Source organism: Ensifer sp. LC384 (assembly GCF_001695865.1).
Classification (GTDB): Bacteria; Pseudomonadota; Alphaproteobacteria; order Rhizobiales; family Rhizobiaceae; genus Ensifer.
Genome location: NZ_MBST01000026.1, coordinates 1 through 57,671, shown reverse-complemented (window position 1 = coordinate 57,671; position 57,671 = coordinate 1). Strand labels below are relative to the sequence as shown.

Sequence of the window (57,671 nt, the reverse complement as noted above, 5' to 3'; positions counted from 1 at the left end):
AAACCAGCCCCGTCAAGGATGCGAACGCCTGCCGAATGCTGTCCGAACCAGCCGAACGTACGACATCTGACACCCTGCCCTGCGCCAGCACCCTTCCCTTGTCGAGGACGACCACATCATCGTTACTCTCGACCTCGTCGATCAGGTGGGTCGCCCAGAAAACGCTGATGCCATCGGTGACCACAAGGTCGCGGATCGTGGCGAGGATCTCGGCACGCGACTGGATGTCCAGCCCCACGGTCGCCTCGTCGAGCAGCAACAGCGGCGGCCGATGCAACAGAGCCCGGGCAATTTCGATGCGCCGCATTTGTCCGCCGGAAAGGCTGCGCGCCTTATCATAGAGCCGGTCGCTCATATTGACCTGAGCAAGTAATGTCCTGATCCGTTCCAGGGCCTGTGCATGGCCGATGCCATGCAAAGAGGCATGGTAAGAAAGGTTCTGGTAGACGCTGAGATCGAGATCCAATGTACGCGCCTGAAACACGATACCAAGTCGGCGAAGCGCCTCCCCCGGTTCCCTGCTGATATCATGGCCGAAGATGTGGATCGCCCCTTGGCGCGTGTCGTAGAGGTGGCTGATCAACGAAAACAGCGTCGTCTTGCCGGCCCCATTGAGGCCGAGCAAGACGGTAAAGTGGCCGGGCGCTATTGAAAAAGAAATGTCGGACAGAACCTGCTTCCGGCCAAAGCAATGACCGACCGCCGACACGTCGAGTGCGGGAGGCACGCTCACTTCATCATTCGCCTTCACATCCTGCATGGCGTCCTCCTGGGCGAGCAGCAAGGATAGTCCGCATCCCAGCCTATTTGATGGTGATCGTTCCCTTCATGCCTTTGTCGGCGAGGTCTGGAACGGACCACGTGTAGTTGCCTGGTCGAACCGTTGTGAACTGCACCTGCATCGTGCCTTCAGCGTCGAACTCGAGCCATGCAGGTGCACCGTTCATGTGAACCTCGAGACCGTTGATGACGATCTGGTTCATCCAGACATTGCGGAAAAGGTCCGTTGAAAATTTATACTCCAAGCCCGCTGCCGAGGTGATTTTCCAACGGTAGCCCTGACCGGCGATCAGCTCAAAATCCTTCTGGTTGACGGCGAAACTGTCGGCAGCCGATCCGAGGACCAGTTCGGGGACGACCTTGCTGGCCAGCGTCACCCGCTCGGGAACTGCGGTTCGGTGGCGGCACTGCGTCGTCATCATCATCATCATCTGCATCTTGCCCGGCGCTGGGCGTCACTGACAAGGCTATTCCGAGGAACACCGCAAGTGCGAAATTCCGATATCTCTGCATGCCTCCTCCTTCGCAAGCGAGCTTTTGTCCAACACCTCAGTTCGGACTCACGACCACACCCCAGGGCAACGCCCCGACCGTCACGGATTGAATTGGTTCATCGGTAGCGACGTCGATGAAAGTGATATCGTTGGAAACTCCGTTGGTGCTGATGATCGACTTCTGATCGGGCGTGAAGGCGAGCTGCCAGACCCGCTGCCCGACAAGCACGTATTTTTCAACCTCGTAAGTCTTGGCATTGACCACAGCCACGCGATTGGCGGGGCCGAGCGCCACATAGGCCTTCGTGCCGTCGGCCGTGATGCGCACGCCGACCGGCTGGATCGATTCTGGGCGCAAGCCGGGAATCTCGAAGGTGATCTTGTGCTTTATCTCACGGCTCGCATTGTCGATGACGGAGACAGTGCCGCCGATTTCGGCGCTGACCCAGACCTCCGAGTTGTCGGGCTTGAACTCCGCGAATCGTGGTCGGGGATCAACGAGGACATTGTGGGTGATCTCGTTGGTTTCGGTATCGATGAAGTGTGCCATGTTGGTCGTTTCCGAGGTATTGACCATCGACTTCCCGTCCGGGCTGATGCCCATTCCCTCGGGTTCGACTCCAACCGGCACCTCCGCCCGCACATGTCTGCTTTCAAGGTCGATGACCGTGACCAGATTGTCGTCTTCATTGGCGACGTAGAGCGTCTTGCCATCAGGGGAGAGCACGAACAGTTCGGGGTCCGGTCCGGATGGCAGCGATCCGACAATTTCGTACGTGGCCGTATCGATGATTTCGATCGTGTCGTCGTCGCTTGCGCACAGGTAGATGAATTTACCGTCGTGCGAAATCGTAATGCCGCGCGGCCGCTGGCCGACATCAATCGTCCGGACCACCTCCTTCGTGGTCGAATCGACCACGGATACCGTGTTGTCCTTCTCGTTGGAGACATAGACCATGTAGGCGGACGCGGGGGATCCGATACTTGCAGCCACAATAAGTCCGGCCGAAAGAAACGTCAGTCGTCGGAACATCTGGCTCTCTCCCTGTTTTTTGAAGCTATTTCAGCACACATCGCGTCTCGGGCTGATCGATCCCGAGCGTGTCGAGTTCGGAGAACTGATGCAGGAATCCTTCCTGGGGTGACGTCGACACGACCGAACGGCCGTCGCCCAGGAAGATGGGCTGGCGCAATTGCCAGTTCCATTTCCGGAAGGTCAGTTTCTGCCCCTTGAAAGCTGCAATCGAGAAATCCTCGGCACGAATGAAGGCTCCGAGCACTTCGGGATCCGCACTGTGCGTGCGCGTGGCAGCCTCGCCGATAATCCTGGCTGCCGTCCAAGCGGCCATGTCTTTCGACAACATTCGTCGGCCATTAGCCTTGGCGAAACGGTTCTGTATCTGCGTGCCGCCCCATTGCTCGCTGGCCGGGTGCCACGCGGCAGGTATCAGACCGGCGGTCCCAGCCACCGGCCGTGGCGTCCAGGTCCGGAACGGCACATAGGTTCCGAAAACCTCGCTTTCGTCTGCCACGAGCATCACATCGTGATCGGGAAACCCCTGTGTGAAGACGGGCATCTGTCGTTGGATCTGAACCACACCGGTATCCGTCCGCCGCGCCGTGCCGGTGTCGGTGAACTCCTTTTCCGCGACAACCTCGCCGCCAAAACGCGTGGCGGCGCGACGGAGCGCATCGGCGAACAGCTTGTCGGGCTCATGAGAACCGTAGATCAGCACCCACCGGCGCCACTGCTTCCAGATCAGATATTGTGCCAGCCCATCGGCGAGCATGGTGCGCGTTGGCGCCGTGTGAAAGGTGTTCGCCCGGCATTCCTCCTCGCGCAGACGGTCGTCCGTGGCGCCAACGTTCAAGATCAGGACGCCCTTGTCGCGAGCGAGATCGGCAATCGACAGAAGCTGCGTGGCGGAAAGATCTGCGAGAATGTAGAGGGCACCCTTCGACACCATGTCATTGAAGGCCGGCACGACGTCGGCGTCGGGCCTCACTTCGGACACATCGAGCGTGAACTTCTGCCCAAGGAAGGTACCGGTCGTGTTGTTGTCGCCGATGGCCACTTTGGCCCCCGCGACACCTTCGTCACGCGGTGGCACGTCCAGCACTGAAAGGGCCAGTTGGGGCGCATAGGCTCGAAGGTAGCCTAACTTGATCTCCGAAACCGGCTCGGCCTTCGCCGTCTTATCCGCCAGCGCGTTTGAAGGCTCCTGCGCAACGGCGCTGGAGAGGCTTGTAGCCCAAAGCAGAGCAGAGATAACGAGTATGAGGGCATAGAGCACCGCACATCCCACTTGATCGACAAAATACACCCTCTCCGACGCCAGTCGGATTTGTGTAATTCCTCGGTGCCCAAACAGTTTAACCGAGATATCCCTGATTTCAACCGGAAATTGGGAAGACGTTACGTTCGCCCACTAATATCGCCTGGCAGATGGGATGGTTGCAGCCCTTCCTGATGGCGAAAGTACCATGAAGTATGTGGTCAATGAGCCACAAAGCGGAAAGGACGGCGAAATGAGGATACGATGATCGGGGTGGACTTGGCAAAGCGTGTTCTCCATGTCCACGGGGCGTCGATGAGGCCGTCAAATTCCCTTGACTGCCGACGCGACCCGTATCGAGAATAACGGGTGGCCGAGGGTTTGATCGGTATTGGCAACAGACGTTACCGAATTCAATCCTTCGTCCATTTGGAGCAATTTCAGCAGTCGGATTTGCCCGTCATGGGTGCGGAACGGGAACTGCGCGCGCGTGATCTGATCGAGGTCGTCGCGGACCTCGTGCGCGAACTGCATCCCCAGCGCGCCAGGTTCATCAACGTCATCCCGTCGAGCAGGATCGTGCGCGATTTGGGGATCGACAGTCTCAGCAGGACCGAACTGATCCTGCGGATCGAGCGTGCGTTCCACGTAAGATTGCTCGCGCGGGCCATCGGCGAGGCCGAAACGGTCGGCGATCTCCTTCGCGCGCTGGAGCAAGCCGGGCCAGCGCGGGAGCGTCTCGCTCCTGAAAGGAAACTGGCTCCCTTACTTCTTTCCGTTCCCGCTGCGACAGATGCGCGGACGCTCGTCGAAGTCCTCGAATGGCATGCCGCGCGGCACGGCGACCGGACACATGTGACGGTGCTGCAAGACGAGGCGACGAGTCTCGGCAATCTCACCTACGGAGAACTCGCAGCGAGAGCGCGCAAGTTTGCGTGCGGCCTGATTGCCCGCGACGTCGGGCCCGGGGCCCGGGTCGCCCTGATGCTGCCGACCAGCATCGATTTCTTCGTCGCTTTCTTCGGCATTCTTTATGCCGGTGCCGTTCCTGTCCCCATCTACCCACCATCGAGGCTGTCGCAGCTCGAGGACCACCTGCGCCGGCAGACCGGCATCCTGCGCAACGTCGGCGCGTGCCTGCTGGTCACGATGCCGGAGGGACAGCGGCTCGCAGGGCTGTTCGCCGCGCTGGTGGAGACATTGAACGCGGTCGAAAGCGTCGAGGATATCGAGAAATCGGCACCGGACATGGACCTGCCCCGGTCCGCGGATGCCGATTCCACCGCCCTCATCCAGTACACGTCCGGCAGCACCGGCGACCCGAAGGGCGTCTTACTCACTCACGCCAACCTTCTTGCCAATATCCGCGCCATGGGTGGGGTCATACAGGCGAGCTCGGACGACGTCTTCGTTAGTTGGCTGCCGCTCTATCACGACATGGGGCTCATCGGTGCGTGGCTGGGGTGCCTCCACTATGCCACGCCGCTCTACGCCATGTCGCCGCTGAGCTTCCTCGTGCGGCCGGAAACCTGGCTGTGGGCGATCCACCGATTTCGGGCCACCTTTTCCGCCTCTCCCAACTTCGGCTTCGAATTGTGCCTGAACAAGATCGACGAAGCGGATCTCGCCGGGCTCGACCTCAGCTCGTTGCGGCTGGTGGCGAACGGTGCCGAGCCAGTTAGCGCGCAGACCCTGCGCCGCTTCATTGCGCGATTTGGCCGCTACGGTCTTTCGGCTCAGGCGATGGCTCCCGTCTATGGCCTCGCCGAGAGTTCGGTCGGTCTCGCTTTTCCCCCCGCTCGGGCGCCCGCCCGTGATCGATCGTGTCGACCGCGCCCGGCTGAGCTCCGCTGGCATTGCGGCGCCGGCGACATCCGAATCTCCGAGGCCGCTTGAAATCGTCGCCTGCGGGCAGCCGCTACCGGGCCACGAGATCCGGATCGTCGACGAGGCGGGCCACGAACTGGGTGAGCGCAGGGAAGGAAGGCTCGAATTTCGCGGCCCCTCCACCACGAGCGGCTATTTCCGCAACACGACGAAGACCCGTGAACTCTTTCGTGACGGCTGGCTCGACAGCGGGGATCGCGCCTATATGGCGGCAGGGGACGTGTTCGTCACCGGCCGCCTGAAGGACATCATCATCCGCGCCGGCCGCCATCTCTATCCGCAGGAAGTCGAGGAGGCGATCGGAACGATTCCCGGAATCCGCAAGGGCGGTGTCGCAGTGTTCGGCACCACGGATGAGGCCTCTGGCACCGAGCGCGTTGTCGTTCTGGCCGAGACGCGCGAGACGGAGCCGGATGCTCGGGCGACGCTGCACGCACGCATACTCGAGGTCGTGACCGATATCGCCGGAACGCCGCCCGACGATATTATTCTGGCGCCGCGGCACGCGGTTCCGATGACATCGAGCGGCAAGATCCGCCGCAGCGCGGCCAAGGAACTCTACGAGAGCGGTCATATCGGCGCGGCCCAACGCGACGTCTGGCAGCAAGTGCTGCGCCTAGTGCTGGCCGGAGCCTTCGCGCGGGCGAGGCGGGTGTTACGGCTGACGACCGAGATCCTCTATGCGGGCTGGTGGTGGCTGGTGCTGGGCAGCGCGTTCCTGCTCGGGTGCATCGCCGTGCTGATTCTCCCGCGCCTTGCCTGGCGATGGTCTGCCGTCAGAGGCATTTCCCGCTCGGCTCTCGCCGCGATGGGCGTGCGCCTTACAACCACCGGCATCGGCCGCATCCCGAAGCGGGGCGCGATCCTGGTCTTCAATCATTCCAGCTACACTGACGCCCTCGTCCTTTCAGCGGTGCTCCCGGGCGAGCCTGCTTTCGTCGCCAAGAGGGAACTGACCGGGCGCTTGATAGCAGGTCTGCTCCTGCGGCGCCTAGGGGTTCCGTTCGTCGAGCGCTACGACGTCTTTGGCAGTCTCGCGGATGCAGCGGCGCTGATCGCCCTGGCGCGGCAAGGCCGCATACTGGCCTTCTTCCCGGAGGGTACGTTCACGCGGCGGGTCGGTCTTTCAGGCTTCTATCTTGGCGCGTTCAAGGTGGCAGCCGAAGCGGGTCTCACCATCCTGCCTGGCGTCATCCATGGGACGCGAGCGATGCTGCGCGGCGGTCAATGGTTCCCCAGACGCGCGTCGCTGAGCGTCGAAATTACAGAGCCGGTGCAGCCAGAGGGTTCGGATTTCAGTGCCCTGATCAAGGTGCGACATGCGGTGCGCGACATCATGTTGGCTCGCTGCGGGGAACCCGATCTGAAGGAACTGGCAAAGCCCGAGCAGCCGCCCGCCGCTCGCAAACAGAATGACCGGATATCATGCATCTCGCTGTAGATTAAGGCGACAGCGCGTTGTCGAAGTTGGATGTTTTTTGAGGAGCGCGATCACGTTGCGGATCTGGTTGATATCGCCGTGCATAGAGTGGAGCCGGGGTCCGTAGGCTCCGCGCGGTACACCCTGCTGCGCGGCGACCTGCCGGCGACCCTGAGGTTTGCCAGCGGCAACATGGCAAGGGCTTGAGTGGATCGCAGGGATCGTTGGTTGCGGGGGCCTGACTGCACGGAGACTTGTAAATTCGGGCCTGTTTGCGAGATACGAACCGCCGTAGGTTCGTTCATTATATCAATGACTTGTAGACTTGAGAGATAGGCCTATTTATGGAACCGATACTTCAGGCCCGGCATGTGCCCTTGAGCTGGACGAGTTCAGCCGCATAATCGCGCAGCCACTCTAGCCAGTGGACTGATGACGGGTGCAATTGTGTTACGATCTTCACTGGTCTGCCCCCTGAAAAGTGATCCTTCCTGAAGTATGGCTTATGAAACGAAGAAGGACATTGAAATGGCAGCGAAAAGGCACAAGGCGGAAGAGATCGTCACGAAGCACGTCAGGTTGACGTGTTGAATGCGCAAGGCAGATCGATGGCGGAGGCGATCCGGTCGATAGGCGTGACGGAAGTAACATATTACCGGTGGCGATCAGAATACGGTGGCTTGAAGGGCGATCAGGTGAAGCGCCGGAAGGAACTGGAAACTGAGAGCGCGCGGCTTCGGTGGGCCGTTTCCGACCTAACGCAGCCGTTCCGTGCGTCCTGGCAGGTCCTTCGGGGAAACCATCCTGCCATAGCATGAACTGGATCGGATGACGAAGCGCCTGTTCGGAGCGATAGAATGCACGCACTGCTGTGGACCTCTTTTTAAACGGACGCCTGAAGTCACTGTGGCGCTCTGCAGCGCATCGGGAGAATAAGCCTAGACATCAGAGCGCCTTTTCGAACTCCGGCAGGATGGTGAACAGGTCGCCGACGAGGCCATAATCCGCGACCTGGAAGATCGGGGCTTCCTCGTCCTTGTTGATGGCGACGATGACCTTCGAGTCCGTCATGCCGGCCAAGTGCTGGATGGCGCCGGAGATGCCGACCGCGATGTAGAGTTGAGGTGCGACGACCTTACCGGTCTGGCCGACCTGCCAGTCGTTGGGGGCGTAGCCGGCATCGACCGCAGCGCGCGATGCGCCGACTGCGGCACCGAGCTTGTCGGCGACCGGCAGGATGACCTCTTGGAACTTTTCCGACGAGCCGAGCGCCCGGCCGCCGGAGATGATGATCTTGGCAGAGGTCAGTTCCGGACGGTCCGACGAGGACAGCGCGTCCTTGACGAAGGTCGAAAGGCCGTGATTGGCAGCAGCCGAGACGGTCTCGACGGAGGCAGAGCCGCCTTCGGCAGCCGACGCGAAGGAGGCCGTGCGCACGGTGATGACCTTCTTGGCTTCGCTGGTCTGCACCGTCTGGATGGCGTTGCCGGCATAGATCGGCCGCTTGAACGTGTCGGCCGAGACGACCTCGGTGATCTCGGAGATCTGGGCGATGTCGAGCAATGCTGCGACGCGCGGCAGCACGTTCTTGCCGACCGAAGTGGCGGCCGAGATGACGGTGTCGTAGCTGCCCGCCAGCGAGACGATCAGCGCTGCCAGCGGTTCGGCGAGATTGTTGGCAAGGTCATCGCTGTCGGCGAGCAGAACCTTGGATACGCCGGACAGTTTGGCGGCGGCATCGGCCGCGCCTTGGGCAGCCTTGCCGGCTACCAGCACATGCACGTCGCCGCCGATTTTCTGGGCGGCCGTCAATGTCTTGGCGGTCTGGTCGGACAGGGTTGCGTTGTCGTGGTCAGCCAGAAGAAGAATGGCCATGATATGTGTCTCCTTGTTCTGGGTTCTTTAGAGGACGCCGGCTTCGTTTTTCAGCTTGTCGACGAGTTCGGCGACCGTCTTGACCTTGATGCCGGCCTTGCGGCCTTCCGGCTCCTCGGTCTTCAGCACCTTGAGGCGGGCTGTCGTATCGACGCCGAAATCGGCCGGGCTCTTCTTGTCGAGCGGCTTTTTCTTCGCCTTCATGATGTTCGGCAGCGAGGCATAGCGCGGCTCGTTCAGGCGCAGATCGGTGGTGACAACTGCTGGAAGTTTGATCTCGATGGTCTGCAGGCCGCCATCGACTTCGCGGGTCACCTGAGCCTTGCCGTCGCCGATCTCGATCTTCGAGGCGAACGTGCCCTGGGCCCAGCCGAGAAGAGCGGACAGCATCTGGCCGGTCTGGTTACTGTCGTCGTCGATCGCCTGCTTGCCGACGATGATGAGGCCCGGCTGTTCGGCTTCCGCCACACCCTTGACGATCTTGGCAACGGCGAGCGGCTCGACTTGATCGTCGGTCTCGACCAGGATCGCCCGGTCGGCGCCCATGGCCAGCGCCGTGCGCAGCGTTTCCTCGGCCTTGGCCGGTCCGACGGAGACGACAACGACTTCCGACGCCTTGCCGGCTTCCTTCAGCCGCAGGGCTTCCTCGACGGAGATTTCGTCGAACGGGTTCATCGACATCTTCACATTGGCAAGCTCGACACCCGAACCATCCGGCTTAACCCGGATCTTCACGTTGTAGTCGACGACCCGCTTGACGGTGACCAGAACTTTCATGACTGCATTTCCTCCGAATTCATGCCTCGACACGAGCCGCACCGGCATCGACGAGTTTGCCGGGGTTCATGATATTTTGCGGATCGAGCGCCTGTTTGACCGCGACCATCAGGTCGTGCTCCACCGCATCACGGTAAGTGCGGATAGCCTCGCGCTTGACCCGGCCGAGGCCATGTTCGGCGGAAATCGTTCCGTCGAAGCGATGCGCCAGGTCGTGGACGATTCCACTGATTTCGTGTTCGCGGGCGTGGAAGGCGTCGGCGGAGGCATCCATCGGCTGCACGATGCCGAAATGCACATTGCCGTCGCCCATGTGACCGAAGGCGACCACGCGCGCCCCCACGCAGGCGCACTCGACCGCCTGCGTCGTTTGCCGCAGGAAATCCGGCATGACCGAAAGCGGCACGGCGACGTCGCAATGGATCGACGCCCCTTCAAGCACATCGGCCTCGGCCAGTCCCTCGCGAATGAGCCAGAAGGCCTTGCTCTGCTCGCCGGACGCGCCGATGGCAGCATCCAGCACCAGTTCTGCCTCGAAGGCCCCCGCCAGCACCTCTTCCATCGTGTCGCGCAACGTCGAGCCCTCCTCGCCGGACGAGAACTCCACGAGAACCTGCCAGTCATAGAGGTCGGCGAGCGGAAACCGGGTTGCCGGGAAATGTTTCAGCACCAGCTCGATACCGATGCGCGGCAGCAATTCAAAGGCGGTCACCTGGCCGCCGGTGCGCACCTTGCAGCGCGCCAGAAGCTCGAGCGCCGCATCGAGCGAGGCGACCGCGCAGATCGCCGTTTCCACCGACGCCGGTCGCGGAGAGAGTTTCAGCACCGCTGAGGTGATGATGCCGAGCGTGCCCTCGCTGCCGATGAAGAGCTGCTTGAGGTCGTAGCCGGTATTGTCCTTGCGCAAGCCCCGCAGACCGTTCCAGATGCGACCGTCCGGCAGCACGACCTCAAGGCCGAGCACCAGATCGCGCGTATTGCCATAACGCAAAACGTTGGTTCCGCCGGCATTGGAGGCGATGTTGCCACCGATCTGGCAACTGCCCTCGGCTCCCAGCCGCAGTGGAAACAGCCGCCCGGCTTTTTCCGCTTCTGCCTGCACCGAGGCGAGGATGCAGCCCGCCTCGACGGTGATCGTGTCGTTCAACGGATCAACGGCCCGCACCTTGTTCATCCGCGACAGGTTGACGACGATCTCGTCGCCTGTGCCGAATGGCACCGAACCGCCCATCAGCGAGGTGTTGCCGCCCTGCGGCACCAGCTTGACACCGACCTCGGCACAGATCGAGACGATAGCCGCGACCTCCTCGGTCATCGCCGGCTTCAACAGCAGCGGCGAGGCGCCGCGGAACTGCCGGAGCCAATCAACCGTATGGGCTTCCAGCACATCCGGATCCGTGCTCCAGCCCGACGGCCCGACTACCTGTTTCAGCCGCTCGATGATCTCCGGCGAAAGCGCCCGTGCGGGGGTTTGCGGTGCCTCAAGTTTCATTCGGTCAATTCCTTCACCGCTTCGCGCGGATCCCAGTCCATGCCGGGGATCGAGGCGATCAGGCGTTGCGTATAGGGATGTTTCGGCGCATCAAGGATCTGGGCGGGAGGGCCGCTTTCGGCAACCTCGCCCTTGTGGAGAACGGCGATCCGGTCGCAGATTTGCGCTGCCACCCTCAGATCATGGGTGATGAACAGGATGGCGATGCCCAGCCGCTTCTGCAGGTCCTTGAGCAAGGTCAGCACCTGCGCCTGCACCGAAACGTCGAGCGCAGAGACGCTCTCGTCGGCGATCAGCAGTTCCGGCTCCAGCGCCAGCGCGCGGGCGATGCCGACACGCTGCCGCTGGCCGCCCGAAAATTCGTTCGGATAGCGGTCGAAGGCGGACGGGCTGAGCCCCACCAGCGTCAGGAGTTCGCGCGCCTTCTTCTTGGCTTGCGCCAGCGGCACGCCATTCGCGACCGGACCGTCGGTCAGAATCCGGCCGATCGTCTGGCGCGGATTGAGCGAGGCGAAGGGGTCCTGGAAAACCATCTGGATGTGGCGGCGCAGCGGCCGGAAGGCACCGGCCGACAGCGGGAGGATATCCTGTCCGCGAAACAGCACCTCGCCACCATCGACATCCGTCAGTTTCAGCAGGCAACGACCGAGCGTTGACTTGCCGCAGCCGGATTCGCCGACGATGCCAAGCGTCTCGCCGCGATGCAGCGTCAGGCTCAGATCCTTGATCGCATCGACGACACGCGGCTTCGAGAAGAAACCGCCGCCGGTGCGGTAGGACTTGCGCAGCGAACGGACCTCCAGTAGCGGCGCACCCTCGCGGGCGGCATCCCCGACCTGCGGCGCTTCGCGATGGGGCACAGCCGCGATCAACCGCCGCGTATAGGGATGTTGCGGATGATTGAGAACTTCGGCGGCGATGCCTTGCTCGACAACCTCGCCACGTTCCATCACCACCACCCGGTCGGCAATATCGGCCACCACCCCGAAATCATGGGTAACGAACAGGACGCCCATGCCCTTGGCGCGCTGGATGCCGCGGATCAGTTCGAGGATTTGCGCCTGCGTCGTCACGTCGAGCGCCGTCGTCGGCTCGTCGGCGATCAGCATGGCCGGTTCGAGTGCTAGCGCCATGGCGATCATCACACGCTGGCGCTGGCCGCCTGACAGGCGGAACGGGTATTGATGGCGCAGCGTCGCCGGCTCGGGAAGACCGACATACTCAAGCAGTTCGAGGACGCGCTTTTCGCGGGATGCCTTGTCACCGACATTGTGAACTTCCATGACCTCGGCGATCTGGTCGCCCACCGTCATCAGCGGGTTGAGCGCCGAAAGCGGCTCCTGGAAGATCATCGCGATGGAGCGGCCGCGTTCGCGCTGCAAGGCCGGTTCGCTCATAGCCAGCAAATCTTCGCCCCGGAAAAGGATACGGCCGGCCGACGGTTTCATGTAGCTCGGAAGCAGGCCCATGATGGCATTGGCCGTCATCGACTTGCCGGAACCGGATTCGCCAACGACGCAGAGGATTTCTCCGGCATTGAGGTCGTAGGAGATGGTCTCGACCGCGAATTCCCGGTCGAGATTCTTCGGCAGGGGAATGGACAGGCCCTGCACGCTCAGAAGAGGGGTGTTTGCCGTGTTCATGTCAGCCCTTTCGCCCACGCAAATGCGGGTTCATCGCGTCGTTGAGACCTTCGCCGATCAGGTTGATGGCAAGCACCGTGAGAAGGATGGCGAGACCGGGAAAGACGCTCATCCACCAGGCTTCACGCAGCATGGTGCGTGCGGCGCCGATCATGAAGCCCCAGCTCATCAGGTTGCGGTCGCCGAGCCCGAGGAAGGACAGCGAGCTTTCCGTCAGGATAGCGGTCGCCACCATCAGCGAGGCCGTGACGACGATGGGGGAGATGGCGTTCGGCAGGATCTGCGTCAGCATGATACGCGGCCCCGTCTGACCGATGACGATCGCCGCCTGCACAAATTCGCGCGAACGAAGACTCATGAATTCGCCGCGCACCAGACGCGCCACCGGCGGCCAGGAGACAACGGCAATGGCGATGGTGATCGAGGTGATCGACGGATTGAAGATCGCCACCAGAACGATCGCCATGGCTAGGGCCGGGATGGTCTGGAAAAATTCGGTGAGGCGCATCAGAAGGTCGTCGACCCGCCCGCCATAGAAGCCTGACAGCGCACCGATCGATACGCCGATCGCCACGGCAACGGCCGTCGAGACCACACCGATCAGGAGCGAAATGCGCGCGCCATAGGCGAGACCGGCGGCGATATCACGACCGAGCATATCGGTTCCGAGCAGGTAGGCAGGGTCCTCCAGCGGTGCGAGCAGCGGATCGCCGACGCTTTCCCAGGGGCTGACAGGAAAAAGCACATTTGCAAAGAGCGCGACGAACACGAAGAGAACGAGAACGACGAGTCCGATGAGAGCGCCGAGATTGGTGGCGTAGCGTTTGAAAAAGCTCACGGATTTTCTCCTTAGCTGGTCGCGTCGATGCGGGGATCGACAAGCCGGTACAAGAGATCGGACACCAGATTGACGATGACGACGACTGCGGCGGTAACGAGGAAGACGCCTAGCAGAACCGGATAGTCGCGTTGCAAGAGGGCATCGAACATCAGACGCCCGATCCCCGGCCAGGCGAACACGGTTTCGGTCAGCACCGCACCGCCAACGAGTTGGCCGGCCTGGATGCTGGCGAAGGTGAAAACCGGCAGGATGGCGTTGCGCAACACATGCCGGCGGATGATCTTCGCCTTTGGCACGCCCTTGGCGCGCGCGGTCTTGACGAAATCGAGGTTCATGACTTCGAGCATAGAAGCCCGCGTCAGACGCGTATAGACCGCCGTGAAGAACAGCCCGAGCGTCACCGTCGGCAACACCAGATGATGGGCGATATCGACGACGCGCGCCCAGCCGGTGTAATTCGCGCCAATGCTCTCCATGTCGAAGGGCGGCAGCCAGCCGAGGTTGATGGAAAACACCAGCACCGCCATCAGCGCCACCCAGAAGAGCGGCGTCGCGTAGAAAATCAGGGCGCCGGTCATGATCAGCGTATCGACGGCGCTGCCGCGGCGATAGGCGGCGATCACGCCGAGCACGATGCCGAGGACGAGAGAAAAGATGAAGGCGCAGACGGTCAGAAGCAGGGTCGCTGGTAACCGTTCGAGGATGAGCTGCGCCACCGGCAGATGGTTGCGGTAGGAAAACCCGAGATCGCCGGTCAGTACCCCTTTCAGATAAGCCCAGAGCTGCCAGTAGAGCGGCTGATCCAGACCGAACTGGGCACGCAGTTGCGCGAGAAACTTCTCGTCGCCCGCACCCGCCTCGCCCGCCAGCACCGCCGCCGGATCGCCCGGCGCCAGATGGATGAGGAGAAAGTTCAGCACGACGACGCCGAGAACGACGAAAACCGCCTTCATCAGTCGTTGAAAGAAAAAATCCAAGGTATTCAAAGCATTTCTCCTGGCATCGAACACGTCTGAAAGGCAGCCGCCGACTATCCCTAACTCCGCGCCGGCGGGGAAAGAGACGGGACAGCCAAGGCTGTTCCCGTCCATGTGCGATCGGGCGTTACTTGGCGATCCACGCCTCTTCGAGCGCCTCGTTGAGGCCGATGGCGGAACGCACGAGGCCCTTGACCTTGGACTTGCTGATCGTCGTGTTCTTCATTTCGAGCATCCAGCCGAGCGCCACGTCGTCGGTGGCGATTTTCTGCATTTCGGCATAGGCAGCGGCGGCGTCCTCCGGCTTCACCGCCGAGGCGCCTGCCGCCAGCAGTTCATCGACCTTCGGGTTGGAGTAGCCCTCATTGTTGGCGAAGGGCGTGCCCTTGATGATGTTGGCGGAAAGATAGTGACGTGCGACGCCGAGGGCCGGGTGGCCGTACTGATAGGTGAAGTTGAAGGAGAGGTCGAAATTCCAGTCGGACAGCGCCTGCGACCAGCCGCCGGCGTCGACAGACTGGATCGCCACCTGGAAACCAACTTGCTCGAGCTGCTGCTTCATGTATTCAGCAAGGCGATCCCACTGCGAACCATAGGGCATCGGCATCAGCCGGATCGGCTCGGCGCCCACATTGACGCCCGATTCGGCGATCAGCGCCTTGGCCTTCTCGATGTCGAACGTATAGGTCGGGGTGTCTTTGGTGTAGAACTGGGTGGTCGATGCCAACGGCCCGGTGGCGGGAATGCCCTGCCCGAAGAACACCGTCTTGGCGACGAAATTCCGGTCGATCGCATGCATGACCGCCTGGCGCACAAGCTTGTTGTCGAATGGCGCCTTGCGCAGGTTCATCAGCATGAAGGAGAGCGGCGAATACATTTCCCAGCCGTCCGTCGTCGTTTCGACATCCGGCAGCTTGGCAAGACGCCGAACCTCGAAGCCTTCGACATCGCCGCCGCGCAGCACGTCCACGGTGCCCTGCTCGAAGGCCACCGCGCGCGATGCGGAATCGGGAATGATGCGGAAATAGAGATCATCGAGAAGCGGCTTGCCGGGTTTCCAGTAGTCTTCGTTCCTGACGAGATGGACGTAGGAGCCGCGCTGCCATTCCTTGAACTTGAACGGGCCTGTGCCGATCGGCGTCTGGTTGGCCGGATTGGTGCGGTAGTCGGTTCCGTCATAGATATGCTTCGGCACGACCGGGAACGAACTGACCTCGAAGGCATAGAGGAAGGCGGAGAACGGCGTCTTCAGCTTGAAGACGACCTGATTGGCGGCCGGCGCGGTGATCGATTCGACATAGGTGTTGGCGATATAGCGCCAGCGCGGATGCGCCTCGCGGAGGAACTTGTCGGCGGTGAAGACCACGTCGCCGGCCGTAAAAGGCTTGCCGTCATGCCATTTCACATTGTCCTGCAGGGTGAAGGTATAGGTGAGGCCATCGGCGGAAACCTCCCAGGTCTTGGCCAGCGACGGCTGCGGCGTCAGGTCCTTCGCATAGCTCAGAAGGCTCTGGTAAATCTGCCCGCCGGCGAAAATCGTCGGCCCCTGCGAGTTCAGTCCGAGCATCAGCATCGGCGGCTCCGGCTGGAGGATCATGTTCAGCGTGCCGCCTTTGGCCGGCGTGTCCTGCGCATGCGCGACCGACGTCAAGGCGACGGTCAGCAAGCCCGCAAGGCCAAGGAAATGTTTCGCGTATTTTCGCATTAGAGGACCCCTCACTGTTTTTTTAGGCAGCAGTAGTTTGCGGCCAGTTTGCAAGGCACATATCAGAGTGCTTCGCTCGGTTTGCAGTCCTATGCACTGCTGTGCCTTGGCTGCCACCTTTGAAAGGTTAGGCTGATAATGAAAATCCGTCTAATAGTTAAAATGAATATTGAGAATAGTTTGTGCAACGATAGTATGCGCCTATATATTGACCATTCGGCACAATGCATGAGCAGCGAGATCATGGGCGGTCCGCTTGCCGAATGACGTCGCGCCAGGGACCGATCGGACGCGACAGGCGTCCTTCATTGTCTTTGTCGGCCGGGTTCGGCAATATGTCGGCAACGCATTGACTGGGAGTATTTTTATTGGCCACGCGCTACCCCCGAATTCACAACCTTAACTGGAACCTACTGAGGACATTTCTTGTTATCGTTGAGGAGCGCAGCATCACCAAGGCTGCCGATAAGCTGCTTGTCCGCCAGCCTTCGGTTACCGCTGCGCTTCAAAAACTGGAAGAAACACTTGGATGTCAGCTCATTCAGCGAGACAGCCGCCGCTTTATACTGACGAACCATGGCGAAATGCTCCGCCAGGAATGCATGGAGATCTTCCGCCGAGTCGAGCGTATAGGCGAAAAGCTATCGGCGGATGAAGACGACCTCACGGGCCAGATCAGGATTCAAATCGTCACGCATGTGGCCATGCCCGGGCTGGATCAAGCGCTCCGTCAAATGCGCCGGAGACATCCATCCGTCAGTGTTCGAATTGACGTTGCAAACAGCCAGGATATCGTCCGCGCCATTGCGCAGAAGCAAACGCCGTTCGGCTTTTGCCTTCTGCCAAAACCGCTCGCCGCCCTCGACTGCCGCTTCCTGATGCGTGAGGAGTTTGGCATCTATTGCGGCGCGACCCATCCTATGCACGGACGCACGGACGTCACGCTCGATGAATTGCGGCAGGAAGCCTTTATCGCCTTTGCCTGCAGTCAGGAAGGCGGCGCACTGGAGCCAATGATCGCGTTGCGCGATGGAGCCGGGCTCGGAACATGGACCGTGGGAAGCAGCCCCAATCTTGAAGAAGTCCGCAGGCTGATCGCAGCCGGGTTGGGAATCGGCATATTACCGATTGATACCGCCAAATGCGTCGTGGACCCGGAGCAACTCTGGCTGATCCCGACGCTTAACGGCAGCCTTGGCGCCGATGTCTATCTGGTGACGAACCCCGACATGGAACTCGGCGCCGCCGAAAAGGCGTTCCTGGACATCTTCAACACCGCTTTGTTCGATGCCCAGCAACAGCCGTCAGACGCTCCGGCGTAAGCCGGCGCCCGTTCAAACCCGGTTCGCGCGGCTCAAAACCGCCTGAAGTAACACGTTGACGCCCGGCTCGATGTCGGCAAGCGTCACGTTTTCCGCCTCGTTGTGCGACAGCCCGCCTTCGCAGGGCGTGAAGATCATCGCGGTGGGCAAGTAATCGGCGACATGCATCGCATCATGCCCGGCCTCCGTCTGAAGCTCGAGTGTCGAATAGCCGAAATCCTTTGCAGAGGTACGGACCAGATCCACGCATTCCGCATCGAAACGCATTCCGCCGTAGGACCAGCCTTCCTTGACGACGATCCGGCAGCGTGAACGCGCCTCCAGTTCCGGGATCTGCGCCTTGAATGCGTCCAGCATCCCGATCACGACGGCTTCGTCGGGATGGCGCATGTCGCAGGTCATCTCGACATAGTCGGGAAGTGCGCCGAGAAGATTGGGCTCGGCCCGGATGCGCATTGTCGTCGACTTGCCACCTGTCTGCTGATGCGCCCAACCGATCGCGTCGATGGCCAGCGTTACATGGGCAGCGCCGACCAAAGCGTTGCGGCGTGCCGGCATCGGGGTGGGTCCGACATGGCCCGTCTCGCCAAAGACCTCGATGACGAAACCGCGAACCCCGAATGCGCCGGTGACGACGCCAACTTGAAGTTTGGCATCGTCAAGCCGAGGCCCTTGCTCGATATGCAATTCGAAAAGACTGTCAAACTGGTTTGCCGAGACGGTTTCCTCACCTTTGAATCCGGTCTTGCATAGGGCTTCGCCGAGAGAAATGCCGTCCTTGTCCAGGCGGGAATAGGCAAACTCCGGCGACTTCTGCCCCGTGAAGATGGCCGAGCCGATCATCGGCGGCTCGAAACGGGCACCCTCTTCATTGGTCCAGTTGACGACTGTAATCGGGTGACGGGTCGAGAGATTGTGATCGTTGAGTGTGCGCACGATCTCAAGCCCGGCGAGAACGCCGAGTATGCCGTCGAAACGCCCGCCCCTGACCTGGGTATCGAGATGACTGCCGACCAGAATGGGCTTGGCATCCGCGTCCGTTCCGGCGCGTTCGGCAAAGATGTTGCCGATCGGATCGATGCGAACGGAACATCCCGCCTCTTCGCACCAGTCGATGAACTGCTGGCGCATTAGGGTGTCTTCGTCTGACAGTGCCAGACGCTTCAGCCCGCCTCCAGGCGTTTTGCCGATCTCTGCCGACCGCATAAGAGTCGACCACAGCCTTGCAATGTCGGGACGGATATTGGTTTGACGGATCATAGAACGGCTCACTTCTTCGCATCAGCTTTCACAATTCCTAGCCGCCTTACCGCAATGGTGACTGGAAGCCACCAGTTGCCGCCTCGACGAAGGATTGCAAGTTGGATACTCTAAAAGATCGCCGGGAAGAAATAGATATAAGCAATGCTTAGTATTCGTTCGGCACGTCCGGAGCTGCCACAAAATACGCCAGTCAGCTTCAGCAACGGGCAAATCGCCGAATTTCCCGAAGAGGCCCATGATTGATACCCGGTCATCTGGCACAATCCTCTGCCGTGGTGGGAAAGCTTAAAGCATGTTGCGTGAAAAGGGATTCACGCAACAGCTTTAAGTATTTGTTTTTATGCATGTCTCTGCCCCAAAGCCGCTGCACACTTTTGGACGACATGCATTAGCCACCGGGGGCGTCACTTTAGCTATTGTGACAATTCCTGACTGCTCAAGAGACGAACAATCGTTCGCAAATTAAATGGGCGGCATGCACAACAAATATTCCATTAATACTTCCATCACCTCACACTATGAATGACATCCGTATTTTCTATTTGTCGCACCGCGGTTCGATGGGCATGCTTTCGAAAAAAAGGGGATCCGTTACAGCCGGGCCACGCCTTCTGGGCCTCCGTAAGGTGGCTTATGGAAGCGTCGCGACGCCGTCGATGGGAGATGAAAACCGCCATATTGCCAAAAGCGGCCTTCAGAAGGCTGGCTGCGGACTTGCCGCAAGCTGGTTCATTCTCCCAGGGACGGCGACGAAACATCTCGCTCCGGCATGGCAGGGACGACGTTTCCGGCTGCCGATCGTTGCGTGCTTGCAAAGGCCGGTGCCGCGAAACCCCTACACACTGCTGAGGACCCCCTCATGGTATCGGAAAGGAACTATCGTGGCACATGAAATGCAACTAACCGCTGCTCCAGGAATGGAGAAAGCTCCCGTCAGCATGAAAAGGATCGCTGTCGCAAGCGTCATCGGGACCACCGTCGAGTGGTACGACCTTTTCGTTTTCGCAACGGCGTCCGCGCTCGTCTTCAACAAGGTGTTTTTCCCGAGCTTCGACGCTTTGGTGGGCACGCTGCTTGCCTTCGGAACGTTTGCCTCGGCCTATCTCGCACGCATCGTCGGCGCAGCCCTGTTCGGCCATTTCGGCGACCGGCTGGGCCGCAAGTCCATGCTCCTCTTCTCGCTCGTCATGATGGGTGTCGCGACTTTCGCGATCGGTCTTCTGCCGAATTACGAAAGTATCGGTATCTGGGCGCCGATCCTTCTACTCTCGCTGCGTGTGATGCAGGGCCTTGCCCTTGGCGGTGAGTGGGGCGGCGCGGTGTTGATGTCCGTGGAGCATGCACCCGCAGACAAGCGCGGCGTTTATGGTTCCTGGGTACAGATCGGCGTGCCTGCCGGCACGCTGATCGCAAACCTCGTCTTCCTTGTGATTGCCGCGGTCATGCCGAGCGAAGACCTGGTGTCATGGGGTTGGCGGATACCGTTCCTTGCCAGCATTCTGCTTGTCGCTGTGGGCGCCTATGTTCGGCTGAACACCGCCGAAACACCCTCCTTCGCGAAGGTCAAGACCGAATCCGCGACCGTCAAGGTCCCGTTTTTCGAGCTTTTCAAGAAATCCTGGAAGACCGTGATTTTAGGTGGTGTCGCGACGATGTCGACAGGCTCGTCATTCAATCTGATGGTCGCATTCGGCCTGACCTACGGCACCCAGGCTCTGAACATCACCCGCAGCGAAATGCTGGTGATCGTTCTCATTGCCTGCGCGGCCTGCATCGTTCTTTTGCCGCTGTTCGGTTGGCTCTCGGATCGCATCGGCCGCCGGCCGGTTATCCTTGGCGGCATCATCGCCGAAGCGTTGGTTGCATTCCCGATGTTCTGGCTCATGGACACGCAGACCTTTGCCGGCGCCCTTCTCGCCTACCTGCTGATGATGACCGCCTTTGCGGCGAACTATGGTCCGATCGCTACCTTCCTTGCTGAACTCTTCGGCACCAAGGTTCGATATTCCGGCCTTTCGATCAGCTACATGCTCTCAGGCGTGCTGGGCAGCGCCCTGACGCCGATTATCACGACCTGGCTCCTGTCGGCGACCGGCACAGGATCGTCGGTCGCCTGGTACATGATCGGAACGGCCGTGTTGTCGGGCGTCGCGCTGCTGGCATTGACGGAAACGATCAAGAAGGACCTGAGCAAGTCCCACTGACCGTTTGAAGACAAACCAATAGCGGCGCCGGCCATCATGAGCCGGCGCCCCTTCCATGAGGAGAGTATTGTGAACGATTCCACGACCATCAGCGAAGCCCTGCAATTGCTCGCGGATGTGGAGACCGCAACGATCGGCCATTTCAGCAGCGAAGGGTTCATGGCACCGCAAGTTCAATGCCTGATCGATGACGTGAGGATTGTCGGCCGAGCGCATACGGTGAGCCTGCCTGACGACGATGGCGGTGCTCTCTCTCGCGCGGTGTCCGAGGCGCGGCCGGGCGACGTTCTGGTCATCGAGCGGCTGGATGACGACCGGCACGCCTGCTGGGGTGCTGTCATGACCGCGGCGGCCCGTGCTGCCGGCATCGTCGGCGTGGTCGTTGACGGCTACGTGACGGATGTCGGTGCAATTCGTGCGATGGGTCTGCCGGTCTGGTGCCGCGGGCGCTCGCCGCTGACAACGAAGATACGGGGTGGCGGAACTGTTGGTTGTGAGATCCACTGTGCGGGCGTGCGGGTTCGGCCGGGCGACATTGTTCTTGCCGACGAGAACGGCGTTTACGTCGCATCGCCGCATGAGGCGTTGGCGGCTGCGCGGGAAGCTCTCGTCATCCAGGCTAGCGAGCCCGGCATTGTTGCCCGGATCGATGCAGGAGAGACGCTAGCGGCAATCTACGGCTCACCGACCGCGGCCAGCAACCGGTAGCGATTGGGGATTTTGGAATGGCGTCGCTTATGTTGCAGCAACGCACTCGATCTCGATGTCGAACGGCAACGGCCACGGCTTGATTGCCGCCGACGTTCGCGCCGGAAATCCGTCGTGAAAATAAACGCGATAGATTTCGTTGACGTCCGCCATCAGGTCGGGATCCGTCACGTAGACCGTCGCCTTGATCACCTTGTCCAGCGATGATCCGGCATGTTCGAGCGTGACACGCAACGCCTCGAGCACTGCCCGTGTCTGGGCGCGAATGTCGCCCTCGACGATTTCACCGGTTGCCGGGTCGATCGGCGGCATGCCGCAGGTCATCACCAAATCGCCGAAACGGACGGCTGCGGATGTCGGGGCGCCAAGTCGTCGGATGGCTTCGGATATGACGGGGACATCGATGACTTCTCTTGGCATTCTCAACCTCCAAATCGCCTTCGCCGATCAGGAGATCGAAGACGCTTCATACACCATCGTCGCAGCAGCAAGATCCGCCAAGGCCGTTCCGACCGCCTTGTAGAGTGTGATCTCGCTATCCGACGTGCGCGCAGGAACATCGTTGCGGCACAGCTCATCAAGCGTCGCACGTACCAGATCCTTCGAAAATATACCGGCCCCGATCGGCTGGACCAGATCGCCCGCTTCATGCAGAGCTTCGTGGGTGTCTATATAGACCGAAGACCGCCGCACTGCCTCGTCATCGACCTCGCGCATTGCCGGGGTGAAGCCGCCGATGAGATCAACATGCGTGCCTGGTCGTAGCCATTCGCCCCTGATGAGCGGCACGGTGGCCAGCGTGGCGGCACTGACGATATCGGCGGCGCCTACCGCAGCCTCGAGATTGGCGGCGACCGACGCCTTCAGCCCCTGCCGCTCAAGGTTTTGCACCAGTCTCGCCGCACTGGCTGCATCGATATCCCAAATGTCGATCTGTTCGATCTGTCGCACCGCCCGATAGGCATCGGGAATGAGGCTTGCCACGCGGCCGGCGCCAACCACCAGCAGTCTGCGGGCATCCTTGCGGGCAAGATAGTCGGCGGCCAGCGCCGATGCAGCAACCGTCCGGCGCGACGTGATCGTATTGCCATCGAGAAGCGCAAGCTGTGTACCAGTGTGCCCGTCGTAGAGCATATAGGTCGAGGTCAGGCCGGGCAGATTCCGCGACGTATTCCCGGGAAACACCGTCACGATCTTGATGCCCAGATAGCGTTCCGATCGGTGCGTTTCATGCCAAGCGGGCATCAAAAGTAGCGTCGCATCCGGTTCGCCGTCGTTGGCAATCGTGTGGTGATGTCTGACAGGCACGACACAGCCCTCGGCGAAGGCCCGCCTCAACGTGGCGACCAGCTCACCGAAAGGAAGACGTACGCCCGTGGCCTGGGCGTCGAGAATTCGTATTTGTGCTTCGGCCATTGGAAATTTCCTCAAATATTTGAGAATGCTTTTTCTACAAATAGGAAATACAAATATTTTCAGCTATTTAACAATAGATTCTGGCTATTTTACTGATAGAGATGCCCTATCCGATTTCCGAATATGGGTTCGTCATTGAATGTGGAATCCGTTCTCTTCGGCATTCAGCAGACGCCGGGGTTCAGACGCATGAGATTCGATATGTTGTTGATTTCCACTGCGCTGCTCGACCGGCTTACCCACCACTGCCACATCCTCGAAACCGGAAACGACGCTTCCGCTTCAAGAATAGTTCGGCGCATGAAGCCAAAACCAAAAAGGAGAAAGGCAGGAGCTTGACCCAGCTACAGACCCGAAACATGCATAAAGGGCGGGTCAGTTCTCGGTGGAAACGCCGGGTCAGCTCTCAGTGGAAATCAGCAGCCTGAGACCACAGAGACTTGTAACATTTTGCGTTCAAAAGCCGTTTACGGCTCTAATCTCCACTATGCGCGACTCCTAACGAAGCATCAACTCTTTCAGACGATCTGCTTGATGAAAGTCTCGAGCATGGCCTTCAGACGTTGCGCATCTTCATTGCCATAATTGTCCTCCACCTTTGCTTCGTGCTCCTCAACCCGTTTGTTCTGGGTTGCGAGCATTGAAGCACCTTTGTCGGAGAGGAACATTCGCACTTTGCGGCGATCGGCAGGATCGGGCACGCGGTAGACCAGCGCATCGTGAACCATACGATCAACAAGCTTCGTCAGCGTCGGCAGATTGAGCGCCAGTTCTTCGGCAAGCTTGCCCATCGGAAGACCACCGACTTCGGACAGAACCTTCATCAGCCGCCACTGATCCAGAGACACCCCTTCCGCCGTCAGTTGCCGGCTCAGATGCCTGTTGGCTTGTGCCAACAGGTGCGAAAGATGATCGTTCAGAGAGCGGTCAGCCATGATTCTTTAATCAGCAATTGTTTAATCGGAAACTATATATATAGTGCTTCTAACATGTCGCATAGACCGACAACAACGAAAAGAAAAAAATCACAATCCGCAGGTTGCGGAACTTGTGGTCTGGGGTGGAGCGTGGACGAAAAGGGAGACTACCGTGACGCTCGATTTCGCTCTGGTCGAGACTAAAAATCGTATCTTGATGCGCGCACGCCCACAAGCGCGCAGGCGTTCTATTGCGCTGCTGGATACACTGATTTTGCAGCGAACGGGAGGGCGTGGGCCAAGCCCGCGACATAAGGGACCGATCCGCATAGGCCTTCTTGTGCCATTCCAGGGTGCCGATGCGATATGGGGGCCCTCCTGCCAGTACAGTGCAGTACTCGCCGCTGCTGAACTCAATGAAACTGGCGGCATTTTGGGGCGACAGATCGAGTTGCTCGCTGCCGATGCCGGCGGCAGTCCTCAAGCAGTGGTAGAGCGGGCCCGCGACCTCATCGAACGGCAGGGCGCGGACGCCCTGGTGGGGGTGCATCTCTCGTCCGTCCGGGTTGAACTCGCTCGCGCCCTTGCCGGCCGGGTACCTTATGTCTTCGCGCCCCTGTTTGAGGGCGGCACAGAAACTGAACAGGTCTTCAGCATCGGCGAAGTGCCGGAACGCCAGTTTGCCGGCCCGGTCAGTCATTTCATGGAGCAGCATAACTCCCGCCGCTGGTTCCTGGCAGGCAACGACTATGTCTGGCCACGCGCCTCCCACAATTGGGTCCGCGACTTCGTCGCCAGACGCGGCGGCGAAGTCGTTGGCGACGAATATGTCGGTCTTGGCCATGACACCACCCATCTCATCGACCAGATCGAGGCGGCCAATCCCGATATCGTCTTCCTCTCGCTGGTCGGGTCGGAATGCGTGCCGTTCAACCGCATGTTTGCAGAACGTGGTCTGTCGCGTCGCATCATCAGGCTGTCTGGCGCCATTGAAGAAAACACGCTGATGGCCATTGGCGCGGAGAACACTGAGAACCTGTTCTGCGCTGCCGGCTATTTCAGCGCATTGGAAACGCCGGAAAACCGCAACTTCCTCAAGCGCTATCGTGACGCCTTCGGCGTGACCGCGCCTGTGCAGGGCGTGCTCAGCGAAGCCTGCTACGAGGGCTTGCGGTTCTTCGGTGCTTTGACGGCACGCGCAAAATCACTCGATCTCGACATCCTCTCGCAAGCCTTCGAGGGCCTGACCTTTGAAAGCCCCCGTGGGGTCACCACGGTGCGCAACGGCGTGGCAAGAGGGCCGACCTACCTCGCCCGGGCCGACGGCACCGAATTCGAGATCCTGCGCAGCTTCAGCAACGACTGAGCGCCTGGCAGGCCAACACTCAAATGCTGAAAACCAGGCACGCGGTCAGCCCCCGCAGTCCTTCGCACGCCTGGCCCGGAGCGATCTGCCCTGCCCATATCCGTCGGAAAAACAGTCTAATGTGATTAAATTACAGTGCTCCTGCAAAAATAGTTGAAAAAGAAAATATTGAATATATAAACATATCGATCGCATGAACTTCGCAGAAATTCCCCCGGGCACTCAAGCCCAGGCCGGCAGGCCGTCGTCTGCCGCAGCGGATCCGTGCGTCCAGAAGACTGAAAAACAAGAGGGTGAACACATGAAAATCAACAGACGCCTTTTCCTTGGCGGCACCGCAGTCGTGCTCACAACACCGTGGGTCAGTCGCGCATTCGCAGCCGACGACATTACCATTGCCAGCATCTATGACCTGTCCGGCGGCCTTGAAATCTACGGCCAGCCGATCGACGCCTGCCTTGACCTTGCCGTTTCCGAACTGAACGAGGCCGGCGGTCTCTTGGGTCGCCAGATCAAGGTGCAGAAATACGATCCGCAGTCCAACATCCAACTCTATACCCAGTTCGCAACCGAAGCCGCGACCAGCGTTCAGGCATCGGCCGTCTTCGGCGGCATCACCAGCGCCTCTCGCGAAGCCATTCGTCCGATCCTCGGCCGTTACCAGACGCTCTATTTCTACACGCCGCTTTATGAAGGCGGCGTTTGCGATCGCAACACCTTCTCCACCGGTTCGACGCCGTCCCAGACCATCGGTTCGCTGATGCCGTTCGCGGTCAAGAATTTCGGCAAGAAGGTCTATGTGCTGGCAGCCGACTACAACTACGGCCAGATCTCAGCGAAATGGGTCCGCGACTACACGACCCAGGCCGGAGGCGAAGTCATCGCGGCCGAATTCTTCCCGCTCGACGTCACCGATTTCAGCGCCGCAATCCAGAAGATCCAGCGCGAGAAGCCGGATGTCATCTACACGCTGCTGGTCGGCGGTAATCACATGTCCTTCTTCCGCCAGTGGGCGGCAGCCGGCATGGCAGGCCAGATCCCGATCGTTTCAACCTCGTTCGGCGGCGGCAACGAGCATATCGTGCTGACGCCGGCCGAATCCGATGGCGTCATGGCGGCCTTCGGCTACTTCCAGGAAATCAAGTCGCCGACCAACGAAGCCTTCGTCAAGCGCTATCATGCCAAATTCAGCGACAATGCGCCTTACGTGACCGAGCACGCATCCTCGACCTACAACGCCATCCACCACTGGGCAAACGGCGTCAAGAAGGCGAACACACTCGATCGGATGGCCGTTATCGAAGCCATCGAAAGCGGCTCGACCGTCAAAGGCCCGGGCGGTCCCAACACGATCGACCCGAAGACGCATCACTGCGCCACGGATGTGCATATCGGCCGGGTCAAGAACCACAGCTTCGAGATCCTCGAAAGCTACGCGAACCAGCCGCCGGCCGACACAGCCGCCGTCTGTGATCTGATCCAGAACCCGAACGACAACCAGCAATACGTCATCCAATAAGCGGCGGACCAGCGTCTCCCGGAATGCGGCCCATCCGCATCCGGGACCTCGGACGGGATAGAACCAGTGGATTATTTTCTTGTTGTGCTGCTCCAGATCGTTGGAGCGGTCGGCAATCTTGCGCTCATCAGCGTGGGACTTGCCGTCATCTTCGGCATGATGCGGGTGATCAATCTCGCCCATGGCGAGTTCATCATGCTCGGTGGTTTCACCGCCATCTTCAGCGCCCAGTCGGGCATCAATATCTGGATAGCCATGCTGGTGGTCGCCCCGCTTAGCGTGGCGACCCTGGGTGTCGTGGTCGAACGGCTGATCATGCGACGGCTATATGGCCGTCTGGTCGACACGATGCTGGCGAGCTGGGGGCTGAGCCTTCTGCTGATCGGCCTTGCGACAACATTCTTCGGCAACCGTGTGGTCGGCATCGCCGCGCCGGTCGGCAGTTTCCGCATCGGGGACTATAGCCTCGGCGCCTATGATTTCGTGCTGACCGCTGTCGCAGTTCTTGTCTTTGCCGGCGGCTATGTGCTGCTGCGCTTCACGTCCGCTGGCCTTGTCGCCAGGGCGACGATGCAGAACCGTGAAATGGCGTCCTCGCTCGGCATCGAACCATCGCGAGTCTATGCCGTGACCTTCGCGGTCGGTGCGGGCCTCAGCGGCCTTGCCGGCGGCCTGCTTGCCCCGATTTCCGGGGTGCTGCCGACCATGGGCGTTGCCTATGTCGCCAAGGCCTTCATCACGGTGATCACCGGGGGCGCAAGCGTCATCACCGGCACGGCGCTCAGCGCGGTGCTGCTCGGCGGCATCAACACCGTCTCCACCTGCCTGACGACGCCGGTGATTGGCGATGTCGCGCTGCTTCTCGCCGCCACCATTTTCCTCCGCATCCTGCCGACCGGCATCACCGGACGCATCTTCAAGGGGGCACCATGACCTTTCCGGCCCTTTTCCGCGCCAGCAGCACGCATGTCGCTTTCGCAGCGATCGTCACGATTGCCGCCATCCTCATCCTGCCGGCGACCGCACCGCTCTACACGCTGATCAATATCACGCTCTACATGTCGATGGGTGTCTTTGCCCTCAGCCTCGCACTGCTCTGGGGCTATGGCGGCATCCTCTGCTTCGGCCAGTCGGCCTTCTTCGGCCTTGGCGCCTATGCCTATGCGATCGCCGCCCTTAATTTCGGCGACACGACACTGGCGGCTGTCTTTGCCATTCTGGTACCAGCGCTGTTTGCCGCAGGCCTTGGCTATTTCCTGTTCTACGGCCGCCTCAGCGACGTCTATCTCGGCGTCATAACGCTGACCGTCACCCTCATCCTGTTCAAGCTGATCAACAGCACCGGCGGCGATGCCTGGCGGATCGGCATTGCCCGGATCGGCGGCTTCAACGGCATTCCCAACACGCCACTGTTGGCGCTGCCCATCACCAGGATACCGCTCTCCCCCGCACAGATGTTCATGTTCGCCAGCGGCGCCCTGTTTTTCACCTACGCGCTGTGCAAGGGCCTGATCGCCACGCCCTTCGGCCGCGCCGTCATCGCGGTCCGGGAAAACGAGATGCGGGCGGAACTGCTCGGCTACAATGCCCGTCGCCTCAAGCTCGCCGTCTTCGTCATCTCTGCGGCCATTGCCGGCCTCGCAGGCCTGCTGTTTGCCAACTCGGTCTTCGTCAGCCCGACCATGTTTAGCCTCTCCATGGCGGCGCAGGTCCTGATCTGGGTCGTCGTCGGTGGGCTCGGCACACTGTTCGGCCCGGTCGCCGCCTGTATTGCCCTGCAGACCGCCACCGTGGCGCTTGGCAAGCTCGGGCTGATCGATCCCAATATCGTGCTGGGCGTGGTGCTGATCATCTTTGTCGTCTTCGTGCCCGGCGGCATCCAGCCGGCTTTGACGAGCCTTACCCGGCGTCTCTTCGATGCGGATCGCATTCCTGCAACCTTCCCAGCCGAGGAGGCGGCACAATGAGCGACTATCTTCTCGAGGCGCAGGATGTCGCCATGCATTTCGGTGGCGTGAAGGCGCTCGACGGCGTTGATTTTCGCCTGAAGAAGGGCGAGCTGCGCTGCCTGCTCGGCCCCAACGGCGCTGGCAAGACGACCTTCTTCCGCTGCCTCACCGGCACCAACAAGCCGACCCGCGGTCAGATCCTGTTCAAGGGTCACGACATCGCCGGCCAGGAAAGGCATGACATTGCCCGGGCCGGCATGGGGGTGAAGACACAGGTGCCAAGCCTTTTTGACGGCCTGACCGCGCATGAGAATCTCTGGCTTGCACTGAGGACCGTCAAGAACCGGGCAAACCGTGAGGAAAAAATTGCCGATGTCATGGAGCGCGTCGGCATTTCGGCGCTGCGCGACGGCCTGCTTGGCCGCATGGCCCATGGCCAGCGTCAGTTGGTGGAGCTTGCCATGGTCGTGGCCAGCGATCCGGATCTTGTGCTGCTCGACGAACCGGCAGCCGGCATGACCGACAAGGAGGTCGAGCGGCTTGCCTCGATCATCCGGGACCTGAACCGGACGCATACCGTGGTGGTGGTCGAGCACGACATGCACTTCATCCGCATGATCGCCGATCAGGTCACCGTTTTCCACCAGGGCCGAATTCTCACCGAAGGCCATGTCGAACAGATCCTCGCCGACCAGACCGTGCGGGATGTCTATCTGGGGAAAAGCTATGTCGCGTGAACTTCTGGCCACGAAGGATCTTCGCTCGGGCTATGGCCGAATCCCAATCTTGTTCGGCATCGACCTGTCGATTGCCGAAGGGGAATTCGTCGGCATTCTCGGCCATAACGGCATGGGCAAGTCGACGCTGCTACGCACGCTGATGGGCCATATTCCGGCAACCGCGGGGACCGTCACGTTCAATGGCCAGGACATTGGCCGCGCCTCCGCCGCCGCCCGCGCCCGCGCCGGTATCGGCTACGTGCCGCAGGGCCGGCAGATCTTTCCGGCGATGTCGGTCATCGACAATCTGCGCGTCGGCGCCGCCCACAAGAGCCAAAAGGACGCCATGGCAATCATCGAGCAGGTGATCGAGGAACTGCCGCGCCTGAAGCCGGTCCTGACACGCTCCGGCGGTGTGCTGTCGGGTGGCGAACAGCAGATCCTGGCGCTAGCCCGCTGCCTCTGCGCCGAGCCGAAGCTGATCCTGCTCGACGAACCGACCGAGGGCATCCAGCCGTCCATCATCGAGGAGATGAAGGACACGCTGAAGGCGCTCGCCACGGCCCGCAATCTCTCGATCCTGCTGGTAGAGCAGAACCTCCAGTTCATCAGTGATCTCTCCTCTCGCGTGCTTGTCATCAAGCGCGGCCAGCTCTCCGGCGAGATCGATCCGGCCCGACTGCACGACGCCGACCTGACGGGAGAATTCCTGCCCGTCTGATCCCATTCCTCCGTCCGACCCTATTCCGAACTCATCCAACGAGGTCACCATGATTACGATCACTGCCATTATCCGCGTCCGCCAGGGTTATGAACAGACCATGGCCCAGGCCCTGCTCGAGGTTGCCGAACATGTGCGTGCCAACGAGCCTGATACGATCGGCTTCCACATTTCGCAGGATGCCGCCGATCCTTGCCTGTTTGGCACCTATGAGCGCTTCACCGATCGCGAGGCAATGGACAAGCACAACGGTTCCGAGGTCGTCGCGCGTTTCTTCGGCATCGCAAAGCCCATCCTGGACGGCGACGTAATCCTGATCACCGCCAATGAGATTTCCGCCAAGGCTTGAAGGCCAGGCAAGAGAGAGGAAAGTTCCGACATGAACGCACCTGTGACCCTCAAGCGCCTCGGCGCCGATGCGGCTCGATTTGTGGCCAAGGAAAAGAAGCTGTTCATCGATGGCCAGTGGGTAGCGGCGCTCGGTGGCAACACCATCGAGGTCATTGACCCGGCCACGGGTCAGGTCTTCGACCGTGTGCCAGACGGTAGCGCAGCAGATATCGACCGCGCCGTCGCTGCCGCGCGCCGCGCCTTTGATGATGGTCCATGGTCGACCATGTCTCCGAGCGAACGCGGCAAGCTGGTCTGGCGTCTCGGCGACCTCGTCGAGAAGTATGCCGACGAACTGGCGGAACTCGAAGCGCTCGACAACGGCAAGCCGGTGACCGACGCCCGCAACGGCGACGTCGCCTTTTCCTATGAACTGCTGCGCTACATGGCCGGCTGGAGCACGAAGATCTGCGGCCAGACCATCCCGCTTTCCGGCGGCGCGCCCTTCCATGCCTATACGCTGCGTGAACCGGTCGGCGTCTGCGGCCAGATCGTGCCGTGGAACTTCTCCTTCATGATGGCGGTCTGGAAAGTGGCGCCGGCGCTGGCCGCCGGATGCACCATCGTCCTGAAGCCGGCCGAGCAGACACCGCTGACTGCCCTGCGTCTTGCCGAACTGGTCGAGGAAGCAGGTTTTCCGGCGGGCGTCTTCAATGTCGTGACCGGCTACGGCGAAACGGCGGGTGCTGCGCTTGCCGCCCATCCGGATGTCGATAAGGTCGCCTTCACCGGTTCCACCGAGGTCGGCAAGAAGATCCTCGATGCAGCCAAGGGCAATCTCAAGAAGGTCTCGCTGGAACTCGGCGGCAAGTCGCCGATGATCGTCTTTGCCGATGCCGATCCGGACGTCGCGATCCCGGCGATTGCCTATGGCATCTTCTACAACATGGGCCAAACCTGCACCGCCGGTACGCGCCTCTATGTGCACAAGGACATTTCCGAGACCATCCTTACTGGCTTGAAAGCCTTTGCCGAATCCATGCCAATCGGCGTCGGCCTCGACCCCAAGACCCAGATCGGGCCGTTGGTCTCTCAGGAGCAGTTCGAACGGGTCAGCGCCTATGTGCAGGCAGGCCTCGACGACGGCGCAAAGCTCTATTGCGGCGGCAAGCGCACGGGGACGGAAGGCTATTTCCTCGAGCCGACCATTCTGACCGAAACCACACCGGATATGTCGGTGGTCAACGAAGAGATCTTCGGACCGGTCCTCGTCGTCGCCACCTTCGACGACGACGACGGTATCGACGCGATCGTCAGGCAAGCGAACAACTCTATCTATGGCCTAGCCGGCAGCGTGTTTACCCGCGACGTCAGCCGCGCCCACAAGGTGGCGAAGAAGCTGAAGGCCGGCACGATCGGCGTCAACACCCACCATGTGATCGATCCGGCCCTGCCCTTCGGCGGTTTCAATCAGTCCGGCTGGGGCCGTGAACAGGGCTACGAGGCGATCCTTCTCTATACCGAAGTGAAATCGGTGGGCATCGCCCTCTGACTGTGAAGAGCACTGCGGCGGCCATCGCCGCCGCAGTCTGACCATGGCCCGCAAATCGGGCGCAAGACGAAAGAAATGGTGACATGCAAAATCTGACGATCAATGGTGACCGCCTTTGGCAGACCATCATGGAGACGGCTGCCATCGGCGCGACCCTGGATGGCGGCGTGCGCCGCCTAACGCTCTCGCAGGAGGACAAGCAGGTACGTGACTGGTTCCGCGCGCAATGCGAGGCGCTCGGTTGCAGCGTTACCATCGACTCCGTCGGCAACATCTTTGCGCTTCGCCCAGGCCGCAAGGCCGATGCCCTGCCGGTGGCGATCGGCAGCCATCTCGACACCCAGCCGACCGGTGGAAAATTCGACGGCATCCTCGGCGTTCTCGCCGGCCTCGAGGTGTTCAGAACGCTGCATGAAGCCGGCCACGAGACGGAACAGCCGCTGATGCTGGTGAACTGGACCAATGAGGAAGGCAATCGATTTTCGCCCGCCATGCTCGGCTCCGGCGTCCATGCCGGCGTCTTCGACCAGGCCTTCGCCGACAGCCGCACCGATATCGACGGCGTTTCTTTTGCAGACGCGATCGACGCGATTGGCTATCGCGGTCAAACCCCGATCGGCGAAACTCGCTTTGCAGCCATGTTCGAGCTGCATATCGAACAGGGTCCGATTCTGGAGCGGGAAGATATCGACATCGGCATTGTGACCGGCGTGCAGGCGATGCGATGGTATGATCTTCGTATTACGGGCCAAGAAGCCCATGCGGGTTCGACGCCAATGGACATGCGGCAGGATGCGCTTGGCGATGCGGCCACCATCCTCCTTGCGGCGCAGGAAATAGCCCGCAAGCTTGGCGGGCTGGCTACGACGGGGCAATTGGCCATTGCGTCACCGTCGCGCAATGTCATTCCCGGAAATGTGACGCTCAGTCTCGACTTGCGGCATGAGCACGACAAAGAGCTCGATCGCCTTGAAACCGAGGTAGTAGATTTCATCAAGAAACGCTGCGGCGATCGGGCAGAGCTTGTGACCATCTGGAACAGCCCAGCCGTTCGGTTCGATCCCTCCTGCCTCGACGCCATCAGAGCCGGAGCACGGCAGACAGACACCGGTACCCGCGATATCGTATCCGGCGCGGGCCATGATTCAGTCAACGTGTCCAAGGTCGCGCCCACAGCCATGATATTCATTGCCTGCAAGGATGGGCTTAGCCACAATCCGGCAGAAAGCGCCAGCAAGAGCGATTGTGCCAAGGGAGCCCAGGTCCTGCTTAATGCGATCTTGCTGCAAGCCGGGGATGGTATGCAACTCAAGCGCTAATGTGAAATATCAACTGACGAACTATCATCAGAAATGCTCTTCGGGCGGGCACGCCGGTGAAAGCCATCAGTTCGGATGTGCCAACCCGATCCCTTCCGCTTCGTGTCGCTTCACTGGCATTTCCACGTCCTTCTTCGGCTCGCAAGTTAAACTTCAAACGGCTTTTTTAGAACGCAGACCAACTGACCTTGCCTTCTCAAACATCACTCGTACGACAAGAAAAATCCTCGCAACGCCTCCAACAGTGCTGCCGGTTGCTCCTCGGCTGGATAATGGCCGCAATCAGGAATGATGACGGATTCGACATTCGTCGCGACTGACCGCAATTCGTTCTCTACCATCGGACCACAGGCCAATGCGCCAGAGAACGCGAGAACGGGCACCGTGATTTTGTTCTCCTTCCGGCGGCGATATTGCGGGATCGACTGATCGATCGCCCGGTAATAGTCGAAGCTCGCCTTCAAGGCTCCCGGAACCCGACGCATCGTCTCGATGTAGAATTCTTTGCCATATGCCGGGAAGTTCGCGACCGAACCCGCCTTGGTGTCGAACTGGTATCCAAAGTAGAGGTCTTCCCTTCCTTCCACCAGGCGCTCGTTGACGCCTAGCGCTCGGTTGAAGTTGAAGTGCCACAGGAAGTCGCTGACCCAGCGGTCGTCGCTGAGCAACGGTGGGGACTGCGAAAGACCTGGAACGATGGCCTCGCCGAGAGCGGTGCGCTCGATGCGATCAGGGCGGTCGGCCGCCATCACATATCCGATCCAGAGACCGATATCGTGGCCGACCATCGAGAACTTCTCGTGGCCGAGGGCATCCATCAGAGCGAACATGTCTGCGGAGAGAGTATCCGCGTCATACCCGTCGGACGGTTTCTCCGACAACCCTACCCCGCGTGGATCGACGGCGATCACCGTGAAGTCACGGCTGAGGGGGAGCATCAGATACCGCCAGGCGAACCAATTCTCCGGCCAGCCGCCAAGAAGAAGGAGCGCCGGCCCCTTTCCCCCGATCACGGCATGCAATCCTAATCCATTCGCATCAACCCGATAGCTGTGAAAGACATCGCGAAATCCCTCGGGTAGCTTCGGTACGCCTGTCACCGAGCCAAATCCATAAATGGGTGTCTTTACCGTCATATCAGTTCTCTTTCCGCTTTTGTCGCAAGCGAAACCCCACGACCGTGCGGTCGTGCCAAGGATCCGATGCTGTTGTGGAGGATGCGGAGGCCCGATCGCGCGCCTCCCTGTTTGTTAAAGGAACTCGGTCCGGTACTTCGATGCGAGCGATGTCATCAGGCTTTTCTTCTCGACCTGCCTTGCGGCATCCGGCTTCGGCGCCGGGGAATTGCGGTCTGGGATCCGATCCGCGATCGAAAGGAAGAACTCTTCTTGTCCGGCCGGAGTACACATGCATAGCATGTGGGCCACCTTGCCAGAGCGATTGGCAAACTGATGCGGTGCGTTGGCCGGAACATTCACGGACGCGGGAGCGCGGATGGTCTGCATCTGACCACGGAACGTGAATTCCAGTTCCCCCTCAAGCAGGGTGAACATCTCCTCGAATTCGTGTCGGTGCTGCGGCGGTCCACCACCATCCGGAACCAGCATGTCGATCAGGCAGTAGCGCCCCTCGGTCTGGTCGCCGGAGATGAGGATCGTGTAGACGTTTCCCGCCTGGGAGATGTGCGCTAGTGCCGGATCGTCCGGCAAGGCGACGGTGAGATTACGGTTCAGGTCATCCGCTGGAAGTGGCTGATCAGGAGAGATCATCTTTATCGAGTGGTCGGTCATGGATTTCATCCCGTTGTTTCACTCATGAATCTATGCTGGACCTGACAAACCGCAAGATTCGAAAAATGTGGCCTTTGCGTTACGAAAATGAAACAACACGCCTATTCATGCCCTTCTTGCGCAATCCCTCGGCAGCCTAGAAGAACCCTCCCCCGGCGGTCGGCTTTATCCTGCCAACGGCCCTTTCGGCGCCTTCGTGACGAATGCAAGGATGATGAGTGCCCCGACTGCGCAGAAGAAGGTCAGCCAGAATGCGTCGATGTAGGAGAGGACATTTGCCTGCTTCTGCACCTGCTGCGCCAGCACCGCCGTCGCCCTGCTCTGCGCGACAGCAGAGCCTGCGCCAGCCATCTTGTTGGCGAGCGCAGATATAGCCGCGACCGAAGCCTCCGAACCGCGTACCAGATTGATGCCTGTCAGATACGAATGGAGCTGTTCGCCCTTCCGGAGATAGGTCGTCATCAGCGCCTGGGCCGTCTGGGTGCCGAGAAGCCGGATGACCTGGATATAGGCGGCGACGGCGATTGCTTTCTTGGGATCTCCGTTGGCCACCGTCAGGATGATGATCGGCAGGAAGGTCAGGATGTGGCCCGCCCCCTGGAGAACAGTCATCGTCCGAAAGCTGTCGCCATTCCAGTCTGGTGACAAGCCTGTGCCGATCAGGGCTGCGCCTGCGAAGCAGCAGAGGCCAATGAACAGAAGGTATCGACCGTCGGTCCTGTGCATTGCCCAGACCGCAATCGGGGTCATCAGCATCAGGGGAATGCAGACCCACGCCACCAGCGTGGCCCCAATCTGTTCGGGACGAAGACCCGCCACCGCCGTCAGATAATTCGGCACGAGCGCCGAATTCGACATGCTGCTCATCAGGTAAAGCAGCGCTATCGACAGCAGCAGCACGACATTGCGCGCACCGATCGCCCCGATGCTTGCCCATGGATGTTCGACAAGCATTTCATTGACGAAGAAGGCAGCGATCAGCAGCAGTCCGCCCGCGCCGGCGGAAACGATCAGGCCATTTTCGAACCAATCGAGACGATTTCCCTGGTCGACTGCGACGAACAGCAACGCCATCCCGACCCCGAGGAAAAGCATGCCGCCCCAGTCTGCGCGACGGAGGAGATCCATGTTCACATTCTCGCGCGGCGCGCCCTTGAATGCGAGGTAGGCGAGCAGCGGCGCGAGCACGACGTCCTGCCAGTAGAGATACTGCCAACCGAAGTGCTGGACATAGAAGTCGAGCAGAGCCGTGCCGGAGTTGACCGTGAACGCGCCACGGAAGGCATAGATGGCGATCGCGGATATCCACCATTTGATGGGAAGGTTCCGGAAGATGATCATCAGGGTTGCCGGAACGAAGATTCCCAGGAGGGCTCCGTGAACGATATGAAGCCCTGCGAGGACAGTGAAGTCACGGGTGAACGGGATCAGACAAGAGATGACTGCGTAGATCAGGGCGGGCAAGACCATGACGCGTCGGATTCCGAACACGGCCGCCAACCATGCGACGGCCGGGGCGAACACGATCTGAGGAGCGGTCGCGAGGGTGCTCAACCACGCCCCCTCGTCAAAGCCGAGGCCAAACGCGCCGCGGAGGTCAACCAGTCCGATCCCGAACAGACGGCTGTGGAATCCGACCATGAAGGGCCCGAGCAGCACTGCGCAGACAGCCAGGATCGGGTGATGGGTTTCCCGTTCCGTGCTTTGGGACGGAAGCGCAAGGTTGAGACTGTCGACCATCAACCTAGCGTCCTTCCGACGCAACCGAGACCGACACTTCCGCGGACATTCCCGAGCGCAGGCGCTCCAGAGACGGCGAGGCTTCGAAGTCGATTCTGACAGGAACGCGCTGGACGACCTTTGTGAAGTTGCCCGTGGCGTTGTCAGCCGGCAGCAAGGCGAACTGCGAACCCGATGCAGGTGAAAGACGGCTGACATGTCCTTTGAACGTCACCCCCGGAACAGCATCGACCGAAACATCGACAGCTTGGCCTTCCTTCATCCTGGCAAGCTGTGTCTCCTTGAAATTCGCTATCATGTAGACATCCGGGAGCGGGACGATGGAGATCGTGTTGGTTCCAACTGTTACATAGTCGCCCACATGCACCTGGCGCTCGCTGACCACGCCGTCAAAGGGAGCGACGATCCTCGTGTACGAGACAGACAGATCAGCCGCCTTGAGGGCAGCACGCGCAGCCGCGACGTTTGCCGCAAGCTGCTCCGTCTGTCCGTCGATGTATTCGAGCTGTGCCTTCGCCGAAGCAACCGAGGCCTCCACAGCCAGCGCGGTTGCCGCAGTCGACTTCACCTGCGCAAGCGCCTGCTCGTTCCTCTGCTGGGTTCCCACGCCCTTTTCAGCCAGGGTCGTCTGACGGTCCGCTTCCGATTTCGCCAGTTCGGCGTTCGAATTCGCCACGGCGGCCTGCGCCTCGGCCTGACGAATGGCCGCCCGCTGAAGGATCTTCTGGTTGTCGAGATTGTGTAGCTGCGCGATGGCGGCATCCAGGGCCGCCTTGGCCTGAGCCTGCCTGGCAAGATAATCCGACCCGTCGATCTCGACGAGGACATCGCCGGCCTTCACCTTGTCGAAATCACCGATGTTGACGGCGCTTATGTTTCCCGAAACGCGGGCTCCCAGGCGGCTGAATTCGGAGCGGATGTAGGCGTTGTCCGTTGTCTGGACATCGGCTCCGGCCATCCACCTGTCCCATCGCTGGGAACTCACCCCCACCAGGACGCAAACCGCCGCCACCACCGCCAGAGGAACGAGGAGCTTTGTGTAGTCGCGGACTGGTTTCGATGCCGCCGCCTCCTGGGGCTGGACGGCTACAAGTTCTGGGGTTTTGGCGGGTGGCTGCTGGAGCATGGTTCTATCCTTTTCTAAAGACAGAAAGCACGTTTCTATATATCATTTCCAATAGCTTCTTTATTGCCAGTAATCATCTGGAGTGATTGAATATGGATCTGTCAATTCAGAGACAGCCCGGTATCGAGCTGCGGCACTTCCGCTACTTCATCGCCGTCGCTGAAGAACTCCATTTCGGACGGGCCGCCGCGAGACTGAACATCGTCCAGCCTGCGCTGACCGCACAGATCAAGTCCCTGGAAGGCATGTTCGGCGTCGAGTTGCTCGAGCGGACCAAACGTCGCGTGGAACTGACCGAGGCCGGCCGCGAATTTCTCCGGGAAAGCTATGCCGCCCTGGCACAGGTCGGGACGGCGATCGAAACGGTAAGGGACTTCGCGCGTGGAGCAACTGGGACTCTCCGTCTCGGCTACGGAGCCAATGCAGCGATCGCAGGCCTGATTTCGGAGTCGATCAGGCGGTTCCGGTCTCAATGGCCCCGAGTGAACGTCACGCTGAAGGAGATGCCCAGCAGCGAGGTATCCGAAGCCCTTCTTCGAAACGAGATCGACGTCGGATATGCCGCCACCGCAGGGTTGGTTGCCAGCGGCGTTACATCGAAGTCGGTCGGGTCATGGCCGTGGTATCTGGCCGTCGCCGACACGCATCCTCTGGCAAAGGCGGGGAAGGCGAGGATCGCCGATGTTGCGGGTGAGAGCCTGGCTGTCTACGCGGAGCCGGATGGCAGATCGAACATCGGCGGCGTGCTGGCATCCCTGCCTGGGATGTCTCCTCAGCACGTCTACAGAACCAGCCACATCATGAGCCTGATGACCTACGTGTCGTCCGGGCTTGGCGTGTCGTTCGTGCCATCGCCTCTCAAATCGCTCAATTTCAAGGGTGTCGCCTATCTCGACGTCAGTGATCCAATGCCACTCATGGAAATGAAGCTCCTCTGGCGGTCAGACAACGCCAGCGCACCCACGCTGAACTACATTCGCAGTCTCGACACGCAAGCTGCCGAAAAATGACGCAGGCATGATTGATGAAGACCCGGCCGATCTAGCTCAGCCGGGTCTTCATTCGTGTCAGGCGACTTCTATCGTCTGGAGTGTTGGGTAGTCCGTGTAGCCTTTGTCTCCGCCCCCGTAGAACGTGGCCTTGTCCGGCTCGTTCAACGGCGCACCCTGCCGGAATCTTTCCGGCAGGTCCGGTGTCGCGAGGAACGCAGCACCGAAGACTGTGGCATCGGCTCGTCCGCCGACGAGTGCGCTTTCTGCGGAAGCCTGATCCAGGCCGCCACCCATCAGATAGGCCCCGTTGAAACGTGGCTTCAGGAGAGCGTGGTAGTCGATCGGCGCACCGAACAGTGCGACATGAAGGTAGGCGAGATCAAAGGCGTTCAGCTTCTCGACCAGTTCCCAGTATGTCGCCTGCGGATTCTCATAGACGATTCCGTTGAAGTTCATCTCCGGCGAAATCTTGATGCCCACGCGGTCACCACCGACTTCCTCGACCATGGCACCTAGTACCTCGAGGATGAAGCGGGCACGGTTGGCCGTTGAGCCACCGTACTCGTCCTCGCGCTTGTTGCTGCCCGATGCCAGAAACTGTTCCGGCAGATAGCCTGATGCTCCATGAAGCTCGACGCCGTCGAATCCTGCTTCAATGGCGCGACGGCTCGCTTGCCGGTAGTCCTCGACGACCTGCTTGATTTCCGCGACGGTCAGTTCATGCGGGGTAACGAAATCCTGCTGGCCCGATGTCGTCCAGGTCTGCCCCGGAGGCTGAATCGCAGACGGAGCGACGGGAAGCGTGCCGCCGGGCTGAAGTGACGGATGCGATACGCGGCCACAATGCATGACCTGCATGAAGATACGGGAGCCGCGGGAATGCACCGCATCGGTGACACGCTTCCAAGCCTCGACCTGCGCATCGGTTCGGATGCCGGGCGTGTGAACATAGCCCTTGCCCTGCGCGGAAGGATAAACGCCTTCACTGATGATCAGTCCGGCGCCCGCCCTCTGGTCGTAATATGTCGTGACGCTGTCATAAGGCACGCCGTCGTCGTCGTTCGCACGCGAACGTGTCATCGGGGCCATGACGAGGCGGTTGGAGAGTTCGTAGCGTCCGACGCGGACCGGGGTGAAGAGCTTGCTCATGTGGGACAGTTCCTTGATGCGTGTACTGCCTCTACAAATGACTGCTTCACACAACGATATAAAGTGCCTAATGTGGAAATGATTGATCCATATTTGAGGCAATGATTTGGAACTTCTGAACGATATGGCGCTGTTCGTCGAAGTGGTGAAAGCGAAGAGCTTCCGCGGGGCAGCCGAGATCATAAAGGTCCCCAACTCGACGCTCTCACGCCGCATTAGCGCGCTGGAAAAGGCGATCGGCCTGCGTCTGCTCCACAGGACAACGCGCCGCATCGAGCTGACTGAGGCAGGCCAGATCTACTTCGAGCGCTGCAAGCGAATTGTCGATGAGGCGCGCCTTGCACACGAGCAACTGGGCGACATGCTGGATCAGCCAAGTGGCACCCTCAGGGTGTCCCTGCCGGTCGATTTCGCCAACACCTACCTCGCGCCTCTCATCGCCGAATTTGCTGAGCTCTATCCGGGGATCGACTTCGATTTCGATCTGACGCCCAGAAGAGTGGATCTGGTGGCGGAGCCTTTCGATGTTGCTATCCGGATCGGAGAACCGGAACCGTCGCACATGATCGCCCGGCCGCTGGCCAAGCTCTCGCCGCACCTCTTCGCATCGCCGCGATACCTCGGGCGGCGCGGCGAACCGCAGCATCCGTCCGAGCTGGTCGACCACCAATGCCTTTACATGCTGAAGGCGAAGGTGTGGAGCCTGACCGATGGATCCGAAGTCGTGGACACCGCCATCGATGGTCGCTTCCGACTCAACAGCGTTGGCATGATACGCAGGCTCGCCACCCTCGACATGGGTATCGCAATGCTCCCGGACGAGATCGTTGCCGAGGAGTTGGCGGACAACAGGCTGAAGCGGGTGCTCCCCGGCTGGTGCGGCGCTCCCAACCCGGTCTATGCAATCACAGAGACAAGGCTCCTGCCGGCTAAGACGCAAAGATTCATCGAGTTCCTGAAGGCGCGACTGAAATAGGATTCGCCCCGTTCGTCACATGCAACGAACGGGGCGAATGGACAGCGGTGTAATGTTCAGTTGCGGACGTTGCCGCCGTCAGCCGCGATCGTCTGACCAGTGACGAAGGACGAATCCTTGGAGCACAGGAATGAGATCACACCGACGATGTCAGATGGCTCGATGACCCGCGGGATCGCTTGGACCTTGGGGAGGTAGTCGAAGATCTCCTCGTTCTCGCCGCGCATGCTCTTGGTGTTGGTCAATCCGGGTGCAATGACATTCACGGTGATGCCGGAGGCGCCGACTTCGCCGGCGAGAGCACGCGTGAAGCCGATAACCCCGCCCTTGCTGGCGACGTAGGAGGTCATCTGAGTGGTGTTCAGCCAGAATGTCGTGCTGGCGACGTTGACGATGCGGCCGTAGCCTCGCTCGATCATCCCGGGAACGAAGGCCTTGCACATCAGGAACGGGCCGTCGAGGTTCACGCTGATGACCTTGCGCCAGAGATCGTAGTCGGTTTCGGCGAATGGCTTCCAAGGATAGATGCCGGCGTTGTTCACAAGCGCGGTGACGGGTGGCAGCGCCTTCTCGACTTCGGCTGCGAATTCGGCGGTCGATGCCGGTGACGTGACATCGACTTTCGCCGAGAAGAACTTGCGTCCGGCCGCCTCGACGATGGCCCTGGTCTCGGATGCATCGCCCACGTCGGCGACCGCAATGTCGAACCCGTCGGCGGCAAGGCGTTGGGCGTAGGCCTGTCCGATGCCGGTGGCGGCTCCGGTGATGACGGCTGTTCCTTTGGACATGATGGTACTCCAGTTCCTTTATTGCGTGGCAGGACATCACCGCATACGACGGCATCGGCATGGGCAGTCGAGTGCCATTTTATCGAAAGAGCGTTTGGTGCGGGTGCGGTATAAAATCCCAACCTTGGGAATGACTGCTCCAATGATGGAGCAGTCATTGGAGCAGTCTCAGCCGCTCATAGTGCCGTCGCGCGAGTAGGCGGCGTTGCGATCCACCAAGAAGACCACGACATCGGATGCCACGTTTGCGGCGACCTCGAACTGCGGCTCACTATCGCCGACCATGAGCGCGGTGTATTTTTCGATGTCCTGCTCGCCTGCGGAGATATTCCCTTCGAAGACGTAGAACCAGCGGTCGAATCCGTCCTTGGCAGGAAGGCTGACAGTCTCCCCTGCCGCCAGATGCCTATCGTAGAGATAGACCTGCTGGCGGACGAAGGTCGGTGCATCCGACCCCACGGGGCCTGTCAGCAGTCGCCATTGCCCGTTGCGCTCCGCTTCCGTGAGTTCGACGAACTGGACCTCGGGCTTCATATCGGCCGTTTCCGGACGAACGAAGATCTGCAGCATTTCGATCCGGTCGCGACCGACCACCTCCTCCTCATGCGAGAAGCCATAGCCTGCATTCATCACCATCAGGCGGTCGGACGATAGGACCTCGCTGTGCCCGGCCGAGTCGGTGTGCTTCATCTGGCCTGCACGCATGTAGCTGATGATCTCGTCGTTGCGATGCTCGTGCATCCTCACCACCAGCCCCGGCTGGAGCTTGGCATGGTCGATGGTACCGAGACCGCCGAAGCCCGGGTCGTTCCGCCCCAAGGTGATGCCGGGACGGATGCGGCGAAGTTGGAATGGCCCATGCGCCCGCTGCTGATGGGTCTCGGGTGGAACCATCCCTGTCCCGATGGCGGGAGTTGCGTGAATGTTCATGTCTTTCTCCTTCATGCTGCGGGCGCGGCGGGGATCAGGCGCCGATCGGCGGAAGGACTTCCGTGAACAGCAACTGGATCAGCTTCTGGCCGTTTTCCGTGCCCCAGTTCTGGGCAAGCTCGGCGATCATGGTGTTGGTGGCGGTCAGGATCACGCCGGCGTCCTGCATCCGGCGGCGGGACATGTCTTCCGAGAGCTCGTAGGGCGAGCCCGAAGCATCCATCACGGCCTGTACATTGTAACCTTCGCCGACCGCATCGATCGCCGGGAACACGAGGCACACGTCGGTGGTGACACCTGCCATGATCAGGTTCTTGCGGCCCGTGGCTTCGACGGCTGCCTTGAAGTTGGCGTCTGTCCAGGCGTTGACGATGCCCTCGCGCTTCACGCGATTTGCGAAAGCTTCGGGAAGGATTTCTTCCAGTTCCGGGAGAAGCGGGCCCTGCAGGCGCTCTTCCTGGCTGGAGGTCAGAACGGTGGGGATACCGAGGATCTTTGCTGCCTTGGCGAGAGCCAGCGACATGCGCTTGGCCTGCTCGACGTCGATGTTCTTGATGAGCTGCATCGTGCCGACCTGGTGGTCGATCAGGAGGAGTGCGGAATTTTCAGGGGTGAACAGCTTCGACATGACATGATCTCCTTTGGTTTTGAAAGCGTGATTGCTTGACGAAGAAGATATTCTTGAAACATTTCACGCGGGAGACTTGAAAAATGCCAAGCTCGCGTTCCATTTATGAAACATGAAAACATTCGGAGATTTCGACGGCCTAGCGCTGTTCATTCACATTGCCCAGGCTGGCGGCCTCGCAGCAGCCGAGCGCGCCACAGGCATCTCAAAAGCCACGTTGTCTCGACGGCTTTCAGCGCTCGAGGACACGCTGAATGTCCGCCTCGTGAGGCGAACGAAGAAGGGTATCGTGCTCACTGAGCGCGGCCAGCAACTCTACGACAGAAGTCGCGATGCCTTTCTGCTCGCCGAGGAAGCGATCTCCGGCGTTCAGGACGAGAAGGTCGCGTTTTCCGGAACGATCCGCCTCTCCCTGCCTCCTGACATGGCGACGGAGGTGCTTGGGCCCGCACTGATCAAGTTCAAGACGAGCTATCCCGACGTTGTCATCGACATGACCCTTGCCGACCGCCGGGTATCACTGATCGAGGAAGGCTACGATCTTGTCGTGAGGATGGGCTCGCTTGCGGATTCCGGACTGATCTCAAAGAAGATCGCCAGCCTGCCTCGAACACTTGTCGCAAGCCCCGGCTTTCTTGCCGCGCACCCGGAGATCGTCGAGCCGCAGGATCTTAGGGAAATCCCAGCGCTTGCGATCCGCCGCGATCTGGTCGAATGGGATTTGCGGAACCGCGATGGTCTCAAAACCAATGTTACACCCAGGATTGGATTTGCCGCGAACCGGCAGACGATCCTCATCGAGGCCGCAGTGGCAGGACTCGGTGTGGCAAACCTGCCAAACTTCATGATCGAGGCAGAGTTGGCATACGGAACGCTTATCCGCGTATTGCCGGAGTGGGATTCGTCTCCAGTAGAGATGACCGCCCTTTGGCAGAAGGACCGGATTACCGCGCGACTTGTTAAAGCGATCGTCGCTGCGTTCGAAAACGCACTTGCCTGAACAGATATCTTTAGCCCTCTGGCAGCTTTACTTGAAGACGGTCATCGCCTTGAAGGGGCTCGAACCGCTACCCCCACTACTTCCCAGTATTTATCGGATGTAAACGCCGTTCGTGAATCACTCGGGCAGCCTTCGGAGTTGAAAATCTCGAAGCTGGAATCAAATGAGCGCAATTTAATTTAATTTGATGTGCGCACGCATTGAGATGAGGTTGGGAGAACGCGTTTAGCATTCCGCCGACCGGGCAGCACCCAGGCACTTCCCCGCCGCTCTTCCTACCCGCGGCCGTCACCGTTGAGAATGCGCGTGACCGCCGTGCCGTCGAGCGCCTGAGCATCGAACAGCTTTTTGATCAGGGCGTGGAAGATTCGGTAGGAGGGTAAACGACGATCCAGTGAGTTGAAATCCTTCTGGTAGTGGCTGCGAGGTCGAAAGAGATACACATGCCTTACGTTATTATGTTCCACGACGATCCCGGCGTTCTCGAACGAAAAAGGGAACTGCGCGCGGTACACCTTGAGTACGTGAAGAGCAACGCACCTCGTATCATCGCGAGCGGAGGTCTCTTTCCAGATGATGATGATTTTCCGAGCGGGGGCCTTATTATCCTCGATTCCGAAGTGCGGCAGGATGCGGTGGACTACATCGAAAATGACCCCTTCTTCCTGAACGGGATCTTCACGAAATATACAATCGATCGGTGGCGCAAGTTCATTTTCGATCACCAGCCCGTCTCCGCCTGAGCCGGAGGGCAAAGTTGCCCATGCCGCTTCGAAGAGCCGGCGTGGTTCAGGGACGTCCAGGTTCCACACACCTCGCATACGGCAGCCCTGTGCCCGGCATTGCCCCAGGATCGACGTCCCAGCGTCGATCCTCTCGGCGCCACTATCGCTGAAGCGTGGCAATCGAGGCTGTAGTGATAATCCACGATCCGCAGGCTTAGCCTGCCGATGTTCTCGCCCGCATCGCCGACACGCTGTACACTGGCTTGAAAAGTTCCTTCCGTAGAATGGAAGCCTCTCAACCGGCGGCGTCGGGTAGAGCTGAGTGACTCGCAACGTTCATTGCATTCCCCAATATCTGCGGCAACTACTCACTTCTCGCGCCGGACCTTCGTCCTGAAACACATTCTTCCTACGATCAATTGCCCCGTACAGGCGGCTCTTGCGGACGGACACCGCGGCCTCGCAAATTTGCTGCTTTTGCCGCGCCGCCGAAAAAGCGGTTGTCCTTGCCAGGCACCGGACGTACCGCGGGGCCTCGACGAGTACGCGACGTCGCCATCAATCACGATGGACGACGACCGCGACACTCATCCTGCTCTCCGGCTCTCCTCATCAGCCGTATGACTATCGGTTTCAGGGCGTCAGATCACCGTCTGTCAGGATTTGCAGCACCGCCGTCTCATCCATTGCCTGGGCATCGAACAGCGCCTTGGCGAGGGCATGGAAGGTCGGCCCGCGCCTCCTGAGAATTGTCGCCGCCCGGTCGAGTGCCGCTTCCAGTCTTCCATGAACACGAGCCGCCAGTTCGGGTTCACGACCGAACACCTCGCCCGGATCGCGATGGGGACGGTAGAGCAGCGGATGCTCGCTCCCGAAGCCAAGGGTCCGTTCCATATCGAAAACGATCCGCGTGGCCCGCGCCAGATCGCTGTCGTCGGCGCCACCTGAGCCAGCCGAGATGCGCTTGAGCATCAGTTTCTCGGCGGCCCGTCCGGCCATAAGCATGGTCAGCATGTTTTCGTACCAGTCGCGTGTGTCGGTCGCCCAGAGATGGAACCCGACGAGATTGTAACCACCCTGACCGGTGTCGATATTGAGACCACGAACAGGTCCGAGATCGAGGGCATGATGGACGACGGCATGCCCTGCCTCATGGAATGCCCAGCGCCAACGCAGACTATAGGGCGTCGGCGGACGATTGCCGCGGATACCGTCTTCGATATCCTCGAAGCGGATCGAGCGCTTGCCACGACGCGCCTTCAGTCGCGCCTCCCGGACGATGCGCTCGATATCCGCGCCTGTCAGTCCCATCGCCCGCGTTGCCAGACGCCTCAAAATATCATCGACAGAGTTCGCCTGTTGCGCGGCTGCCGGCGTTGTCGTGGTGCTGATTTTGCTCGTCGCGGTCATCGGCTAGCTCCCTTCCGTTCGTCCTCTGCCTCTTCTTTCAGATGGTCGACGATGATCTTCTTCAGCGAGAACCCATCATCGACTTCCGACCGGACATCCGCCTCTGGCTCCTGCATCAGCGACATCACATCGTCGCCGAGATGATGGGCAAGGATTTCCGCGAGCGTCGGCACATCGGGTTTGGGGATTTCGATATGGGTCTCCAGCCGTCCGGACCGCTTGATGGCCTCATCGATATCGCCTGGGCGGTTGGTCGCGCCGACGATGATCAGCCCTTCGCTTTTGACGGCGCCGTCCAGCAATTCGAGCGCCTTGTTGACGACGGCATTCCAGTAGTCGGCATATTCCCTTTCGGCGGGCTGCCGCTTGCCGATGCCGTCGATCTCGTCGATGAACAGGATCGCCGGCGCCATGGCCCGTGCCTCGACAAACGTCTTGTTCATCCGGTCGATCACGTCGTTGAGATGGCCGCCCTGCAGCCAAGTCGAGACGGAGGTGACGACCAGCGGGATCTGCAGGCTGTTGCACAGCGCCCGGGCGAACGTCGTCTTGCCGGTACCGGGCGGACCGGACAGCAGCAGCTTGGTACTCATCTCCGACCAGGCCAGAATGCTGGCACGGTAATCGTCGAGATCGATTTTGAGATCGAGCGCCCAGTCTTTCGCCTTGCCATATCCGGAAAGCGTTTCGACGGTCACGGGCGGCTTGTGGCCGATCTCACCTGCCGTCGGCAAAAGTTCCGGCTGGATGACTTCGGCGCCGGACGGCTTGTCCTTCTTCCAGCGGCCGTTGTTTTCGGTGTCGGACGGCTTCGACTTCTCGTCCGATCCTTGGAGTTTTTCGGTCGAGGTACTGGACGATCCCGATCCGGACGCGTTGTCGCCACCCTCACCGCCATCCGCCTTCTCGAAATCGCTGCGATTGCGTTCGATGAGCATGGCAAGGACATGCAGCACGTCTCGGACATGGCGCCCCGGACGGAAGGCAAGAACGAGATCCTCGACCGACAACCACCGCGCCTCGGAATCCGACGGCAGGCCCAGCGTCTCGATTACCGTGTTCGGATAGAGCACCTCGACCAGATCAGCGACGAACCTCCGATCGAGTTTTCCCGTTTCCAGCGACAGATCGGCGGAGATGCGCAGCAGGGATGGAATGTCCGATTGCTTCTCCGCGACGGCGAGGATCGGAAAGTCGCGGGACAGCGCACTGATCATCCGCCGGCGCAGGGCATTGCCGGTGACGCGATGCACGCCGGCGCCCGAGAATGTCATAAGACGCCTGCGTGTCTCTCCTTCCACGACGTCGAAGTAATCGTCGTTGAACATGAGGTCCGACTCGACGATTGCGAACGGGCCGCCAGGCACCAGCCGGGATTTTTCAAGGAGCCGAAGCACTTCTCGCTCGAAGCCATCGAGCGGCGCATGGAGGGTGACAACCGGTGTCAAGCGGGTCAGCGCATAAACGATCTCCCGAAGTGAACGCCTTCCACTCTCGGCCGCGCGTGCCAGAACCAGGGTTGCAACGATGTGACTGACCAGTGGCATAGCCGTTGCCCGATCCACAAGACCGACGGCATAGGCACGCCGATCGATAATATTGCCCAGCACTGCGTCTTGCGCGATTGCGCCGCGACGCGCCTGAGGGAGGGCCACGAGTTGCGAGGCGAACGGCGGATGAATGATCCCGGCGGTCATGACACCATCGCCACCAGAGCCGGACGTCGGATTGCTGTTCTCCTTCGGTGGGATAAGCCAATCACCAAAATTCCGCCGGAACCAGGTACCATCACGGATCGGATCGCCGCTCAGCCTTGTCGTGTCGAAAGCCGGACTGTAGCGGCAAAGCAGATGACCATCGACATCGACCATCCTGGCCTCGAGCAGACCATTGCGCAGTGCGACCCGGCGCGCCTCGCGACGGGCAAGATGCCGAAGGCGATGAACAAACAGACGAGCGAGCTTATCCATCAATCCGGCCTCCGGTCTCCGCGGCAATAATTGCCGTTCTGGCGTTCGGCGCCGGATCGCGCGGTCGCGTCCGACCACGCCGCCGCCCATCAATGGGACCCGGTTTCGGGATTGTCGCCAACACACGTTCGCGCGGCGAGCGGCGTGGCCGATGGGCATCAGCGAGAACAGTGACCGTCATCGGCAGGGTCAGTCGCACGGTTCCTGACTGACCAAAATCCCGGTTGCGGTTCCGCAACCAATCGAGCAGCAGGCGGCATGCCGCGTTGCCGCCATCGGCAAGAGCACGCAACCGAAGCATCAGAGTTTCCGGCACAAGGCCGTCAAGCAGAGGACCTTGCCGGACGAAGGCGAATGCCAGGCCGATGAGAACGGCCGGATCGTCGCGACGGCTCACGTCGGAGGGTTCAGCACTGGACATCAGCCTGCTGTGAACGCAGGACGACGCAAGGATATCGGTCGTGATCGGCTCGCAACGGAAGCCGGCCACAGACGGGCTGTGGGCATCGATGGACATGACTGTCTCCTCGCCAGTGCACCTAGGCATCCGGCGTTTTCGGAATGGAAGAAGGGGAAGCGGGCCACGCACTCGGCGCGGCCGCTGTCAGTGCCGGCGAGCTAGCGGCTCGTCAGTGCCGGCGGGGGCGACGGGCAAAGCCAACCCGGATACGGACCGGTTCCGGTTCATCGTCATGATCGTCGAAGCAGCCGAGGTCATAATGACCATCGTCGTCTTCTCGCGGGGCCATCGCCAGCTCTTCCTCATAGCTACGCGCCGAACCGTTCAGCGCGATCAGCGGCTTGCCTGGCATGGGCAATGTAGCGGCCGCATCCGACGCGACCATCACCACGCCGAGGGCCCTGCGGGCTTCGGCCTCGAGAAGCTGCTGCACACGGCGGCCGAAGCGCAGACGCAACTCGGCCATGCAGGCGGCGACACCATCGATTTCCAAGAGGTCGTCGATCTCGGACAGAGCCCAGATGCCGGTGGCATGATCGCTCGGGCGGCTGGCGCCATCGACAATCGCCACCTCAACGGTGTCGACCATCATGCGCTTGTGGTTCTTGTACAGCCAGTCCGGCAGCACCATCGCCGACGCCATCATCTTCAGCTTCAACTCCTCGAGCCGGCTGGTGTCGCCATAGGAGGCGAGCGACCGCTTCAGGTCGAGGATGTAGCCTGTGTGCCGGGCGCGGTTCACAAGGATCAGGTCCGGCGTATAGCTGCCCTTGGCCGGCGCCTCGCAATCGAGTTTGATGCCGTCGAGGCAGGACCAGTCGTTGCCGGAAACGGCTTCGAGCGCCGCCTTGACCAGCGGCAGTTTCAGGGACTGCGTCAAGACGACAACGTTGGGATTGGCTTTCGCCAGCCGCTCGACCGCCTGCTCCAAGAGCTTGCCTTCGCGGAACGAGACGGCACGAACCAGCGAGGCGATATTGACGTAGTGCCCGAGGATCTCGTCCTCGATCGGTTCCCCGTCGGCAATGGCCGCGATAGCGCGATCGGTCAGCAGATCGAGATCGGCCTCGACTTCAGCGAAGCGAACGATATGCGGATGGCGGCGTAGGGCAGCCGGTTCGCTGATACTGCAGGCCCCGAAGCCGAACGAGCGCTGCGAGAACATGGAGGCCGCGGCGGCGGTCGAACGGAAAACTTCCCCGGCGGGGACAGAGAGAGTATGCGTGGTCATAGCCCGATTCCTTTTCCAGAAGGCTGAGGGTCAGGCCCTTGGTAGCGTTGGCGCGCTGCCTTGGGCCGTTTTGTGTCCGGTCTTCCGAACGGCCTTACCCTGGCAGGACCGGGAGCCGGGCTCAAGGACCCCGGAACAAAAAAGAGAACAGGACCGGAACAAGGTTAATGCCGGGCTCACGAGGCCCAAGGCCGATGAATGCTTCTAGCGGCGATGTGGACTGGCAGCGTGTTCCACTTGCCGTTCGAGCACAAAAGAAAGGGCCGCAGCGCGGCCCTTTCGAGTTCGGCGGGAAGGCCGGTCTACCGGCCTTCGAGCAAGCTGCCCTTACGGCGTGACGGCAGGCGCATGTTCAATCTCGGCGACGAAGTCGTCCGCAAGCGGCGGCACCTTGGCAAACGGCTTGCGGTTTCGCGGCACCTCACGGCTGGCCGTCATGAAGCCACCGGTCGCCTCTTCCAGCGCCGCGCCGAACCGCTCGATCCGCTCGTCTGAGTCATCGACTTCACTCGGGACCTCACTCGACACGTCCGAGGCGGCATCCTGCCGGTCGACGACGCTGTCCGCCTCAACAGGGGCCGCCTGTTCGGCAGCCAAGGCTCTTTGCTCGACAAGCGGCCATTTCGGCTTGCGGTCCGTCGAGATCGCCCAGTCGAGGACCGGTACGACCTCATTGCGAAGCCAACCTGGAAGGTCCTTGGACTTCGGCCACACATCGAAGAGCCCAAGCTTCTGCAGCGTTTCATTCACGACCGCCCATTCGCTTTTCTTCGGAAACTGCGTCGAGCGCGGATGACGGCGCAGATCGCTATCGGGCTCCACGAACTGCGCCAGACTTTCCAACTCAAGGCGAGCGACCCGGGCGAGATCTTCAACCTCCCGCGCCAATGCCTCCTTGATCACACGCGGCTTGGCCAGCGCAGCCTCGATCGCCTGGCAGATCGCGGCGACATGGGTGACGAACGCCTTCAATCCCTCGCGGCTCTTGATCGCGATCAGCGCTTTCAGCCCCCCAACACCGCCAAGCTGGAACTGATCGTCCTTTTCCGGCTTGTCGCCGCCCTCCTCGCCGCCAGCCAGAATGGCTTTCACATCGGCGACCTGCAGACGCCCGTTCTCCTCGGCGAAGGCGATGGCCGCCTTGACCTGATCGGTCGTTGCCGAACTCAGATGGAACAGCACCGTCGCCCCGACCGAGAGATCGACCAGATCGTCGCGGTAGGGCGTGAGATTGCGGAACACCGCCGTGTAATTGCGGGCGCTGCGCGGTGCGAGGCCGCAGCGCATCTTCACCCACTTGTCGAACCGGCCGTCGGCCAGCAGGTCCGCGGCCTGGGCCAGATGATCGCCGAGTTCGAAGGTCTGCTCGGTCGTGCGGCGGCCGAGGTCGAAGATATGGGCGGCGCTGGTTTCGAGCTGCTCGCGCAGCGACTGCCCGATGCCATTGTCTTCATAGGAGAAGGCGGTGGTCGCGGTCGTCTTGGTGGTCTTGGTGCGCATGAAAGTCTCCGTGCTACGCATTACTATTTCATCCGATGAATCACTCATCGAATGACACTATGATCGCACCAATATCGCCGCCTTGCAAATTCAAGTAAAAACGAAACATAATATAGCTTCGCGTTAAATCTTTATTTTTGATCGCATATCCGCGAAGAAACTTTCTAATTATCCAAAATTTAACCGATATAAACTTGTTTTTGTAATTATTTTTGGGAACTTATGCCTCAATAATGGGCAATATTACATTCATATCAAATCAAAGAGCGAAGCCGGATCACGCGGCCACCCGCCCGGACGGCCTGGCCGAAGACGTGCCAGGGACAAAAAATGGAGCGCCAAGTACACCTGGCCATCTCCACGTCGCCCATGCACAACGTCCGTTCCCTATCATCTGCGAAGCCGGTCACGCCGCGGTACGCCGGTACGGAGGGTAGACAGACACCCGGCTCCGTGGATGGACCGTGGTCGGCAGCCGAGACGGCGAACATGGCCCGCAGCGGGCGATAGTCGCAGCCGCAGACGGCTGGCAATTCCAGTCAGGCTGCGCACACGTCATCGCAACGTGTCCGCACGTTAAAACAAATTGCGGTCATTTGATTCCGGCTTCGAGATTTCCGATTCCGAACGCTGGTCTTTTGATTCGCGAACGCCGTTTGCCCCTCGCCAAGTCACCTCGACCTGCTTCAACGTGCCCGCAATGCATCTCAAATTGCGCTCATTCGATTCCGAACTCCAAAAAAACGATTCATAAACCGGGATCGTCGATTCCGCGCAAACGGCGTTGCCGGAGGGACGGTGGTCTGACATGCGTAGCCGGAGACCCAACGGGGAAGAGCGTATGCCAGCGAAGTCCGAGGCGATCCGCAACCGCAAACAGCGCGAGCGACAGCAAAAGCTCCGCGATGCCGATAGGAAGGCGAAGCGGCCTGGACGTGATGATGTTGCCCGGGTCGCCCTCTATTGGCTGGTCACCCGGGCGATCGAGAAAGACCAGCACGAGGAGCTCGAGAAGTTCAAGGAAAGGGTCGTTGCGATGCTGGCCGAGCAGGGCTTTGACAATCGTCAATGCGAGTCCGTTCTCGAAGACCTCATCTACAAATACCGAACTGGCGGCTCACCCTTCCGGCGCAAGCCCCACCTGCTCTATCCTGATGGTGCCGACGAAGGCGACTGAGCAGCTTCGCTCTACCTGCCCTACGGTTCCGGCCTGTTCAACCTTGCGCTGCCGTTGGAACGCCTAACGGCGTTTGCACGCTCTACGTCTCCTCCCCCCATTACTCGGTTAAACGCCGTTTGATTCTGAATCGAATGTTTCGGCGTTTTCGCGGGGTGCCAGGAGCCGACCAGCGGGTCACGATTGACGGACAGGCCACTGCCAAACCATAGTGTTGCACATTGGCCACGGGCCTTTGCAAATACATACTTAACAACGACTGAACCGCGGTCCGGGCGTCCGATGGCGTCTTCCGAGCGCGCAGTGGCTCCCGCTGTACCATTTCGAGATTCATGGCGATTTTCGGCAAATTGGCATGGATAACCATGCAGATACAGACACTTGAGAAGTCCCAGGCTTTGTGCGCTATTAGCGCCGACAAGTGTTCAACAGGCCAGCCCGCAACGGAAAGGAGGCGCCCATGGTTCACGTATTCCATGTCGACGGCGCCACGATCCAGCCGTTCCGGGACAGTGAGTGCAAGACAGATCCCGGTTTCGCGATCTGCACCGGCCGCATGCGCGAGGAGTTTCTTCGCGCGGTTCGCCTTCGAAGACGAAGGCGAACCGCGAGAGAAAGGACTCATCATGTCGCGTACAGCTCAGCACAAAAACGACACCTCCAAACTCGTCCAGTCTGAAGGGGATCTCCAGGATATTCTGGCTGCCCTCTGCGGCAACTTGAACGTTGCCGGCTGCATTCCGTCGAATACCACGCCGGGTTCGAACGGGCCCGTAAAATGCGAGGCGATTGCGGCTGCCCCCTCTGCCGGAACAGTTAAAACTCGCTACCTGCACGATGTCGACAACGACACCAAATCCCGCCTGTATTCCGGACCGGGTGTTATCGCGTCGATCACCGGCGTCAGTTTGTCTAAAGCGAAAGACGCAATCCGCCAGGTGCGCTACGGCTCGCGGTGGCTCGACTTCCCACGCACCCCTACGATCAAAAGAACCTATGACGGAGATATCGAGGGGGCACTGCGCCTTCTTGGATATGTCGGATACTGGCGCCATCTTCCTGACCGGCCGACGCTCGCTGCCTATCTCAATGCCAGAACCGGAATGGAGCGCGATCATCCCTGCGTCGTGTATCTCAGCACGCATGGCGTTGCCGTGAGCGGCGGAGTTTTCTGCGATGTCTTCAGCCGCGGGGTTGTGATCGACATCGACGAGGCAAAGGGGCGCCGCAAGTCGGTCAGCCACGTGCTGGTTTTGACAAAGCGCATCGCCCCTTCGACGATCGCTTCTAGGGAGCCGGCATCGAAGGCGAAGAAGGCAGGAGCGAACGGCAAACGCGACCAGCTTTTTCGTGAGGCGATCAAGGCTGAGACGGGAGCAACCCGCATCAGGGTCACGCCGAACGAGGTGTTCGTGATCCTGCCCGATCAGGGCGGTTGGTACTGGCTCGGCGCCCGCGACAGTCTTGAGGAGCAGATCCTCGAGCCCCGGCGCGGTGGCCGCCTTCGTGGCAACACCGCCGAGGCCGCGGCGTACCGCGCCTCTATGGGCTACTAGCCACGCCGACGCCGACGAGCGTGATTGCGGCAATTATTGCCATCCCCAATCACCTCGCGCCACGGACGGTTTCCACGGCTGGTCGTAAATTTCCATCACCAGTTACGCCAGGCCATGACGGCCCGGCAGCGCTGCGGGGGCTCCCAGGTCTCCCGCCGCCGGCTACCATGTCTCCCAAGGAAAATTTTAACTGAGGACCACAATGACGAAGAACGTTCTGTTCTATGCACGCAGTTCGACCACACTCCATCTTGGAGCCTGCTTCGAGACACAACTCCATTATGCGAAGCCCTTCATCAAGGAAAAAGGCTGGACGCTGGAAGCTATCTGCCGCGATATAGACATCGGCGAAGTCGTCTTCACGGCGCAGCCGGGTGCCCGCAAACTCCTTGGCTACATTGAAGGGGGCACGATCGATGTCATCCTCTGCCATACGCTGGACCGCTTGTGCTCAAGGCATGCCGTTGCTGAACGGCTGTTGCATGAGCTTGGCGCTAAGGACATCGAGGTCTGGGCGGCCGATCCTGGCGTTCAGATCAAGGCCAATGACCTGATCGAATACTATTACGATGATCAGGGCGGCCTGTTCGGACGCGGCAATTATATCGCGCCAATGCCGGACGAACTCTACGAGGCCGAACACCTCGCGCCGCTTTCCTATGGCTATCGCTATACAGGCGCCTTCAACGCCGATCAGCAATACATCTTCGGCTTCACGGCCGTGGATGCGGACGCCGCCCAAGTCGTACAGCAGATTTTCCAGTTGTATGCCGAGGGCATGTCGCCGGCAAGGATTGCAGCACTCCTCAACACAGCGGGTGTCACCGGTCCTCGCGGCAAGCCATGGCGCGACACCACGATCCGCGGTGACCGCACGCAAAGAAACGGCATCCTCAACGACGAGATCTATCTCGGCCGATCCTGGGTACCCGGCCATCACGATTTCGACTTCGTGCCGGCACTTCAGATCGTCGCCCAGGACCTTTGGCACCGCGTGAAGCAGCGCCAGCATCTGGCAGCACGGGACGTTGCAGAATAGCTGCGGCCCCGCGAGCAGATCCGCATCAAACTGGCCGGCAAAGCCGGCCAGTGTTCACCAAAGAGATTGTTTGAGATGGAATTCCGCAGATGACCAAGACCGTTCTGTTTTATGCCCGCTACTCCACCGACCGCCAGGACGAGGTATCGATCGAAACGCAGGTCGAACTCGGCAAGTCCTTTGTCGAGAAGCAGGGCTGGAAGCTGGTCGAGACCTATGCCGACTCTGCGATCAGCGGAACGTCCTTCATGCTGCGCCCAGGCATCCAGCAACTTCTCGCCCGCGTGAAGGAGGAGCGCATCGACGTGGTGCTCTGCGTGACTGTCGATCGCCTGTCGCGCGACATCGAGCACAGCCATAAGATCCTCAAGGAACTGCGCTATCGCGATGTCGATCTCTGGACGGTCCATGCCGGCACCCCGGTTACGGACATGGAGATGTCGTTTCGCGCCATGCTCAGTCACGAACTTGTCGGGCAGGTCCGCTTCCGCACGCGGGAAGGCATGAAGACGGCGGCGCGCAAGGGCAAGGCGACCACCCGCCTCTCCTACGGCTACCGCCTCGGCCAGCAGCGCGACGCCAACGGCGACCGTATCCGGGGCCTGCGCGAGATCGACCCCGCTCAGGCCGAGATCGTACGCTGGATCTTCGAGCAATATGCCAACGGCGTCAGTCCGGCGGCGATCGCGCAGAGCCTCAATGCGCGCCGCGTTCCGGCGCCCCAAGAGGAGTACTGGCGCGATGACACCATCCGTGGCGACGGCAAGCGCCAGAGCGGCATCCTCCACAACGAACTCTATGTCGGCCGGATCGTCTGGAACAAGCAGAACTACCGCAAGAATCCGGAGACCGAACGCCGCACGGCCCGTCTCAACGACAAAAGCGATTGGGTCGTAACGGAAGTCCCCCACATGCGCATCGTCAGCGATGAACTCTGGGCGCGCGTGAAGGAACGGCAACTGACGACACTGGAGAACTTTTCGCGGACGAAGACCAATCGGCTGAACAGGACACACCGCCCGAGCTACCTGCTGAGCGGCATGCTGGAATGCGCCGAGTGCGGCGGTTCCTACGCCATCATGGCCAAGGAACGCTACGGCTGCTCGAACCACAAGAACAAGCTGCCAATCGATGGCCTCGACGGCGCCTGCTGCTCCAACCAGAAGACCATCCTGCGCAAGAACCTGGAGGACCGCGTTCTGTCCTGCCTCCCCGCCGCGTTCTTCGGCATGGGCGTCTTCGATGATGTCGCCGGTCAGGCGCGCCAGAACCTCGCAGCCTCGATGAAGAAGGAACCCGACGAGCGCCAGCGCATTTCCGGGGAGTTGAAGGCTGCCGAACAGGAACAGCGCCAGATCATCCAGCAGATCAGCGATCGCGCGGCCGAGGGCCGCCCTCGCCTTGCCGCCCTCGACGATATGCTCGACACGCTTGAGGAGCGTCGCGCCGGCCTCGAGGCCCGGCTGAACCAGGCGCCTGCGGAGGAAGATTTCGGGGAGAAGATCAGGAAGCTGAAGGCGCAGGTCAGTCCGGAAGCCGTCGAGTTGGTCCTCAACTCCGCCTTCTATTACATGCGCGAACACGCCGACACCGAAACGAAACAGCCCTTCATCAACATTGTGCGCCAGTTCGTGCAGAAGGTGGTGATCGGCAAGACGCCGGGCCATCAGCCGGCTTCGCTTGAAGTTCACGGCCGCATCGCCTCGATCCTCGCGGCCATGGAAGCGGCAACGATCCTGGAGAAGCAGTTCGAGGCCTTAAAGCGCCACGACTATCTGGAGAAGCTGCGCACCGGCGAGCTCGAGACGGAGCAGAAACAAAAAAAGCTCCTCGACGCATACGCGGAGGAGCTTTCTGTGAAGCGACTTGAATGGGCAAATATTCAAGTCTCAGTGGTTGCGGGGGCAGGATTTGAACCTGCGGCCTTCAGGTTATGAGCCTGACGAGCTACCGGGCTGCTCCACCCCGCGCCATCCGGGTTTTGCGAAGCAAAATCCCGTTTAATCCGGTCC

At 60.4% G+C, this 57,671-nt stretch carries 51 protein-coding genes, 1 tRNA gene and 1 pseudogene (1 of these 53 running past the window's edge); 24 read left to right on the top strand and 29 right to left on the bottom strand.

Annotated features, from left to right (window positions below):
- The 4 genes from BC363_RS20320 to BC363_RS20305 all read right to left on the bottom strand — a co-directional run.
- A protein-coding gene (locus BC363_RS20320; RefSeq protein ID WP_065783913.1) for an ABC transporter ATP-binding protein crosses the window boundary here: on the bottom strand, positions 1 to 760 show its 5' portion. 29 nt of this gene lie to the left of the window's left edge; 760 of the gene's 789 nt are visible here — the first part of the coding sequence; the start codon lies at positions 758 to 760; the stop codon falls past the left edge of the window.
- Between the two features lie 43 nt (positions 761 to 803).
- The gene (locus BC363_RS20315) at positions 804 to 1,211 is read right to left on the bottom strand and encodes a hypothetical protein (protein ID WP_244519916.1); all 408 of its coding nucleotides are present in this window, start codon (positions 1,209 to 1,211) and stop codon (positions 804 to 806) included.
- A gap of 118 nt (positions 1,212 to 1,329) precedes the next feature.
- Positions 1,330 to 2,307: a YVTN family beta-propeller repeat protein gene (locus tag BC363_RS20310; RefSeq protein ID WP_065783909.1), complete on the bottom strand. Its 978-nt coding sequence runs from the start codon at positions 2,305 to 2,307 to the stop codon at positions 1,330 to 1,332.
- A gap of 25 nt (positions 2,308 to 2,332) precedes the next feature.
- Complete coding sequence (locus BC363_RS20305; protein WP_244519922.1) at positions 2,333 to 3,481, bottom strand: ABC transporter substrate-binding protein; 1,149 nt, start codon at positions 3,479 to 3,481, stop codon at positions 2,333 to 2,335.
- A gap of 438 nt (positions 3,482 to 3,919) precedes the next feature.
- On the opposite strand from BC363_RS20305, the gene BC363_RS36025 reads away from it, so the two are divergent.
- The 3 genes and pseudogenes from BC363_RS36025 to BC363_RS33645 form a co-directional block, all read left to right on the top strand.
- Positions 3,920 to 5,446, top strand: coding sequence for an AMP-binding protein (locus BC363_RS36025; protein ID WP_280137943.1), 1,527 nt, complete (start codon positions 3,920 to 3,922; stop codon positions 5,444 to 5,446).
- Positions 5,364 to 6,878, top strand: coding sequence for a 1-acyl-sn-glycerol-3-phosphate acyltransferase (locus BC363_RS36235; protein ID WP_280137942.1), 1,515 nt, complete (start codon positions 5,364 to 5,366; stop codon positions 6,876 to 6,878). The genes BC363_RS36025 and BC363_RS36235 overlap by 83 nt, the downstream gene beginning before the upstream one ends.
- Before the next feature lie 507 nt (positions 6,879 to 7,385).
- Positions 7,386 to 7,618 (top strand): annotated as a pseudogene (locus tag BC363_RS33645) (transposase); the annotation flags it as partial.
- A gap of 184 nt (positions 7,619 to 7,802) precedes the next feature.
- Here BC363_RS33645 and BC363_RS20295 read toward each other — a convergent pair.
- From BC363_RS20295 to BC363_RS20265, 7 genes are all read right to left on the bottom strand, one after another.
- Complete coding sequence (locus BC363_RS20295; RefSeq protein WP_065783907.1) at positions 7,803 to 8,732, bottom strand: electron transfer flavoprotein subunit alpha/FixB family protein; 930 nt, start codon at positions 8,730 to 8,732, stop codon at positions 7,803 to 7,805.
- Between the two features lie 27 nt (positions 8,733 to 8,759).
- A complete protein-coding gene (locus BC363_RS20290) occupies positions 8,760 to 9,509 on the bottom strand; it encodes an electron transfer flavoprotein subunit beta/FixA family protein (protein WP_065783934.1) in 750 nt (249 codons plus the stop codon).
- Between the two features lie 19 nt (positions 9,510 to 9,528).
- A complete protein-coding gene (locus tag BC363_RS20285; RefSeq protein WP_065783906.1) occupies positions 9,529 to 11,001 on the bottom strand; it encodes an FAD-binding oxidoreductase in 1,473 nt (490 codons plus the stop codon).
- Positions 10,998 to 12,644, bottom strand: coding sequence for an ABC transporter ATP-binding protein (locus BC363_RS20280; protein WP_065783904.1), 1,647 nt, complete (start codon positions 12,642 to 12,644; stop codon positions 10,998 to 11,000). Before BC363_RS20280 ends, BC363_RS20285 begins: the two co-directional genes overlap by 4 nt.
- Position 12,645: 1 nt before the next feature.
- A complete protein-coding gene (locus BC363_RS20275; RefSeq protein WP_065783903.1) occupies positions 12,646 to 13,482 on the bottom strand; it encodes an ABC transporter permease in 837 nt (278 codons plus the stop codon).
- 11 nt (positions 13,483 to 13,493) lie between these two features.
- On the bottom strand, positions 13,494 to 14,471 hold the full coding sequence (locus BC363_RS20270) for an ABC transporter permease (protein ID WP_141690379.1): 978 nt from the start codon (positions 14,469 to 14,471) through the stop codon (positions 13,494 to 13,496).
- Between the two features lie 118 nt (positions 14,472 to 14,589).
- Positions 14,590 to 16,167: an ABC transporter substrate-binding protein gene (locus tag BC363_RS20265; RefSeq protein WP_065783901.1), complete on the bottom strand. Its 1,578-nt coding sequence runs from the start codon at positions 16,165 to 16,167 to the stop codon at positions 14,590 to 14,592.
- A 368-nt stretch (positions 16,168 to 16,535) separates the two neighbouring features.
- Here BC363_RS20265 and BC363_RS20260 point away from each other — a divergent pair, with 368 nt between their 5' ends.
- The gene (locus BC363_RS20260; protein ID WP_065783899.1) at positions 16,536 to 17,489 is read left to right on the top strand and encodes a LysR family transcriptional regulator; all 954 of its coding nucleotides are present in this window, start codon (positions 16,536 to 16,538) and stop codon (positions 17,487 to 17,489) included.
- A 12-nt stretch (positions 17,490 to 17,501) separates the two neighbouring features.
- Here the strand turns inward: BC363_RS20260 and BC363_RS20255 are convergent, their stop codons facing one another.
- Positions 17,502 to 18,749, bottom strand: a complete 1,248-nt coding sequence (locus BC363_RS20255) for a Zn-dependent hydrolase (RefSeq protein WP_065783897.1) — start codon at positions 18,747 to 18,749, stop codon at positions 17,502 to 17,504.
- A 941-nt stretch (positions 18,750 to 19,690) separates the two neighbouring features.
- On the opposite strand from BC363_RS20255, the gene BC363_RS20250 reads away from it, so the two are divergent.
- Positions 19,691 to 20,956, top strand: coding sequence for an MFS transporter (locus BC363_RS20250; RefSeq protein ID WP_202618590.1), 1,266 nt, complete (start codon positions 19,691 to 19,693; stop codon positions 20,954 to 20,956).
- Between the two features lie 69 nt (positions 20,957 to 21,025).
- Positions 21,026 to 21,664 carry an RraA family protein gene (locus tag BC363_RS20245; RefSeq protein ID WP_065783895.1) on the top strand — a complete coding sequence of 213 codons (639 nt, stop codon included), beginning with the start codon at positions 21,026 to 21,028 and terminating at the stop codon, positions 21,662 to 21,664.
- 27 nt (positions 21,665 to 21,691) lie between these two features.
- Here BC363_RS20245 and BC363_RS20240 read toward each other — a convergent pair whose 3' ends face one another.
- Together BC363_RS20240 and BC363_RS20235 are read right to left on the bottom strand one after the other, a co-directional pair.
- On the bottom strand, positions 21,692 to 22,084 hold the full coding sequence (locus BC363_RS20240; protein WP_065783893.1) for a Rid family hydrolase: 393 nt from the start codon (positions 22,082 to 22,084) through the stop codon (positions 21,692 to 21,694).
- Between the two features lie 27 nt (positions 22,085 to 22,111).
- Complete coding sequence (locus BC363_RS20235; RefSeq protein WP_065783892.1) at positions 22,112 to 23,080, bottom strand: ornithine cyclodeaminase family protein; 969 nt, start codon at positions 23,078 to 23,080, stop codon at positions 22,112 to 22,114.
- Positions 23,081 to 23,203: 123 nt separating this feature from the next.
- Between BC363_RS20235 and BC363_RS36375 the strand changes: the two genes are divergently transcribed.
- Complete coding sequence (locus tag BC363_RS36375; RefSeq protein WP_348272168.1) at positions 23,204 to 23,419, top strand: ATP-binding protein; 216 nt, start codon at positions 23,204 to 23,206, stop codon at positions 23,417 to 23,419.
- A gap of 179 nt (positions 23,420 to 23,598) precedes the next feature.
- On the opposite strand, the gene BC363_RS20230 is transcribed toward BC363_RS36375, so the two are convergent.
- Entirely contained in the window at positions 23,599 to 24,015 is a 417-nt protein-coding gene (locus tag BC363_RS20230) for a MarR family transcriptional regulator (protein WP_065783887.1), read from the bottom strand.
- Between the two features lie 154 nt (positions 24,016 to 24,169).
- Here BC363_RS20230 and BC363_RS20225 point away from each other — a divergent pair, with 154 nt between their 5' ends.
- The 9 genes from BC363_RS20225 (at position 24,170) to BC363_RS20185 (ending at position 33,472) form a co-directional block, all read left to right on the top strand.
- Entirely contained in the window at positions 24,170 to 25,363 is a 1,194-nt protein-coding gene (locus tag BC363_RS20225; RefSeq protein WP_065783883.1) for a substrate-binding domain-containing protein, read from the top strand.
- 301 nt (positions 25,364 to 25,664) lie between these two features.
- Positions 25,665 to 26,882 (top strand): ABC transporter substrate-binding protein, encoded by a 1,218-nt coding sequence (locus tag BC363_RS20220; RefSeq protein WP_065783881.1) that lies wholly within the window; start codon positions 25,665 to 25,667, stop codon positions 26,880 to 26,882.
- 66 nt (positions 26,883 to 26,948) lie between these two features.
- Positions 26,949 to 27,815, top strand: a complete 867-nt coding sequence (locus BC363_RS20215; RefSeq protein ID WP_065783880.1) for an urea ABC transporter — start codon at positions 26,949 to 26,951, stop codon at positions 27,813 to 27,815.
- Positions 27,812 to 28,849 carry an urea ABC transporter gene (locus BC363_RS20210; protein ID WP_065783879.1) on the top strand — a complete coding sequence of 346 codons (1,038 nt, stop codon included), beginning with the start codon at positions 27,812 to 27,814 and terminating at the stop codon, positions 28,847 to 28,849. The genes BC363_RS20215 and BC363_RS20210 overlap by 4 nt, the downstream gene beginning before the upstream one ends.
- Positions 28,846 to 29,568, top strand: coding sequence for an ATP-binding cassette domain-containing protein (locus tag BC363_RS20205; RefSeq protein WP_065783878.1), 723 nt, complete (start codon positions 28,846 to 28,848; stop codon positions 29,566 to 29,568). The genes BC363_RS20210 and BC363_RS20205 overlap by 4 nt, the downstream gene beginning before the upstream one ends.
- Entirely contained in the window at positions 29,558 to 30,271 is a 714-nt protein-coding gene (locus tag BC363_RS20200; protein ID WP_065783876.1) for an ABC transporter ATP-binding protein, read from the top strand. Before BC363_RS20205 ends, BC363_RS20200 begins: the two co-directional genes overlap by 11 nt.
- Positions 30,272 to 30,320: 49 nt before the next feature.
- The gene (locus BC363_RS20195) at positions 30,321 to 30,620 is read left to right on the top strand and encodes an antibiotic biosynthesis monooxygenase (protein WP_065783875.1); all 300 of its coding nucleotides are present in this window, start codon (positions 30,321 to 30,323) and stop codon (positions 30,618 to 30,620) included.
- A 30-nt stretch (positions 30,621 to 30,650) separates the two neighbouring features.
- A complete protein-coding gene (locus BC363_RS20190; protein WP_065783873.1) occupies positions 30,651 to 32,153 on the top strand; it encodes an aldehyde dehydrogenase family protein in 1,503 nt (500 codons plus the stop codon).
- Positions 32,154 to 32,236: 83 nt separating this feature from the next.
- Complete coding sequence (locus tag BC363_RS20185; RefSeq protein ID WP_065783869.1) at positions 32,237 to 33,472, top strand: Zn-dependent hydrolase; 1,236 nt, start codon at positions 32,237 to 32,239, stop codon at positions 33,470 to 33,472.
- A 203-nt stretch (positions 33,473 to 33,675) separates the two neighbouring features.
- Here BC363_RS20185 and BC363_RS20180 read toward each other — a convergent pair whose 3' ends face one another.
- The 4 genes from BC363_RS20180 to BC363_RS20165 all read right to left on the bottom strand — a co-directional run bounded on the left by BC363_RS20180 (position 33,676) and on the right by BC363_RS20165 (position 38,128).
- Complete coding sequence (locus BC363_RS20180) at positions 33,676 to 34,608, bottom strand: alpha/beta hydrolase (protein ID WP_065783868.1); 933 nt, start codon at positions 34,606 to 34,608, stop codon at positions 33,676 to 33,678.
- Positions 34,609 to 34,722: 114 nt separating this feature from the next.
- Entirely contained in the window at positions 34,723 to 35,262 is a 540-nt protein-coding gene (locus tag BC363_RS20175) for a cupin domain-containing protein (protein ID WP_083223524.1), read from the bottom strand.
- A 165-nt stretch (positions 35,263 to 35,427) separates the two neighbouring features.
- Entirely contained in the window at positions 35,428 to 37,002 is a 1,575-nt protein-coding gene (locus BC363_RS20170; protein ID WP_065783929.1) for an MFS transporter, read from the bottom strand.
- A gap of 4 nt (positions 37,003 to 37,006) precedes the next feature.
- A complete protein-coding gene (locus tag BC363_RS20165; protein WP_083223520.1) occupies positions 37,007 to 38,128 on the bottom strand; it encodes an HlyD family secretion protein in 1,122 nt (373 codons plus the stop codon).
- A gap of 92 nt (positions 38,129 to 38,220) precedes the next feature.
- Here BC363_RS20165 and BC363_RS20160 point away from each other — a divergent pair, with 92 nt between their 5' ends.
- A complete protein-coding gene (locus tag BC363_RS20160; protein ID WP_065783865.1) occupies positions 38,221 to 39,138 on the top strand; it encodes a LysR substrate-binding domain-containing protein in 918 nt (305 codons plus the stop codon).
- Between the two features lie 57 nt (positions 39,139 to 39,195).
- Here the strand turns inward: BC363_RS20160 and BC363_RS20155 are convergent, their stop codons facing one another.
- A complete protein-coding gene (locus BC363_RS20155; protein WP_065783863.1) occupies positions 39,196 to 40,269 on the bottom strand; it encodes an alkene reductase in 1,074 nt (357 codons plus the stop codon).
- Positions 40,270 to 40,375: 106 nt separating this feature from the next.
- Between BC363_RS20155 and BC363_RS20150 the strand changes: the two genes are divergently transcribed.
- Complete coding sequence (locus BC363_RS20150) at positions 40,376 to 41,245, top strand: LysR family transcriptional regulator (protein ID WP_065783861.1); 870 nt, start codon at positions 40,376 to 40,378, stop codon at positions 41,243 to 41,245.
- A 56-nt stretch (positions 41,246 to 41,301) separates the two neighbouring features.
- On the opposite strand, the gene BC363_RS20145 is transcribed toward BC363_RS20150, so the two are convergent.
- The 3 genes from BC363_RS20145 to BC363_RS20135 all read right to left on the bottom strand — a co-directional run bounded on the left by BC363_RS20145 (position 41,302) and on the right by BC363_RS20135 (position 43,591).
- Positions 41,302 to 42,033 carry an SDR family oxidoreductase gene (locus BC363_RS20145; RefSeq protein ID WP_065783860.1) on the bottom strand — a complete coding sequence of 244 codons (732 nt, stop codon included), beginning with the start codon at positions 42,031 to 42,033 and terminating at the stop codon, positions 41,302 to 41,304.
- Positions 42,034 to 42,201: 168 nt separating this feature from the next.
- The gene (locus tag BC363_RS20140) at positions 42,202 to 42,963 is read right to left on the bottom strand and encodes a pirin family protein (RefSeq protein WP_083223519.1); all 762 of its coding nucleotides are present in this window, start codon (positions 42,961 to 42,963) and stop codon (positions 42,202 to 42,204) included.
- A gap of 34 nt (positions 42,964 to 42,997) precedes the next feature.
- The gene (locus tag BC363_RS20135; RefSeq protein WP_037134019.1) at positions 42,998 to 43,591 is read right to left on the bottom strand and encodes an isochorismatase family protein; all 594 of its coding nucleotides are present in this window, start codon (positions 43,589 to 43,591) and stop codon (positions 42,998 to 43,000) included.
- A 112-nt stretch (positions 43,592 to 43,703) separates the two neighbouring features.
- On the opposite strand from BC363_RS20135, the gene BC363_RS20130 reads away from it, so the two are divergent.
- A complete protein-coding gene (locus BC363_RS20130) occupies positions 43,704 to 44,591 on the top strand; it encodes a LysR family transcriptional regulator (RefSeq protein WP_065783856.1) in 888 nt (295 codons plus the stop codon).
- Positions 44,592 to 45,034: 443 nt separating this feature from the next.
- On the top strand, positions 45,035 to 45,334 hold the full coding sequence (locus BC363_RS20125) for a YciI family protein (protein ID WP_065783854.1): 300 nt from the start codon (positions 45,035 to 45,037) through the stop codon (positions 45,332 to 45,334).
- Between the two features lie 615 nt (positions 45,335 to 45,949).
- Here the strand turns inward: BC363_RS20125 and BC363_RS20120 are convergent.
- The 5 genes from BC363_RS20120 to BC363_RS20095 all read right to left on the bottom strand — a co-directional run bounded on the left by BC363_RS20120 (position 45,950) and on the right by BC363_RS20095 (position 51,887).
- The gene (locus tag BC363_RS20120; protein WP_065783851.1) at positions 45,950 to 46,726 is read right to left on the bottom strand and encodes an ATP-dependent Zn protease; all 777 of its coding nucleotides are present in this window, start codon (positions 46,724 to 46,726) and stop codon (positions 45,950 to 45,952) included.
- Entirely contained in the window at positions 46,723 to 48,696 is a 1,974-nt protein-coding gene (locus tag BC363_RS20115) for an ATP-binding protein (RefSeq protein ID WP_065783848.1), read from the bottom strand. Before BC363_RS20115 ends, BC363_RS20120 begins: the two co-directional genes overlap by 4 nt.
- Positions 48,689 to 49,213: a hypothetical protein gene (locus tag BC363_RS20110; protein WP_065783846.1), complete on the bottom strand. Its 525-nt coding sequence runs from the start codon at positions 49,211 to 49,213 to the stop codon at positions 48,689 to 48,691. Before BC363_RS20110 ends, BC363_RS20115 begins: the two co-directional genes overlap by 8 nt.
- A gap of 112 nt (positions 49,214 to 49,325) precedes the next feature.
- Positions 49,326 to 50,387, bottom strand: a complete 1,062-nt coding sequence (locus tag BC363_RS20105) for a hypothetical protein (protein ID WP_065783844.1) — start codon at positions 50,385 to 50,387, stop codon at positions 49,326 to 49,328.
- Positions 50,388 to 50,714: 327 nt separating this feature from the next.
- Entirely contained in the window at positions 50,715 to 51,887 is a 1,173-nt protein-coding gene (locus tag BC363_RS20095) for a hypothetical protein (RefSeq protein ID WP_065783840.1), read from the bottom strand.
- Between the two features lie 841 nt (positions 51,888 to 52,728).
- On the opposite strand from BC363_RS20095, the gene BC363_RS20085 reads away from it, so the two are divergent.
- From BC363_RS20085 to BC363_RS33640, 4 genes are all read left to right on the top strand, one after another.
- The gene (locus BC363_RS20085; RefSeq protein ID WP_065783837.1) at positions 52,729 to 53,064 is read left to right on the top strand and encodes a hypothetical protein; all 336 of its coding nucleotides are present in this window, start codon (positions 52,729 to 52,731) and stop codon (positions 53,062 to 53,064) included.
- 626 nt (positions 53,065 to 53,690) lie between these two features.
- Positions 53,691 to 54,620 carry a hypothetical protein gene (locus tag BC363_RS20080; protein WP_244519914.1) on the top strand — a complete coding sequence of 310 codons (930 nt, stop codon included), beginning with the start codon at positions 53,691 to 53,693 and terminating at the stop codon, positions 54,618 to 54,620.
- 202 nt (positions 54,621 to 54,822) lie between these two features.
- Complete coding sequence (locus tag BC363_RS20075; RefSeq protein ID WP_065783834.1) at positions 54,823 to 55,659, top strand: recombinase family protein; 837 nt, start codon at positions 54,823 to 54,825, stop codon at positions 55,657 to 55,659.
- An 89-nt stretch (positions 55,660 to 55,748) separates the two neighbouring features.
- Positions 55,749 to 57,596: a recombinase family protein gene (locus tag BC363_RS33640; RefSeq protein ID WP_083223523.1), complete on the top strand. Its 1,848-nt coding sequence runs from the start codon at positions 55,749 to 55,751 to the stop codon at positions 57,594 to 57,596.
- Here the strand turns inward: BC363_RS33640 and BC363_RS20065 are convergent.
- A tRNA-Met gene (locus BC363_RS20065) sits at positions 57,553 to 57,629 on the bottom strand. The two genes, BC363_RS33640 and BC363_RS20065, sit on opposite strands and share 44 nt — an antisense overlap.
- Positions 57,630 to 57,671 lie beyond the last annotated feature (42 nt).

What these genes read in the sequence shown, in the direction of transcription:
- BC363_RS20315 (WP_244519916.1), bottom strand. Translation starts at nt 1,211, where the DNA reads ATGATGATGATGATGACGACGCAGTGCCGCCACCGAACCGCAGTTCCC.
- BC363_RS20310 (WP_065783909.1), bottom strand. Translation starts at nt 2,307, where the DNA reads ATGTTCCGACGACTGACGTTTCTTTCGGCCGGACTTATTGTGGCTGCA.
- BC363_RS20295 (WP_065783907.1), bottom strand. Translation starts at nt 8,732, where the DNA reads ATGGCCATTCTTCTTCTGGCTGACCACGACAACGCAACCCTGTCCGAC.
- BC363_RS20290 (WP_065783934.1), bottom strand. Translation starts at nt 9,509, where the DNA reads ATGAAAGTTCTGGTCACCGTCAAGCGGGTCGTCGACTACAACGTGAAG.
- BC363_RS20285 (WP_065783906.1), bottom strand. Translation starts at nt 11,001, where the DNA reads ATGAAACTTGAGGCACCGCAAACCCCCGCACGGGCGCTTTCGCCGGAG.
- BC363_RS20280 (WP_065783904.1), bottom strand. Translation starts at nt 12,644, where the DNA reads ATGAACACGGCAAACACCCCTCTTCTGAGCGTGCAGGGCCTGTCCATT.
- BC363_RS20265 (WP_065783901.1), bottom strand. Translation starts at nt 16,167, where the DNA reads ATGCGAAAATACGCGAAACATTTCCTTGGCCTTGCGGGCTTGCTGACC.
- BC363_RS20255 (WP_065783897.1), bottom strand. Translation starts at nt 18,749, where the DNA reads ATGATCCGTCAAACCAATATCCGTCCCGACATTGCAAGGCTGTGGTCG.
- BC363_RS20250 (WP_202618590.1), top strand. Translation starts at nt 19,691, where the DNA reads ATGAAAAGGATCGCTGTCGCAAGCGTCATCGGGACCACCGTCGAGTGG.
- BC363_RS20240 (WP_065783893.1), bottom strand. Translation starts at nt 22,084, where the DNA reads ATGCCAAGAGAAGTCATCGATGTCCCCGTCATATCCGAAGCCATCCGA.
- BC363_RS20235 (WP_065783892.1), bottom strand. Translation starts at nt 23,080, where the DNA reads ATGGCCGAAGCACAAATACGAATTCTCGACGCCCAGGCCACGGGCGTA.
- BC363_RS36375 (WP_348272168.1), top strand. Translation starts at nt 23,204, where the DNA reads ATGGGTTCGTCATTGAATGTGGAATCCGTTCTCTTCGGCATTCAGCAG.
- BC363_RS20230 (WP_065783887.1), bottom strand. Translation starts at nt 24,015, where the DNA reads ATGGCTGACCGCTCTCTGAACGATCATCTTTCGCACCTGTTGGCACAA.
- BC363_RS20220 (WP_065783881.1), top strand. Translation starts at nt 25,665, where the DNA reads ATGAAAATCAACAGACGCCTTTTCCTTGGCGGCACCGCAGTCGTGCTC.
- BC363_RS20210 (WP_065783879.1), top strand. Translation starts at nt 27,812, where the DNA reads ATGACCTTTCCGGCCCTTTTCCGCGCCAGCAGCACGCATGTCGCTTTC.
- BC363_RS20205 (WP_065783878.1), top strand. Translation starts at nt 28,846, where the DNA reads ATGAGCGACTATCTTCTCGAGGCGCAGGATGTCGCCATGCATTTCGGT.
- BC363_RS20200 (WP_065783876.1), top strand. Translation starts at nt 29,558, where the DNA reads ATGTCGCGTGAACTTCTGGCCACGAAGGATCTTCGCTCGGGCTATGGC.
- BC363_RS20195 (WP_065783875.1), top strand. Translation starts at nt 30,321, where the DNA reads ATGATTACGATCACTGCCATTATCCGCGTCCGCCAGGGTTATGAACAG.
- BC363_RS20190 (WP_065783873.1), top strand. Translation starts at nt 30,651, where the DNA reads ATGAACGCACCTGTGACCCTCAAGCGCCTCGGCGCCGATGCGGCTCGA.
- BC363_RS20185 (WP_065783869.1), top strand. Translation starts at nt 32,237, where the DNA reads ATGCAAAATCTGACGATCAATGGTGACCGCCTTTGGCAGACCATCATG.
- BC363_RS20180 (WP_065783868.1), bottom strand. Translation starts at nt 34,608, where the DNA reads ATGACGGTAAAGACACCCATTTATGGATTTGGCTCGGTGACAGGCGTA.
- BC363_RS20175 (WP_083223524.1), bottom strand. Translation starts at nt 35,262, where the DNA reads ATGACCGACCACTCGATAAAGATGATCTCTCCTGATCAGCCACTTCCA.
- BC363_RS20170 (WP_065783929.1), bottom strand. Translation starts at nt 37,002, where the DNA reads ATGGTCGACAGTCTCAACCTTGCGCTTCCGTCCCAAAGCACGGAACGG.
- BC363_RS20165 (WP_083223520.1), bottom strand. Translation starts at nt 38,128, where the DNA reads ATGCTCCAGCAGCCACCCGCCAAAACCCCAGAACTTGTAGCCGTCCAG.
- BC363_RS20160 (WP_065783865.1), top strand. Translation starts at nt 38,221, where the DNA reads ATGGATCTGTCAATTCAGAGACAGCCCGGTATCGAGCTGCGGCACTTC.
- BC363_RS20155 (WP_065783863.1), bottom strand. Translation starts at nt 40,269, where the DNA reads ATGAGCAAGCTCTTCACCCCGGTCCGCGTCGGACGCTACGAACTCTCC.
- BC363_RS20145 (WP_065783860.1), bottom strand. Translation starts at nt 42,033, where the DNA reads ATGTCCAAAGGAACAGCCGTCATCACCGGAGCCGCCACCGGCATCGGA.
- BC363_RS20140 (WP_083223519.1), bottom strand. Translation starts at nt 42,963, where the DNA reads ATGAACATTCACGCAACTCCCGCCATCGGGACAGGGATGGTTCCACCC.
- BC363_RS20135 (WP_037134019.1), bottom strand. Translation starts at nt 43,591, where the DNA reads ATGTCGAAGCTGTTCACCCCTGAAAATTCCGCACTCCTCCTGATCGAC.
- BC363_RS20130 (WP_065783856.1), top strand. Translation starts at nt 43,704, where the DNA reads ATGAAAACATTCGGAGATTTCGACGGCCTAGCGCTGTTCATTCACATT.
- BC363_RS20125 (WP_065783854.1), top strand. Translation starts at nt 45,035, where the DNA reads ATGCCTTACGTTATTATGTTCCACGACGATCCCGGCGTTCTCGAACGA.
- BC363_RS20120 (WP_065783851.1), bottom strand. Translation starts at nt 46,726, where the DNA reads ATGACCGCGACGAGCAAAATCAGCACCACGACAACGCCGGCAGCCGCG.
- BC363_RS20115 (WP_065783848.1), bottom strand. Translation starts at nt 48,696, where the DNA reads ATGGATAAGCTCGCTCGTCTGTTTGTTCATCGCCTTCGGCATCTTGCC.
- BC363_RS20110 (WP_065783846.1), bottom strand. Translation starts at nt 49,213, where the DNA reads ATGTCCATCGATGCCCACAGCCCGTCTGTGGCCGGCTTCCGTTGCGAG.
- BC363_RS20105 (WP_065783844.1), bottom strand. Translation starts at nt 50,387, where the DNA reads ATGACCACGCATACTCTCTCTGTCCCCGCCGGGGAAGTTTTCCGTTCG.
- BC363_RS20095 (WP_065783840.1), bottom strand. Translation starts at nt 51,887, where the DNA reads ATGCGCACCAAGACCACCAAGACGACCGCGACCACCGCCTTCTCCTAT.
- BC363_RS20085 (WP_065783837.1), top strand. Translation starts at nt 52,729, where the DNA reads ATGCCAGCGAAGTCCGAGGCGATCCGCAACCGCAAACAGCGCGAGCGA.
- BC363_RS20080 (WP_244519914.1), top strand. Translation starts at nt 53,691, where the DNA reads ATGTCGCGTACAGCTCAGCACAAAAACGACACCTCCAAACTCGTCCAG.
- BC363_RS20075 (WP_065783834.1), top strand. Translation starts at nt 54,823, where the DNA reads ATGACGAAGAACGTTCTGTTCTATGCACGCAGTTCGACCACACTCCAT.
- BC363_RS33640 (WP_083223523.1), top strand. Translation starts at nt 55,749, where the DNA reads ATGACCAAGACCGTTCTGTTTTATGCCCGCTACTCCACCGACCGCCAG.